This window comes from Janthinobacterium sp. LPB2021202312-11-4 (genome assembly GCF_037049705.1).
Classification (GTDB): domain Bacteria; phylum Pseudomonadota; class Gammaproteobacteria; order Pseudomonadales; family Pseudomonadaceae; genus Aquipseudomonas.
In genome coordinates, this window is the sequence record NZ_JBAGKV010000007.1 from 57,672 (window position 1) to 113,532 (window position 55,861).

General features: G+C 59.2%; 53 protein-coding genes and 4 tRNA genes (2 of these 57 only partly in view). 32 read left to right on the forward strand and 25 right to left on the reverse strand.

Annotated features, from left to right (window positions below; all coding sequences use genetic code 11):
* A protein-coding gene (locus V5E99_RS09790; RefSeq protein WP_499802282.1) for a DNA polymerase II crosses the window boundary here: on the forward strand, positions 1 to 2,025 show its 3' portion. The gene continues 336 nt to the left of window position 1, outside the view; 2,025 of the gene's 2,361 nt are visible here — the last part of the coding sequence; its start codon lies beyond the left edge, outside the window; it ends in the stop codon at positions 2,023 to 2,025.
* Here V5E99_RS09790 and V5E99_RS09795 read toward each other — a convergent pair.
* From V5E99_RS09795 to V5E99_RS09805, 3 genes are all read right to left on the reverse strand, one after another.
* Positions 1,990 to 2,460: a DUF1810 domain-containing protein gene (locus V5E99_RS09795; protein WP_499802283.1), complete on the reverse strand. Its 471-nt coding sequence runs from the start codon at positions 2,458 to 2,460 to the stop codon at positions 1,990 to 1,992. The genes V5E99_RS09790 and V5E99_RS09795 overlap by 36 nt on opposite strands.
* A gap of 28 nt (positions 2,461 to 2,488) precedes the next feature.
* On the reverse strand, positions 2,489 to 3,310 hold the full coding sequence (locus V5E99_RS09800) for an aldo/keto reductase (protein WP_499802284.1): 822 nt from the start codon (positions 3,308 to 3,310) through the stop codon (positions 2,489 to 2,491).
* A 186-nt stretch (positions 3,311 to 3,496) separates the two neighbouring features.
* Positions 3,497 to 4,645, reverse strand: coding sequence for an aldose epimerase family protein (locus V5E99_RS09805; protein WP_499802285.1), 1,149 nt, complete (start codon positions 4,643 to 4,645; stop codon positions 3,497 to 3,499).
* 238 nt (positions 4,646 to 4,883) lie between these two features.
* On the opposite strand from V5E99_RS09805, the gene V5E99_RS09810 reads away from it, so the two are divergent.
* The 4 genes from V5E99_RS09810 (at position 4,884) to V5E99_RS09825 (ending at position 9,708) form a co-directional block, all read left to right on the forward strand.
* On the forward strand, positions 4,884 to 5,621 hold the full coding sequence (locus V5E99_RS09810) for a hypothetical protein (RefSeq protein WP_499802286.1): 738 nt from the start codon (positions 4,884 to 4,886) through the stop codon (positions 5,619 to 5,621).
* Positions 5,622 to 5,848: 227 nt separating this feature from the next.
* The gene (locus V5E99_RS09815; protein WP_499802287.1) at positions 5,849 to 6,634 is read left to right on the forward strand and encodes a sulfite exporter TauE/SafE family protein; all 786 of its coding nucleotides are present in this window, start codon (positions 5,849 to 5,851) and stop codon (positions 6,632 to 6,634) included.
* Between the two features lie 249 nt (positions 6,635 to 6,883).
* Positions 6,884 to 7,483, forward strand: a complete 600-nt coding sequence (locus tag V5E99_RS09820) for a biliverdin-producing heme oxygenase (RefSeq protein WP_499802288.1) — start codon at positions 6,884 to 6,886, stop codon at positions 7,481 to 7,483.
* Complete coding sequence (locus V5E99_RS09825) at positions 7,480 to 9,708, forward strand: ATP-binding protein (protein WP_499802289.1); 2,229 nt, start codon at positions 7,480 to 7,482, stop codon at positions 9,706 to 9,708. Before V5E99_RS09820 ends, V5E99_RS09825 begins: the two co-directional genes overlap by 4 nt.
* Positions 9,709 to 9,736: 28 nt before the next feature.
* Here V5E99_RS09825 and V5E99_RS09830 read toward each other — a convergent pair whose 3' ends face one another.
* Entirely contained in the window at positions 9,737 to 10,204 is a 468-nt protein-coding gene (locus V5E99_RS09830) for a GNAT family N-acetyltransferase (RefSeq protein WP_499802290.1), read from the reverse strand.
* A 227-nt stretch (positions 10,205 to 10,431) separates the two neighbouring features.
* On the opposite strand from V5E99_RS09830, the gene V5E99_RS09835 reads away from it, so the two are divergent.
* A complete protein-coding gene (locus V5E99_RS09835; protein WP_499802291.1) occupies positions 10,432 to 10,995 on the forward strand; it encodes a DUF4174 domain-containing protein in 564 nt (187 codons plus the stop codon).
* Positions 10,996 to 11,122: 127 nt separating this feature from the next.
* Here the strand turns inward: V5E99_RS09835 and V5E99_RS09840 are convergent, their stop codons facing one another.
* Both V5E99_RS09840 and ampC read right to left on the reverse strand, forming a co-directional pair.
* Positions 11,123 to 11,917 (reverse strand): SDR family NAD(P)-dependent oxidoreductase, encoded by a 795-nt coding sequence (locus V5E99_RS09840; protein WP_499802292.1) that lies wholly within the window; start codon positions 11,915 to 11,917, stop codon positions 11,123 to 11,125.
* A 297-nt stretch (positions 11,918 to 12,214) separates the two neighbouring features.
* Positions 12,215 to 13,366 (reverse strand): class C beta-lactamase, encoded by a 1,152-nt coding sequence (gene ampC, locus V5E99_RS09845; protein ID WP_499802293.1) that lies wholly within the window; start codon positions 13,364 to 13,366, stop codon positions 12,215 to 12,217.
* Positions 13,367 to 13,533: 167 nt separating this feature from the next.
* On the opposite strand from ampC, the gene V5E99_RS09850 reads away from it, so the two are divergent.
* On the forward strand, positions 13,534 to 14,412 hold the full coding sequence (locus V5E99_RS09850) for a LysR family transcriptional regulator (protein ID WP_499802426.1): 879 nt from the start codon (positions 13,534 to 13,536) through the stop codon (positions 14,410 to 14,412).
* Between the two features lie 71 nt (positions 14,413 to 14,483).
* On the opposite strand, the gene trhP is transcribed toward V5E99_RS09850, so the two are convergent.
* On the reverse strand, positions 14,484 to 15,806 hold the full coding sequence (gene trhP / locus V5E99_RS09855) for a prephenate-dependent tRNA uridine(34) hydroxylase TrhP (protein WP_499802294.1): 1,323 nt from the start codon (positions 15,804 to 15,806) through the stop codon (positions 14,484 to 14,486).
* A 161-nt stretch (positions 15,807 to 15,967) separates the two neighbouring features.
* On the opposite strand from trhP, the gene V5E99_RS09860 reads away from it, so the two are divergent.
* Positions 15,968 to 17,029, forward strand: a complete 1,062-nt coding sequence (locus V5E99_RS09860; protein WP_499802295.1) for an AI-2E family transporter — start codon at positions 15,968 to 15,970, stop codon at positions 17,027 to 17,029.
* Here the strand turns inward: V5E99_RS09860 and V5E99_RS09865 are convergent.
* The 3 genes from V5E99_RS09865 to V5E99_RS09875 form a co-directional block, all read right to left on the reverse strand.
* Complete coding sequence (locus V5E99_RS09865) at positions 17,026 to 17,208, reverse strand: hypothetical protein (protein ID WP_123513747.1); 183 nt, start codon at positions 17,206 to 17,208, stop codon at positions 17,026 to 17,028. The genes V5E99_RS09860 and V5E99_RS09865 overlap by 4 nt on opposite strands.
* A 102-nt stretch (positions 17,209 to 17,310) precedes the next feature.
* On the reverse strand, positions 17,311 to 17,505 hold the full coding sequence (locus V5E99_RS09870) for a hypothetical protein (protein WP_123409983.1): 195 nt from the start codon (positions 17,503 to 17,505) through the stop codon (positions 17,311 to 17,313).
* Positions 17,506 to 17,741: 236 nt separating this feature from the next.
* Positions 17,742 to 18,104: a hypothetical protein gene (locus tag V5E99_RS09875; protein WP_499802296.1), complete on the reverse strand. Its 363-nt coding sequence runs from the start codon at positions 18,102 to 18,104 to the stop codon at positions 17,742 to 17,744.
* 247 nt (positions 18,105 to 18,351) lie between these two features.
* On the opposite strand from V5E99_RS09875, the gene V5E99_RS09880 reads away from it, so the two are divergent.
* A complete protein-coding gene (locus V5E99_RS09880) occupies positions 18,352 to 19,170 on the forward strand; it encodes a shikimate 5-dehydrogenase (protein WP_499802297.1) in 819 nt (272 codons plus the stop codon).
* A gap of 167 nt (positions 19,171 to 19,337) precedes the next feature.
* Positions 19,338 to 19,856 carry a cupin domain-containing protein gene (locus V5E99_RS09885; RefSeq protein WP_499802298.1) on the forward strand — a complete coding sequence of 173 codons (519 nt, stop codon included), beginning with the start codon at positions 19,338 to 19,340 and terminating at the stop codon, positions 19,854 to 19,856.
* 129 nt (positions 19,857 to 19,985) lie between these two features.
* On the opposite strand, the gene V5E99_RS09890 is transcribed toward V5E99_RS09885, so the two are convergent.
* On the reverse strand, positions 19,986 to 20,633 hold the full coding sequence (locus tag V5E99_RS09890) for a YceH family protein (protein ID WP_499802299.1): 648 nt from the start codon (positions 20,631 to 20,633) through the stop codon (positions 19,986 to 19,988).
* Positions 20,634 to 20,773: 140 nt separating this feature from the next.
* Between V5E99_RS09890 and V5E99_RS09895 the strand changes: the two genes are divergently transcribed.
* A complete protein-coding gene (locus tag V5E99_RS09895) occupies positions 20,774 to 21,283 on the forward strand; it encodes a DUF1993 domain-containing protein (protein ID WP_499802300.1) in 510 nt (169 codons plus the stop codon).
* A 145-nt stretch (positions 21,284 to 21,428) separates the two neighbouring features.
* On the opposite strand, the gene sstT is transcribed toward V5E99_RS09895, so the two are convergent.
* Positions 21,429 to 22,661 (reverse strand): serine/threonine transporter SstT, encoded by a 1,233-nt coding sequence (sstT, locus tag V5E99_RS09900; protein WP_499802301.1) that lies wholly within the window; start codon positions 22,659 to 22,661, stop codon positions 21,429 to 21,431.
* 331 nt (positions 22,662 to 22,992) lie between these two features.
* On the opposite strand from sstT, the gene V5E99_RS09905 reads away from it, so the two are divergent.
* On the forward strand, positions 22,993 to 24,153 hold the full coding sequence (locus V5E99_RS09905) for an MFS transporter (RefSeq protein ID WP_499802302.1): 1,161 nt from the start codon (positions 22,993 to 22,995) through the stop codon (positions 24,151 to 24,153).
* Here the strand turns inward: V5E99_RS09905 and nhaR are convergent.
* Positions 24,140 to 25,039 (reverse strand): transcriptional activator NhaR, encoded by a 900-nt coding sequence (gene nhaR, locus V5E99_RS09910; protein ID WP_499802303.1) that lies wholly within the window; start codon positions 25,037 to 25,039, stop codon positions 24,140 to 24,142. The genes V5E99_RS09905 and nhaR overlap by 14 nt on opposite strands.
* A 283-nt stretch (positions 25,040 to 25,322) precedes the next feature.
* Between nhaR and V5E99_RS09915 the strand changes: the two genes are divergently transcribed.
* Together V5E99_RS09915 and V5E99_RS09920 are read left to right on the forward strand one after the other, a co-directional pair.
* Positions 25,323 to 25,565 (forward strand): hypothetical protein, encoded by a 243-nt coding sequence (locus V5E99_RS09915; protein ID WP_499802304.1) that lies wholly within the window; start codon positions 25,323 to 25,325, stop codon positions 25,563 to 25,565.
* 28 nt (positions 25,566 to 25,593) lie between these two features.
* Positions 25,594 to 26,343, forward strand: coding sequence for a TerC family protein (locus tag V5E99_RS09920; RefSeq protein WP_499802305.1), 750 nt, complete (start codon positions 25,594 to 25,596; stop codon positions 26,341 to 26,343).
* Positions 26,344 to 26,421: 78 nt separating this feature from the next.
* Here the strand turns inward: V5E99_RS09920 and V5E99_RS09925 are convergent, their stop codons facing one another.
* On the reverse strand, positions 26,422 to 26,592 hold the full coding sequence (locus V5E99_RS09925; protein ID WP_499802306.1) for a hypothetical protein: 171 nt from the start codon (positions 26,590 to 26,592) through the stop codon (positions 26,422 to 26,424).
* A 167-nt stretch (positions 26,593 to 26,759) separates the two neighbouring features.
* Between V5E99_RS09925 and V5E99_RS09930 the strand changes: the two genes are divergently transcribed.
* The 3 genes from V5E99_RS09930 (at position 26,760) to V5E99_RS09940 (ending at position 28,021) form a co-directional block, all read left to right on the forward strand.
* Complete coding sequence (locus tag V5E99_RS09930) at positions 26,760 to 27,479, forward strand: cysteine peptidase family C39 domain-containing protein (protein ID WP_499802307.1); 720 nt, start codon at positions 26,760 to 26,762, stop codon at positions 27,477 to 27,479.
* Between the two features lie 102 nt (positions 27,480 to 27,581).
* A complete protein-coding gene (locus V5E99_RS09935) occupies positions 27,582 to 27,788 on the forward strand; it encodes a DUF6021 family protein (RefSeq protein WP_499802308.1) in 207 nt (68 codons plus the stop codon).
* 17 nt (positions 27,789 to 27,805) lie between these two features.
* Positions 27,806 to 28,021: a hypothetical protein gene (locus V5E99_RS09940; protein ID WP_499802309.1), complete on the forward strand. Its 216-nt coding sequence runs from the start codon at positions 27,806 to 27,808 to the stop codon at positions 28,019 to 28,021.
* Positions 28,022 to 28,080: 59 nt separating this feature from the next.
* Here the strand turns inward: V5E99_RS09940 and pbpG are convergent, their stop codons facing one another.
* The 3 genes from pbpG to folD all read right to left on the reverse strand — a co-directional run bounded on the left by pbpG (position 28,081) and on the right by folD (position 30,989).
* Positions 28,081 to 29,019: a D-alanyl-D-alanine endopeptidase gene (gene pbpG / locus V5E99_RS09945; RefSeq protein ID WP_499802310.1), complete on the reverse strand. Its 939-nt coding sequence runs from the start codon at positions 29,017 to 29,019 to the stop codon at positions 28,081 to 28,083.
* 175 nt (positions 29,020 to 29,194) lie between these two features.
* Positions 29,195 to 29,983: a methanethiol S-methyltransferase gene (gene mddA / locus V5E99_RS09950; protein WP_499802311.1), complete on the reverse strand. Its 789-nt coding sequence runs from the start codon at positions 29,981 to 29,983 to the stop codon at positions 29,195 to 29,197.
* 151 nt (positions 29,984 to 30,134) lie between these two features.
* The gene (gene folD / locus V5E99_RS09955; RefSeq protein ID WP_499802312.1) at positions 30,135 to 30,989 is read right to left on the reverse strand and encodes a bifunctional methylenetetrahydrofolate dehydrogenase/methenyltetrahydrofolate cyclohydrolase FolD; all 855 of its coding nucleotides are present in this window, start codon (positions 30,987 to 30,989) and stop codon (positions 30,135 to 30,137) included.
* Between the two features lie 274 nt (positions 30,990 to 31,263).
* Between folD and V5E99_RS09960 the strand changes: the two genes are divergently transcribed.
* The 11 genes from V5E99_RS09960 to V5E99_RS10010 all read left to right on the forward strand — a co-directional run bounded on the left by V5E99_RS09960 (position 31,264) and on the right by V5E99_RS10010 (position 41,798).
* A tRNA-Arg gene (locus V5E99_RS09960) sits at positions 31,264 to 31,340 on the forward strand.
* A gap of 32 nt (positions 31,341 to 31,372) precedes the next feature.
* A tRNA-His gene (locus tag V5E99_RS09965) sits at positions 31,373 to 31,448 on the forward strand.
* A gap of 57 nt (positions 31,449 to 31,505) precedes the next feature.
* A tRNA-Leu gene (locus V5E99_RS09970) sits at positions 31,506 to 31,590 on the forward strand.
* 78 nt (positions 31,591 to 31,668) lie between these two features.
* A tRNA-His gene (locus tag V5E99_RS09975) sits at positions 31,669 to 31,744 on the forward strand.
* A 403-nt stretch (positions 31,745 to 32,147) separates the two neighbouring features.
* Positions 32,148 to 33,458: a trigger factor gene (gene tig / locus V5E99_RS09980; protein WP_499802313.1), complete on the forward strand. Its 1,311-nt coding sequence runs from the start codon at positions 32,148 to 32,150 to the stop codon at positions 33,456 to 33,458.
* Between the two features lie 94 nt (positions 33,459 to 33,552).
* Positions 33,553 to 34,188 (forward strand): ATP-dependent Clp endopeptidase proteolytic subunit ClpP, encoded by a 636-nt coding sequence (gene clpP, locus V5E99_RS09985; protein WP_201197052.1) that lies wholly within the window; start codon positions 33,553 to 33,555, stop codon positions 34,186 to 34,188.
* 112 nt (positions 34,189 to 34,300) lie between these two features.
* Entirely contained in the window at positions 34,301 to 35,584 is a 1,284-nt protein-coding gene (gene clpX, locus V5E99_RS09990) for an ATP-dependent Clp protease ATP-binding subunit ClpX (protein ID WP_007946893.1), read from the forward strand.
* A 160-nt stretch (positions 35,585 to 35,744) separates the two neighbouring features.
* Positions 35,745 to 38,141 (forward strand): endopeptidase La, encoded by a 2,397-nt coding sequence (lon, locus tag V5E99_RS09995; protein WP_499802314.1) that lies wholly within the window; start codon positions 35,745 to 35,747, stop codon positions 38,139 to 38,141.
* A gap of 149 nt (positions 38,142 to 38,290) precedes the next feature.
* Positions 38,291 to 38,563: an HU family DNA-binding protein gene (locus tag V5E99_RS10000; RefSeq protein WP_002552737.1), complete on the forward strand. Its 273-nt coding sequence runs from the start codon at positions 38,291 to 38,293 to the stop codon at positions 38,561 to 38,563.
* A gap of 233 nt (positions 38,564 to 38,796) precedes the next feature.
* Entirely contained in the window at positions 38,797 to 40,668 is a 1,872-nt protein-coding gene (locus tag V5E99_RS10005; protein WP_499802315.1) for a SurA N-terminal domain-containing protein, read from the forward strand.
* Between the two features lie 287 nt (positions 40,669 to 40,955).
* Positions 40,956 to 41,798 (forward strand): DUF2242 domain-containing protein, encoded by an 843-nt coding sequence (locus tag V5E99_RS10010; RefSeq protein ID WP_499802316.1) that lies wholly within the window; start codon positions 40,956 to 40,958, stop codon positions 41,796 to 41,798.
* Between the two features lie 351 nt (positions 41,799 to 42,149).
* Here the strand turns inward: V5E99_RS10010 and V5E99_RS10015 are convergent, their stop codons facing one another.
* Together V5E99_RS10015 and V5E99_RS10020 are read right to left on the reverse strand one after the other, a co-directional pair.
* Positions 42,150 to 43,190 carry an AraC family transcriptional regulator gene (locus tag V5E99_RS10015; protein ID WP_499802317.1) on the reverse strand — a complete coding sequence of 347 codons (1,041 nt, stop codon included), beginning with the start codon at positions 43,188 to 43,190 and terminating at the stop codon, positions 42,150 to 42,152.
* Positions 43,191 to 43,193: 3 nt separating this feature from the next.
* Complete coding sequence (locus V5E99_RS10020; RefSeq protein ID WP_499802318.1) at positions 43,194 to 44,324, reverse strand: carbon-nitrogen hydrolase family protein; 1,131 nt, start codon at positions 44,322 to 44,324, stop codon at positions 43,194 to 43,196.
* 210 nt (positions 44,325 to 44,534) lie between these two features.
* On the opposite strand from V5E99_RS10020, the gene V5E99_RS10025 reads away from it, so the two are divergent.
* The gene (locus V5E99_RS10025) at positions 44,535 to 46,574 is read left to right on the forward strand and encodes an oxidoreductase (protein ID WP_499802319.1); all 2,040 of its coding nucleotides are present in this window, start codon (positions 44,535 to 44,537) and stop codon (positions 46,572 to 46,574) included.
* A 163-nt stretch (positions 46,575 to 46,737) separates the two neighbouring features.
* The gene (locus V5E99_RS10030) at positions 46,738 to 47,655 is read left to right on the forward strand and encodes a 1-aminocyclopropane-1-carboxylate deaminase/D-cysteine desulfhydrase (protein WP_499802320.1); all 918 of its coding nucleotides are present in this window, start codon (positions 46,738 to 46,740) and stop codon (positions 47,653 to 47,655) included.
* 59 nt (positions 47,656 to 47,714) lie between these two features.
* Here V5E99_RS10030 and V5E99_RS10035 read toward each other — a convergent pair whose 3' ends face one another.
* The 3 genes from V5E99_RS10035 to V5E99_RS10045 all read right to left on the reverse strand — a co-directional run bounded on the left by V5E99_RS10035 (position 47,715) and on the right by V5E99_RS10045 (position 50,589).
* Positions 47,715 to 48,275, reverse strand: coding sequence for a cytochrome b (locus tag V5E99_RS10035; protein ID WP_499802321.1), 561 nt, complete (start codon positions 48,273 to 48,275; stop codon positions 47,715 to 47,717).
* Positions 48,276 to 48,498: 223 nt separating this feature from the next.
* Complete coding sequence (gene phnX, locus V5E99_RS10040) at positions 48,499 to 49,326, reverse strand: phosphonoacetaldehyde hydrolase (RefSeq protein WP_499802322.1); 828 nt, start codon at positions 49,324 to 49,326, stop codon at positions 48,499 to 48,501.
* Between the two features lie 153 nt (positions 49,327 to 49,479).
* Positions 49,480 to 50,589, reverse strand: coding sequence for a 2-aminoethylphosphonate--pyruvate transaminase (locus V5E99_RS10045; protein WP_499802323.1), 1,110 nt, complete (start codon positions 50,587 to 50,589; stop codon positions 49,480 to 49,482).
* Positions 50,590 to 50,698: 109 nt separating this feature from the next.
* Between V5E99_RS10045 and V5E99_RS10050 the strand changes: the two genes are divergently transcribed.
* Positions 50,699 to 51,562, forward strand: a complete 864-nt coding sequence (locus tag V5E99_RS10050) for a LysR substrate-binding domain-containing protein (protein WP_499802324.1) — start codon at positions 50,699 to 50,701, stop codon at positions 51,560 to 51,562.
* 151 nt (positions 51,563 to 51,713) lie between these two features.
* On the opposite strand, the gene V5E99_RS10055 is transcribed toward V5E99_RS10050, so the two are convergent.
* Entirely contained in the window at positions 51,714 to 53,126 is a 1,413-nt protein-coding gene (locus V5E99_RS10055) for a type VI secretion system Vgr family protein (protein WP_499802325.1), read from the reverse strand.
* Positions 53,127 to 53,358: 232 nt separating this feature from the next.
* On the opposite strand from V5E99_RS10055, the gene V5E99_RS10060 reads away from it, so the two are divergent.
* Positions 53,359 to 54,066, forward strand: a complete 708-nt coding sequence (locus V5E99_RS10060; protein ID WP_046032546.1) for a YebC/PmpR family DNA-binding transcriptional regulator — start codon at positions 53,359 to 53,361, stop codon at positions 54,064 to 54,066.
* A gap of 114 nt (positions 54,067 to 54,180) precedes the next feature.
* Here the strand turns inward: V5E99_RS10060 and V5E99_RS10065 are convergent, their stop codons facing one another.
* Together V5E99_RS10065 and zapE are read right to left on the reverse strand one after the other, a co-directional pair.
* The gene (locus V5E99_RS10065; protein ID WP_499802326.1) at positions 54,181 to 55,506 is read right to left on the reverse strand and encodes a leucine-rich repeat-containing protein kinase family protein; all 1,326 of its coding nucleotides are present in this window, start codon (positions 55,504 to 55,506) and stop codon (positions 54,181 to 54,183) included.
* 187 nt (positions 55,507 to 55,693) lie between these two features.
* Positions 55,694 to 55,861, reverse strand: partial view of a cell division protein ZapE gene (gene zapE, locus V5E99_RS10070; RefSeq protein WP_499802327.1) — the 3' portion only. The gene runs 960 nt beyond the window's last position; the window shows 168 of its 1,128 coding nt (coding positions 961-1,128); its start codon lies off the right edge, out of view; it ends in the stop codon at positions 55,694 to 55,696.

The window sequence follows — 55,861 nt, forward strand, 5'->3', positions numbered from 1 at the left end:
GAGCGCTACATGATGGAGCGCTTCATCACCGCGCCCGTGCAGTTCGGCGGCACACCCGGGGCGGACGGTTTGCTGCTCGACGCGCAAATGAAACCGGCCCCCGGTTACCGGCCCAACCTGCGGCTGGTGTCCCTGGACATCGAAACCACCGCCCAGGGCGACCTCTATTCCATCGCCCTGGAAGGCTGCGGCGAGCGTCAGGTGTACATGCTCGGTCCGCCCAACGGTGACGCCAGCGCCGTGGATTTTCAGCTCGAGTACTGTGATTCCCGAACCCTGTTGCTGAAGAAACTCAACGAATGGTTCGCCGAGCACGACCCCGACGCGATCATCGGCTGGAACGTCGTGCAGTTCGACCTGCGGGTGCTCCACGAACATGCCCGGCGCCTGGCCGTGCCGCTGAAACTGGGGCGCGGTGGCGAAGAAATGCAGTGGCGCGAACACGGCAGCCGCAACCATTACTTCGCCTCGGCAGCCGGGCGTTTGATCATCGACGGCATCGAGTCCCTGCGTTCGGCGACCTGGAGTTTTCCCTCGTTCAGCCTGGAAAACGTCGCGCAAACCTTGCTCGGCGAAGGTAAGGCGATCAGCACGCCGTACCAGCGCATGGACGAAATCAACCGGATGTTCGCCGAGGACAAACCGGCCCTGGCCACCTACAACCTCAAGGACTGCGAACTGGTCACGCGGATTTTCGCCAAAACCGAATTGCTGACCTTCCTGCTGGAGCGGGCCAGCGTCACCGGTTTGCCGGCGGACCGCAGCGGCGGTTCGGTGGCCGCGTTCACCCATTTATATATGCCGCTGATGCACCGCCAGGGCTTCGTCGCACCCAACCTCGGCGGCAAGCCGCCCCAGGCCAGCCCCGGTGGCTTTGTGATGGATTCGCAACCGGGGCTCTATGAGTCGGTGCTGGTGCTCGACTACAAAAGCCTTTACCCGTCGATCATCCGCACCTTCCTGATCGACCCGGTGGGGCTGATCGAGGGCCTCAAGCACCCCGACGACAGCGAGTCGGTGCCAGGCTTTCGCGGTGCGCGGTTTTCCCGCACCCGACATTGCCTGCCAGCCATCGTTGCCCGTGTCGCCGAAGGCCGGGAAACCGCCAAGCGTGAACACAACGCGCCGCTGTCCCAGGCCCTGAAAATCATCATGAATGCCTTTTACGGCGTGCTTGGTTCCAGTGGTTGCCGGTTCTTCGATACACGGCTGGCCTCCTCCATCACGTTGCGCGGCCACGAGATCATGCTGCGCACCCGGCAGTTGATCGAAGCCCAGGGCCACGCGGTGATCTACGGCGACACCGACTCAACCTTCGTCTGGCTACGTCGTGCCCACGGTCAGGAAGAGGCGGCGCAGATCGGCCGAGCGCTGGTAGACCACGTCAATCAGTGGTGGCGCGAACATGTGAAGACGGAATATGACCTGGAAAGCGCCCTGGAATTGCAGTTTGAAACTCACTACAAACGCTTCCTGATGCCGACCATTCGCGGAGCTGAGGAGGGCAGCAAGAAGCGTTACGCCGGGCTGGTCACCCGCGCCGACGGCAGCGACGAAATGATCTACAAAGGCCTGGAAACCGTGCGCACCGACTGGTCGCTACTGGCTCGGCAATTCCAGCAGGAACTGTACTCGCGGATCTTCCATCGCCAGCCGTATCAGGACTATGTGCGTGATTACGTGCGTAAAACCCTGGCCGGGGAGTTCGACGAGCGGCTGGTCTACCGCAAGCGCCTGCGCCGCACCCTCGACGACTATGAGCGCAACGTGCCGCCCCATGTGCGTGCGGCACGGATGGCGGACGCCTACAACGATCAGCAGGGCCGCCCCCGGCAATACCAGAATGGCGGCTGGATCAGCTACGTGATCAGCGTCGCAGGCCCCGAGCCCCTGGAGATCCGCAGCGCGCCCATCGACTACGACCACTACGTCACCCGGCAATTGCAACCGGTGGCCGATGCGATTCTGCCGTTCGTCGATGACGACTTTTCAACCCTGATTGGTGGGCAGCTTGGCCTGTTTTAAGTCCAGTAGCGACAGTGTCCAGTCATCCTGTATACCGTGGAAGTAGTGATCCAGCGCCCGATGGAACAGGCTGCCGTTGGGGGCGACCTGGGCGAACAGGGTCATGGATGAGTGAAACTTGAGGTCATCGGGGTGGCCGAAAATTTCGGCTATCGAGCGCTTTTCCAGGTTCAGCACCAACTGAGTGCAGGTGCGCAAGCGTGAACCCAACAGCGGATGGCTCAGGTAGGCCGCCGCTTCTTCGGCGCAACTGATGGCGAAGTGACGGGACATTTCGCTGCCGCCGAGCCCGGCAATCTGCGGAAAGATGAACCACATCCAGTGCCGGCGTTTCTGCCCGGCGCGCAGCTCTTCCTGGACCCGTTCGAACACCGGGTCCTGCGCTTGCACAAAACGAGGCAGATTGAATGAGTCGAGCGGATCGGTGCTTCTCATTCCGAAGCCCTCTGCAGGTCGCGATGGCTCAGACCATGGCCAATCGCTGCTTACGTTGTGGCGCACGAAACGCGTGGTCCAGCGCCTCCAGATCCGCAGCTTCCAGCTTCAACTGCGCCGCTTGCGCATTGAGCGTCACGTGCTCGGGGCGGACCGCTTTGGGAATGGCGATGACACTGTCCTGACGCAGTATCCATGCCAGCGATACCTGGGCCGGCGTCACCCCATGACGGGCGGCGACCTGCTTGAGCGTCGAGTTGACCAGCATATGCCCACCCTGGCCGATCGGACAGTAGGCCATCACCGGCAGGTGTTGCTGTTGGCACCAGGGCAGCAAGTCGAATTCGATGCCGCGCGCTTCCAGGTTGTACAGCACCTGATTGGTGGCGCAGGCCGGCGAGCCCAGTTCCAGCAAATCGTCGACGTCGAAATTGGACACGCCCCAACGGCCAATCTTGCCGTCTTCGCGCAGGCGCTCGAAGGCTTCGACGGTTTCTTCCAAGGGATATTGGCCGCGCCAGTGCAGCAGGTACAAATCGATGTAGTCGGTGTTCAAGCGCCGCAGGCTGCGCTCGCAGGCCTGGGGGATGCCTTTGCGGCTGGCGTTGTGCGGGTAAACCTTGCTGACCAGGAAGACTTGATCGCGCAAGCCTTCGATGGCTTCACCGACCACCGTTTCGGCCCCACCCTCGGCATACATTTCGGCAGTGTCGATCAGCGTCATGCCGAGTTCGATGCCCTGGCGCAGGGCCGCGACTTCCATGTTGTGTGCCGAGCGATCTTCGCCCATGCGCCAGGTGCCCTGGCCGATGAGCGGTACCTGGACGCCGGCGAGTTCAAGGGTTCGCATGAAAAACCTCCTTTCTTAAACGCGATTGATACTCCAGTGGGCAGCAGAATAGCCTGTGGGTTCCTTGACCCGAAACCCGTAGGCGCAAAGCTTGCTCGCGAAGAGGCCATGTCATTCAACATCTATGTTGAATGTCAGACCGCTATCGCGAGCAAGCTTTGCGCCTACGGGAGGGTGTCGGTCGTGTTATTGGGCGGAAAACTTGAACACGGTGTGCTGGGTGTAGGCCTTGCCCGGGTCCAGGCGCGTGCTCGGGAAGTTCGGCTGGTTCGGTGAGTCCGGGTAGTGCTGGGTTTCCAGGGTAAACGCGCCCCAATGGGCGTAGACCTTGCCGGCCTTGCCCTTGACCGAACCATCCAGGAAGTTGCTGGTGTAGAACTGCACTCCCGGCTCGCTGGTGTAGAGCTGCAAGCGCCGGCCGGACTGCGGATCGCTGACGTCGGCGGCCAGTTTGCTCACGTCACCCTTGGCGTCCAGCGCCCAGTTGAAGTCGAAGCCGCCCTGTTTCGGCTCAGCGAATTTCAACTGGGGGTGATCAGCCTTGATGTGTTGACCGATGGCGGTCGGTTGCGTGAAGTCCATGGGTGTACCGGCCACGGGAGCCAGTTCGCCGGTGGGGATCAGCGTGGCGTTGATCGGTGTGTAATGGCTGGCATGCAGGGTTGCGAGTTGCTTCAACACATCGCCGTTGCCGGCGCCGGCGAGGTTGAAATAGCTGTGATTGGTCAGGTTCAGCACCGTGGGTTTGTCGGTGCTGGCCTTGTACTCGATGCGCAGCTCGTTGTGCTCGGTGAGGCTATACGTCACCTCGGTTTTCATATTTCCGGGGAAACCCATTTCGCCGTCCTTCGACAAATAGGTCAGGGTCACGCCTACCGAGTCCTTGGTTTTGCTCGGCTGCGCCTTCCACACATGCTTGTCGAAACCTTGAGTGCCGCCGTGCAGGGAGTTGGGGCCATCATTTTTTGGCACTTGATATTTTTTGCCGTCCAGTTCGAAGGCGCCGCCGGCCAGGCGATTACCGAAGCGGCCGATGGTCGCGCCGAAGTACGCAGTGCCGGCCTGATAGCCCTGGACATCACCGAAGCCGAGGACGATGTCTTCAGCCTGGCCGTTTTTGTCCGGCACTTTCAGCGATTGCAGGGTCGCGCCATAGGTAATGATCGTGGCTTGTAGGCCATGGCTGTTGCGCAGGATGTATTGCTCGACGGGCGTGCCGTCATTGGTTTTGCCGAAGGCTTTGTGTTCGCTGGACAGGCCGGCGGCGTGGGCGGGAAGGGTGGCGATCATCAGGGACAGTCCGAGGCCGGAGAGCAGGAAACGGGATTGAAGCATGGCTGATCTTCCTTTTATTGTTGTTTTGATTAGTAGTCATACTAAATTGCGATGCAGTGAAGATTTATAGTCTGTTATTCGTGTTATTCCAGAATAAAGTAATACTAAATTGAAAAAGCAAAAATGCCGGTGATCGGTCCGATGCCGGCAGCACCGCACTTTTGCCGATTAACCGGCTCTATCCATGGCCAGGTTGCGGCGACTCCCGCCGCACAGGAATGTGTCAGCCCCGGTACCCATGGTTCGAGTGTTACCCCACCGCAACACCCTCATTCGCTTGTTGGCGTGCCTGTCGCTGCTCCTCGCCAGTGGTTGCAGCCAGCAACAGGGCAGCGACATCGTCAGTCAGTTTCGTGAAGGCAAACCCCAGGAATTTCTCCAGACCAGCGTTGATCGCATGGCCACGCTGGCGATGCACGACAACCTCCAAAGCCTTTATTTGCTGATGAGCAAGCTGTACCTGCGCAATCCCCAGGAGTTGAAAAAATCCGGCTTCCTGGATGCCCGCAGCGCTGAAAAGCAAGTGCGCGAAGCCATCGAGATGCAACAACCGCTGCCGACCCTGGGCGGCAAGAAGGATTTGGCGGCGTTGAGTTATGCCATGAGCCCGGAGTTCCTTGGGGATCGGGTCGGCGCTTTCATCTATGCCATCGGCAGCATGCTGGTCACCGCCCACGGCAATCGGCTGGAGTTCTACATGACCGATGCGATCAACCCGGTCTTCGTCAGCAACGCCGCGCGCAACATCGAGAAAGCCACCTGGATTCTCAGCCAGCGGCAAAACAAGAACGGCGAGCCGTTGCTGTTCTCCAACGAAATTTCAGAAGAGGGCAGCAACCTGAGCTTCGCCGTGGAGTTCGGCAAGATCGTCGCGCGCCTGGACCTGTTGACCCAAATGCTCGACGAACGTTATCGGCGCATTGGCCTGAACTACGCCCAGAGTCTGCTGTTCCTGAATTTCCTGCCGGTGCAATAACACCGGCGATACATCCCCCCGTAGGAGCTGCCGAAGGCTGCGATCTCTTGATCTTGTTTTTTAAGATCAAGATCAAAAGATCGCAGCCTTCGGCAGCTCCTACAGAGGTTTCGCTGTTTCAGCAGACAATTACCGGTATAACGATAGACCGCATCGATATAAGTGGTTATAAGAAAAATCGCTATGCTGCGGGCCAGTTTTTTCATGCGTTTTCTGTGGACGTGTCAATGGATTTCGGTAATTTCGGGTTAGTCGTTGCAGGCTTGGTGGTGGGCTTTATCGTCGGCATGACGGGTGTGGGCGGCGGTTCGCTGATGACGCCGATCCTGCTGTGGTTTGGCGTCAACCCGGCCACGGCCGTGGGCACGGACTTGCTTTACGCAGCCATTACCAAATCCAGCGGCGTGTTGGTGCATCGCAAGAACCAGAACATCGATTGGGCGATTACCGGTTGGCTGACCCTCGGCAGTGTGCCGGCCGTGGCCATGACGCTGTGGTTCTTGAGCAGCCTGCACACCGCCCCCGAGGCCATGAACGCCATCATCAAACAAGCCTTGGGCTTCGTGCTGTTTGCCACGGCCCTGGCGATTTTCTTCAAGAAGCGTTTGCTCGATTTCGCCCACAAACGGGCCGGTGGCAACTACAACCCGAGCGGTACGCGCCTCAACGTGCTGACTGTCATCACCGGGCTGATTCTCGGCACCATGGTCGCCCTGACCTCCATCGGCGCCGGCGCCCTCGGCACCGTGGCGCTGTTTATCCTCTATCCGCTGCTGCCGACCCGCCGTCTCGTCGGCACGGAAATCGCTCACGCCGTGCCCCTGACCCTGGTGGCCGGCCTCGGTCACGCGAGCATGGGCAACATGGATTGGCATGTGCTGGGTTTCCTGCTGATCGGTTCGCTGCCGGGGATCTGGCTGGGCAGCCACCTGACCGGGCGCATCTCCGACGAACTGCTGCGCCCGTGCCTGGCGACGATGCTGGTGTTGATCGGCTACAAACTCGCGTTCTGATCCCAGGGACTGCCGTGCAGTCCAACTGGGGCAAGCCCCTTCGCGACACGTCGCAAACAGTGGTCATGTGCAAACAAACCCCTTCTTGCACCCCATAGGTGCTACGGTGCCGGGCCATCCTCTCATTCATCCGTGAATGACCTGTCGGCATACTCCATGATCGGCAAGGAAGAGGTGACCTGTGCACGCGTTAATCGATGAGGCTGAGTTTCAACTCCACACCACCGAGTCTTGCCTCGATACCTTTTCGTGACTGTCCCGCCGAAAAGTCTGCCGCTGATTCTCAGCGAGCTGCGCATCGCCACGACCCACCAGCACCAGGTGCTGGAAAAGCGCATCCCGTTTTTTACCGCTGACCAAGTGCTCTACACCCGGCTCATCGAAGCCTATTACGGTTTCTATCGGCCCCTGGAAAACCTGCTGTTCCAGATCGCGATGACGATTCCTGACCTGGACTGGCTGATCCGCAGCAAAACCCCTTCCCTGGAAGCCGACCTGTACGCGTTGGGCCTGGATGAGGGCGCAATTGCAGCGATTCCCCAGTGCCGATTTACCCTGCAGATTCGCTCTGTCGCCGATGTGCTGGGCGTGTTGTATGTCCTTGAGGGCGCGACTCTGGGCGGGCAATCCCTGCGCAACGGCTTGTACTCACGCCTGGGGATTGATGAACACAGCGGCGGGCGTTTTTTTGCGGTGTACGGCACGTCGACCATGTTGATGTGGCGCGGTTTTCTGGCGTGCCTGTATGAGGTGCGCGACCCGGTCGAACGGGCGCAGTCGGTGGTGGCGGCCGAGGCAACGTTCAAGGCTTTTGAGCACTGGCTTGAGCAGTGCGGGGTGTTGCAATGATTCGCCTCAATGCCGAGCAACTCGACGCCGCGCTGGCCCAGTGCGCCAGTGAGCCGATCCGGATTCCGGGGTCGATCCAGCCTCACGGCGTGCTGCTGACCTTGAATGCCCCCGAGTTGATCATCGGCCAGATCAGCAGCAACTGCGCGACGATGCTGGGTCATCCGGTCGAGGCACTGTTGCAGCAACCGTTGGCGGCACTGGCGGGCACCACAGTGGTCGAGCAAATCCGTCAGGCGCTGTTGTCGGCTGACCTGGAAGACGTCAATCCGCTGCTGCTGGACATCGGCGGCCAGCGTTTCAACGGGTCGCTCAGCCGTCATGACGCGCTGATTATTCTTGAACTGGAACCCTGGCGGGCGGCGGCCCAGGACAACACCCTTATTCTGCTGCGTGCTCTGCGCCGGATGCAGGCGGCCACCACGTTGCAGGACTTGTACACCGTCAGCGTCGAAGAAATTCGCCAACTGACCGGGTTCGACCGCGTGATGATTTACCGTTTCGAACCGGCCGGTCATGGTCAAGTCATCAGCGAAGCGCTGGGCGGCAATCTGCCCGGCTACCTCGGCCAGTGTTTCCCCGCCTCGGACATTCCGCCCCAGGCCCGGGAGTTGTATCGCCTGAACTGGATTCGGGTGATCCCCGACGCGCGTTATGTGCCGGTGCCCATCCTGCCGGTGCTGCGTCCCGATAACGGACAGTCGCTGGACCTCGGTTATTCAATGTTGCGCAGCGTTTCGCCGGTGCATTGCCAGTATCTGGACAATATGGGCGTGCGCGCCTCCATGAGTCTGTCGCTGCTGGAAAACACACAGCTCTGGGGTTTGATCACTTGTGCCGATCCTGAGCCGCTGTTGGTCAGCCACCCGGTGCGCACGATGTGCGCCGCTATCGCCCAGTTGCTCAGTGTGCAGATCACCGCGCTGCAAACCCGCGACCACCAGGCGGACCGCGAGCAAAAGTCCCTGCTGATCAACGAACTGACGGCGGCCATGCGCCTGTCGAAAAACGATGTGCTGGACGGTCTGGCCAATCACCCGCTGCAACTGCTGAGCCTGACCGGTGCCAGCGGCGTGGCGGTGTTGATCGAGGATCGCTTGCAGTTGATCGGCCAGTGGCCGACCGAGGAGCAAGTGCGGGCGTTGTACCTGTGGGTACGCGAGCAGTGCCTGGACAGCGGCGAATTGCTGGTGACCGACCACCTGCAAAGCCTGCACGGCGTCAGCGCCACTTACGGCGATGTCGCCAGTGGACTGCTGGCGTTCGTGCTGCCCAAACCTGTGGACAACGCCGTGATCTGGTTTGGCGAGCAACTGCGCTCCAGCATGAAGTGGAGCGGCAATCCGGACGAACATTTCAGTATCAAGGAGGGCGCCAGCCAACGGCTGCAACCGCGCAAATCCTTTGAGGTATGGGAGCAACAGGTGGACGGCAGGGCGCGGGTATGGAGCGCCGCCGATGCCTTTGCGGCGCTGCAACTGCGCCGCGCGGCCATCGAGGATGACCTGGCTCGCCAGGTGCGCCGCGAGCATGAAGCGGTGCGGGTGCGCGATGAGCTGGTGGCGGTGGTGTCCCATGACCTGCGCAACCCGATGACGATCATCATCATGCAATGCGGGATGATGCAGCGCCTGGTCTCTCGTGACGAAGGCAAAAACACCGGGCGCATGAGTGCCGCGCTGGGCACCATGGAAGAAGCCACCGCGCGGATGAACACGCTGATCGCCGATCTGCTCGACAAGTCGAAACTGGAGGCCGGGCATTACCCGCTCGACTGCAAACCGCTGGATGTGGTCGAGTTGCTCGAACAAGCCTGCGCGTTGCTGGTGACCCTGACGCAGCACAAAGGGATTGAGCTCAATTGCAGCAGCGCCGAAGGCCTGAGCATCGACGCCGACCCACAGCGACTGTTCCAGGTGTTGTCGAACCTGCTGGGCAACGCCATCAAATTTACCCCCGCCGGCGGGCGCATCGACCTCAGCGCCAGCCGTGTGGGCGCCAACGTACTGATCTCGGTGCGTGACAATGGTGGCGGCATTCACGCCGTGCACTTGCCGCATATCTTCGAACGCTATTGGTCGGTGCGCGAAGGCAACCCCAACGGCAGTGGCCTGGGTTTGTACATCTGTCGCAGCATCGTCCAGGCACACGGCGGTGAGCTATGGGCCGAAAGCGAGCCGGGGGTGGGTAGCGTGTTTACCTTTTCCATTCCGGCGGTGGCTTAGTGATCGCACAGTGAACATTCGGCATTGCTTAGCGAGTGAGCCTGCGCTTCATCACCGTCACCCGCCCGTTGTCGTCCACCTCTTCAACTTCTTCCCAGCCAAGCTTCGCGTACAGCGCTTGAGCATTGGGGGTGCACAAGTAGAGCTCCGGCACGCCGACCTGCGCGGCTTCCTCAACAATACGTGTCACCAGTTGCGAGGCGATGCCCCGGCCACGGTGTTCGGTCTTGACGTAGACCCCGGCCAGCCAAGGGCTCAGTTGCGGGCGTGAATCCAGATCGTGGGCCAGCAACAGTGCGCCTCCGAGCAACCGGGAGTTCTCGATGGCAACCACCACCGTGGGCACCGAACCTCTGCCACAACTGGCGCGCATGCGTTCGGTTTGGGCCTCCAGGGTATTGCCGGGCTTGTAGTGGCCCCACTCGTTGAAATTGAGTTCGGCGAGTTCCGCGATCAGGGCCGGGTGATCGCAGAGGTAATCGAGATGAATGGCCAATTGAAACTCCGTTTCCGGGGGCCCACGATTCGTTCGCGGGCAGTGAGTGCCACCATAAAACGGGGCTTTGGCGTAATCAAATAGCGCTCACAATCCTTCACCGTCTGTTGCGCAATGCCGGCCCTGACCTAAGCTTTGGGCTAAGCGAAACATATTCGTGGATCGTCACCCGGAACGATCGCCGCGATGCGCAATCATTAGAGCGTGGATATCAAAAGGAGATGCGCATGCTCATCAGGTCTTTGACCCTGACAACCCTCCTGGCACTTGCCAGTCCCTTGTTCGCCGCCGACAGCGACTCACCCCTGGCTGCGGATGTGGGCAGGGCCCGGCCGCTGATCGTGATTGCCCCCAGTACGGTCGACCCGGTCTGGGTCAGCCTGAAAAAGTCCCTGGAAGACCCCGCCAACAAGCAAGGCATCGCCCAGCGCAACATCAAGGTCTACAGCGTGTTGAACATGTTCGGCCAACTCGACGGCAAGGACCTCGGCCAGCAGGACACCATGGCCCTGATTCGCTCACTGAAACTCGGTGCCGGGGCATTGCCCAAGGTCATCCTGGTGGGCAAGGACGGCGAGATGAAGCTTGAGAGTTCGGGAGACGACTCCAAGTCGGTGGATTTGAAGAAGATCTTCGACACGATCGACGCGCTGCCGGCCACCGAGAAGGAAGTCGCGGCACCGACCCCGCCACCCGTGGCCGCAGAACCGGCCCCGACCAAAGGCGCAAAGGGCACCAAACCGGCTAAACCGGCCAAGCCTGCGAAACCGGCCGAGCAGCCGGATGACTGATTAACAACCTGTGGGCGTAATGGTGAGCCGATTTGGTTTGCTCGCGAAGGCGGGGGTGTCAGTCACATTGATGTCGGATGTGCCGACGCTTTCGCGAGCAAGCCCGCTCCCACAGGGGGGAATCAGGTCAGGCGATGGTGTCCACGACGCCGCCATCGACCCGCAGTGCCGCACCGGTCGTGGCCGATGCCTGGGGCGACACCACGTAGACCACCATATTCGCCACTTCCTCCATGCTCGCCGCGCGCTGGATGATCGAGCTCGGACGGTTGGCCATGACAAAGTCCGCCGCGACTTTCTCCATCGCTTCGCCGGACTTTTGCTGTTCATCCTTGAGCATGTCTTGCAACCCCTCAGACAGCGTAGGTCCCGGCAGAATCGCATTCACCGTCACCCCCGTGCCGGCCATGCGTTTGGCCAGGCCCCGAGAGATCGACAGGTTGGAGGTCTTGGTAAAACCGTAATGAATCATGTCCGCCGGAATATTCAGCGCTGACTCGGACGAAATGAATACCACGCGACCCCAGCCGTTTTTCGCCATGTCTTGCAGATACGCACGGGACAGGCGCACGCCGGACATCACGTTCACCTCAAAAAATCGCTCCCAGACATCATCGTCGGTTTCGAAGAAATCCTGCGGGCCGTAGATACCCACGTTATTGACCAGAATATCCACCCGAGGCAGGGCCGCGACCATCGCCTTGCAGCCCTCGGCGGTGCCGACATCGGCCGCGATCCCGCGCACGCTGGCGGAGGGCAGCAGGTGCTGGAGTTGAGTGACCGCCGCGTCTACGGCGTCCTGCTTGCGGCCGTTGATTACCACGTCTGCGCCGGACAGGGCCAGGCCTTTGGCGATGGCGAAACCGATGCCTTGGGTGGAACCGGTGACGAGGGCGATTTTGCGGGACAGGTCGATGTTCATGGGGGATCGCTCTTGAAGGGAGGTAAGAGGGATGACTGCGTGGCGCTTAGCCTAGTTCAAGCGATCGCCGATTTTTAGTTTGTGGCCAATTCTCGCCACAACATTCATCAAGGCAGGTGCTTGCCCGGCGATGGCCATCAGTGCGCCGGCCTGCCTGGAGCGGAAAAAGGGGCGGGTCAACGTACAACCCCTGTGGGAGCGGACTTGCTCGCGAAGACGGTGTGTCAGTTGTCATTTATGTTGCCTGGCACGCCGCTTTCGCGAGCAAACCCGCTCCCACAGGGTTTGCGCTTCGGACTACTTGGCCAGTGCGTTCAAGATTTGATGTGCGGCTTTGATCCGTTCCGCAATCGGGTAGTTTTTGTTGGCCAGGATCACGATGCCGATGTCTTTGGCCGGCACGAACGCGACGTAGGACCCGAAGCCGCCGGTTGAGCCGGTTTTGTTGATCAACACGCTGGCCGGCTCAGGCTGCGGCGGGTTCAGCCATTGGACTTTATGCGCTTGCATCGCCATTGGCGTCGAGTTGCCGGCCAATAATTTTTCCAGCGTTACAGGGTAGGCGTAGCGTTCCCAACCCAAGCCCTGGTTCATGTCGCCCACCGTGTAGTAGCCGGTGTGAGTGGTGGCGATGGCTTGCTGCAAGGTCTTGTCCAGTGACGCCGGTTTCAGGTTCGCCTGAACAAACCGAATCATGTCCGCCGCACTGGTTTTCACGCCGTAGGCTTGAGCGTCCAGCGCCCCCGGCCCGACGCGCACAGGCTTGTCTTCCTTGTCGTAACCCTGAGCGTACAGCCCCATTTGGTCCTGCGGCACGTTGAGGTAGGTGTGCTGCAACCCGAGTTTGGGCAGCAGGGTTTTTTCCATCACTTCGTCAAACGGCGCGCCCAGGCTTTGGGCGGCCAGGTAACCGAACAAGCCAATGCTGGGGTTCGAATATTGCCGATGGGTGCCAGCGGCATATACCGGTTTCCACTGTTGGAAGTAGGTGAGCATTTTATCGGCGTGATCTGACGCATCAGGGAACTGCAACGGCAGACCGCCCGCCGTGTAAGTACCCAGTTGCAACACGCTGACGTTATCGAACGCACTGCCATGCAACGCCGGCAAGACCCGGCTGGCCTTGTCGGTGAAGGACAATTTGCCCGTCGCGTGGGCGTAGGCGCCGAGGGTGGCGGTGAAGGTTTTGCTCACCGAGCCGATTTCGAACAGGGTGTTTTCCGTGACCGCTTGGGCGTTTTCTTTGTTGGCGATGCCGTAGTTAAAGTAATGCGGTTTACCGTTGACGGTCACCGCCACCGCCATGCCCGGAACGTTCTGGGCTTGCATCATCGGGCGGATGGCGGCGTCCACCACGCTTTTAATCTGCGGGTCCGTCTGACCCAGAGCCAGGCACGGGCCTGCGCCGAGAAGTGCCACGCAAGCCGCAAAAATAGACAGTCTGGTCATGTTGTTTCTATCCGTCATTGTTTCTGTTCCGTGCGAAAGGGTTCTGCCAAGCGGTAGACTGCCCGCCATCGGCCGGTGAATGGCGAGGCAAATTTAGGCAGTCTGCCGCTGATCGACAACCGATGATAATTCGCACGAGCCATTAGAAAAATTTGGGAGTGGCCATGATCCGGCCTCAATTACCGTTGAATGCACTGCGCGCATTCGAAGCCTCCGCCAGGCATTTGAGCTTCACGAGGGCGGCGGTGGAGCTGTGCGTCACCCAAGCGGCGGTGAGCCATCAAGTCAAAAGCCTTGAGGCTCAGCTTAACGTAACGCTGTTCAAACGCCTGCCACGTGGGCTGATGCTGACCAGCGAGGGCGAAACCCTGTTGCCGGTGCTGCGTGAATCCTTCGACCGGATCGCCGAAACCCTGGAGCGACTTGAGGGTGGTCATTACCGCGAAGTGCTGACGGTGGGCGCCGTCGGGACGTTTGCCGTGGGATGGTTGTTGCCGCGTCTGGCGGACTTTCAGGCGAAACATCCGTTCATAGATTTGCGCCTGTCGACCAACAACAATCGGGTGGATGTGGCCGCCGAAGGTCTGGATTACGCCATTCGCTTTGGCGCGGGGGCGTGGCACGGGATTGAAGCGCTGCGGCTGATCGAGGCGCCGCTGTCGGTGTTGTGCGTTCCCGAGATCGCCCGGCAACTCAATGAGCCAGCGGATCTATTGAAGCAAACCCTGTTGCGCTCTTATCGCACCGATGAATGGCCGGACTGGTTTCAGGCGTCAGGCCTTTCAACCCATGCCGCGCCGCCGCAAAGCATCGTCTTCGACTCGTCGCTGGCGATGATGGAAGCGGCGCTGCAAGGCGCGGGCGTGGCGTTGGCGCCGCCGCTGATGTTCGCCCGGCAACTGGCGGCGGGTGCCATTGAGCAACCGTTCGCGATTCACATCACCACCGGCAGTTATTGGCTGACCCGACTGCAATCACGTCCGCAAACGTCGGCGATGGCAGCGTTCAAACAATGGTTACTGCACGCCACCAATGATCAACCGTAGGAGCTACCGAAGGCTGCGATCTTTTTAAAAGCAAGATCAAAGGATCGCAGCCTTCGGCAGCTCCTACGGGGCTATGCGCGGATATCGCGCATCAACAACCCGAACCGCAAATCCACCGCATCCGGGATCGGCAGGTACACCGTGTGCCCGTCCCCAGGTGCGACTTCAATTGGCTGACCTTTGGCGTTCTGTAACTGGTGCAAGTCAAAGTGGAAGTTGCCCTTGGGTGTCATCAGTTCCATATGATCGCCCAGACTAAAGCGGTTCTTCACCTTCACTTCGGCCAGCCTGTCGCGCCGTTCGCCAGTCAACTCCCCGACAAACTGCTGACGCTCCGACACCGAACTGCCGTTCTGGTAGTTCTGATACTCATCATGCACATGTCGACGCAGGAAACCTTCGGTGTAACCGCGTTGGGCCAGGGATTCCAGATCGCTCATCAGGTTGCGGTCGAAGGCTCGACCGGCCACCGCATCGTCGATCGCCTGGCGATAAACCTGGGTGGTCCGGGCGCAATAGAAGTGCGATTTGGTCCGGCCTTCGATCTTTAGCGAGTGCACGCCCATTTGGGTCAGGCGTTCGACGTGTTGCACGGCGCGCAGGTCCTTGGCGTTCATGATGTAGGTGCCGTGTTCGTCCTCGAAGGCCGGCATCAACTCGTCCGGGCGATTGGCTTCCTGCAACAGGAACACCTGATCGGTCGGCGCGCCGATGCCTAAAGTCGGTTCCGGCTGGAATTGCTGAACAATTTCGCCGAGCTGATTTTCCGTGGCCTCCTGTGCCGAGTACTTCCAGCGGCAGGCGTTGGTGCAACTGCCCTGGTTGGCGTCGCGCTTGTTCATGTAGCCCGACAGCAGGCAGCGGCCGGAGTAGGCCATGCACAGCGCGCCGTGGACGAATACCTCCAGTTCCATGGCCGGCACTTGCTGGCGGATTTCGCCGATTTCTTCCAGGGACAGCTCCCGGGACAGGATGATCCGGCTCAAGCCCTGTAGCTGCCAGAACTCGACACTTGCCCAGTTCACCGTGTTGGCTTGCACCGACAGGTGAATCGGCATCTGCGGGAAGTGTCGGCGCACCAGCATGATCAGGCCCGGGTCGGACATGATCAGCGCGTCCGGCGCCATGGCGATCACCGGTTCGAGGTCTTTGAGGAAGGTTTTGAGCTTGGCGTTGTGCGGCGCAATGTTCACCACCACGTAGAAACGCTTGCCCTGGGCCTGGGCTTCCTGGATGCCGACGGCCAGGTTGGCGTGATCGAATTCGTTATTGCGCACCCGCAAGCTGTAGCGCGGCTGCCCCGCGTACACCGCATCGGCGCCGTAGGCGAAGGCATAACGCATGTTTTTCAGGGTGCCGGCGGGGGCGAGCAGCTCGGGTGTCGCAAGGGTCATGGCGGTATCGATCGCAAAAGCCGCCGAGGATAAAGGGCTTGCCCATGGGGTTTATTGATCTGGATCTATGCTTGATGAACAAACGGATGGCACTCGCGCGACCCGTGGCGGACTAAGCATCAGACGCGCGCCTGCGTCCCTTGCACTGACATGGATCGGACATGAAAGAAACGACGCTGCAAAACAGATCGCTGCTGGCCTTGCTGGTGGCGGTCACCCTGGCTTTTATCTGGATCTTGCTGCCGTTTTACGGTGCGGTGTTCTGGGCCGTTATCCTCGGCATCGTTTTCGCGCCGATGCAGCGGCGCCTGCAATTGAAGTTCGGCTGGCCGCGCAACCTGACGTCGCTGTGCACCTTGGGTGTGTGCCTGTTGATTGCGATTTTGCCGGTGATCATCCTCAGCATCTTGCTGGTTCAGGAAGGGGCATCGCTGTACAACCGCATCGAAAGCGGCGAACTGGACATCGCGGCGTATGTGTCGCAGTTCAAACACGGCTTGCCGCCGTACTTCCAGCATTTGCTCGATCGGTTCGGTGTCGGCGAGTTGAAGGGCTTGCAGGATAAAGTGGTCAAGGGTGCGATGCAGGGCAGTCAATTTGTGGCGGCGCAGGTGGTCACGTTTGGTCAGGGCACGTTTGAGTTCATCGTCAGTTTTTTCATCATGTTGTACCTGCTGTTTTTCTTTCTGCGTGATGGTGCCGAACTGGCGCGTAAAGTGCGCACCGCCGTGCCGTTGCAGGAACACCAGAAACGCCGTTTGCAGCTCAAGTTCAACCGCGTGGTGCGGGCCACCGTCAAAGGCAACCTGCTGGTAGCGATTACGCAGGGCGCGTTGGGTGGTTTGATTTTCTGGTTTCTGGATATCCCGAGCGCGTTGCTCTGGGCGGTGTTGATGGCGTTTCTGTCGCTGTTGCCAGCGGTGGGGGCGGGGATTGTCTGGGCGCCGGTGGCGGTGTACTTCTTGCTCAGCGGCGCGATCTGGCAGGGCGTGGTGCTGGGGTTGTTCGGGGTGTTTGTAATTGGCCTGGTGGACAACGTGCTGCGGCCGATCCTGGTGGGCAAAGACACCCGGATGCCCGATTACCTGATCCTGATCTCGACGTTGGGCGGCATGGCCGTTTTCGGTCTGAACGGGTTTGTGATCGGGCCGTTGATCGCCGCGCTGTTTATGTCGAGCTGGGCGATCTTTGTCGAAACCAAGCCACGGGTTCAGTTGCCTTAGGCGCTGAGCAATCCGGTGCCGATGCGTTGTGACAAGGCTTGGGCGGCGGGAAGCGAGGTGAGCGGACCGCTGATCGGTTCGCCGTCGCGCATCAGGTACCAACAGGCGAGCAATCCTAGCTCTCTGAGCGATGCGGGAACGGCGCTACCGATGACGGACATGATCTGAACCTGGGACATAAGTACCTCCAATCAATCTATGGGGGCTACCTTACGGACCATACGGTTCAACGGATAATCAACGTTCTCGATAGTCGACATTGACGCCACTGAGTGTGGCGTTCAATCCACGACCAGATCGAGCATATGAACCACTTCCTGCTCGTTGAGCAGGCCCTTGCGCACCAGGTTTTCCGCCAGCAGCGAGAGAAATTTGGCGCTGCGGTGGCCTTCCAGGTGCTTGAGTTCGGTCAGGGCGTTGTACACCTTGCTTGAGGTACACAAGCCGACATTGCGATGCGGGTTTTGCGTGGGCATGAGGTCGTCCTTGTTTTTATCAACCTGTTGTTTACGGACAGATCCAAGCTTGCGGACCTGACATGACATAAATATGACCGTTTCCCCCAAAGCGAGGGAAGGGCGGCCCAGTCAATCTTGCCAAATTTACCTGTCGGCACTGTCCCGACAGCGACCTTGGCGAGATTTATTCAGACCTCGCCCGACTGACGGGCATAAAAAAGGCCCCGCTGTTAAGGCGGGGCCTGATGAATCCGTTACCAGCGTGGGCCACCATAGTAACCATGGGGAGGGCCGTAGTAACCGCGTGGCGGACCGTAGTAAACCGGCGCCGGGCGGTAGTAGACCGGTTGTTGCACGTAAACCGGCGCGGGTTGGTAATAAACCGGTGGCGGCGGTTGTTGCACATAGACCGGCTGCTGCTGAACGTAAACCGGCGCGGGAGCGGCATAGACCGGGCGATTGCTCTCGATAATGGCCGAACCGACAATGGCGGAGCCGACGAGCGCGCCGAATATCGCGGGACCCTGCCAATAGTTACCACCACCATGCGCTTCTGCCTGCCCTGCGATAGCAAGTGCACCGATCAGCAAGGCAACTGTGGGGATTTTACGGATCATGATAATTCCTCGGTTCTTCGACCCGGCGCTTGAATCTGCAATAGACCCAAGGATTGTCGCGGGGATACTTCTAAGACAGCGCTTTTTCGAAAAACTGCACAGTCGTTAGGTAAATTTTGTGTAAGGTCTGTACCGGCTTCTTTACGAGTCCTGCAAAGCCGCGGCAGACAGGCCTCTATGATCGAACAGAACACGATGGTATGGCTAATCCCGTCTATCTGAAAGTGCAATTGGAAGGAGATGTTTCATGCAGATGAACCCCAACAAAGACACCCAGCTGTGCATGTCCCTGTCAGGACGCCCCGGGAACTTTGGCCTGCGATTTCACAATCATCTGTACGAACAGCTTGGGCTGAATTTTTACTATAAGGCGTTCAGCAGCCGGGACCTGACCGGTGCGGTCGGTGGCATTCGGGCGCTGGGCATTCGCGGCTGCGGCGTGTCGATGCCGTTCAAGGAAGCCTGCATTGCCCTGGTGGATGAGCTGGACGCGTCCGCCGCCGCCATTCAATCGATCAATACCATCGTCAATACCAACGGCCACCTCAAGGCCTACAACACCGATTACATTGCCATCGCCCAGTTGCTGGAAACCCATCAAGTGCCCAAGGATTCGACCTTTGCCCTGCGCGGTAGCGGCGGCATGGCCAAAGCCGTGGCCAGTGCCTTGCGCGACGGCGGGTACGAAAACGGCTTGATCGTGGCCCGCAACGAACGTGCCGGGCGAGCCCTGGCCGAGTCGTTGGGTTATGAGTGGCAGGTAGAACTGGGAGCTCGGCGCCCGCAGATGCTGATCAACGTCACGCCCATCGGCATGACCGGCGGGCCGGAAGCCGATCACCTGGCGTTTGACGCTGAAACCGTTGCCGCCGCCGAGACTGTCTTCGATGTGGTGGCGATCCCCTCGGAAACACCGTTGATCTTGCAGGGACGCGCTGAAGGTAAGCGCGTGATTACCGGGCTGGAAGTGATTGCGATCCAGGCGCTGGAGCAGTTCGTGCTTTACACCGGCGTGCGGCCGACGGATGAGCAGTTTCAGAACGCGGTGGCGTTTGCCCGTAGCTGATAACGGCTGAAGAGCAAAAGATCGCAGCCTTCGGCAGCTCCTACATGGACTGCATAACCCTGTAGGAGCTGCCGAAGGCTGCGATCTTTTCGCGTAGTGCCGGTTCTATACTGGCCACCGGCAAACGAAGATGTGCATCCCGCAACAACACCGTGATCGAGGTTCCCATGCATCCGCCCATTCTCAATCTGGATCAGGCCGAACTGTTGCCCTTGCCTGAGTCGGTGGCCGCGACTGGCGAAACCGCTGGCCGCTACCAGCAACGCATGGCCCGCATCGGCCAGCAGTTGGGGGCACAGAAGCTCGGTTATCGTTTGTATGCGCTGGAACCGGGGATGCGCGGCAGTCCGTTCCATAGTCATCGGGTCAATGAGGAAATGTTTTACGTGGTGGCCGGGGAAGGGGAGGTTCGCCTCGGCGCCGAGCGCTTCCCGATTCGCGCTGGCGACGTGATCGCCTGCCCGCCGGGAGGGCCTGAGGCGGCGCATCAGATCATCAACACCAGCCAGGCTGAACTGCGTTACCTGGCGGTCAGCACGCAGCAATCACCGGAAATTTGCGAATACCCGGACTCGGGGAAATACGCGGTGATGGATGATTTCAAAGTCGACGCCCAAGGCAACACCTCAGGATTTGTCGCGATCGCCCGGCCGGGTGATGGCGTGGATTACTGGGATGGCGAGTAATCCGAATCAGCACCAAACCCCTGTGGGAGCGGGCTTGCTCGCGAAAGCGGTGTGTCAGGCAACATGTGCATCGACTGACACGACGCCTTCGCGGGCAAGCCCGCTCCCACAGGGATTGATGTTGTCGGGTTATTCGAGGCGTGCCAAGCGTTCTTCCAGCGCCGCAATCCGCGCTTCGAGCTCTTCGATCCGCTCCACGGATACGCCGCTGCCAACGCCACGTTCTGCCGGATTCTGTCGGGCGGCGAGGATCGTTTCGATGTCCGCCGGGTCACCCAGTGCGTGCATGTAACGGTCTTCACGCTGACCTGCCTGACGCGGAATCAGCAGCGCCAAACCCCGGGCGATCAAACGCTCCAGCTGATGCACCACCTGCTCGGCATCTTCGAATTCATGCATGCGACCGCTGCGGGTCAGCAGTTCATTGACCGTTTGCGGACCGCGCAGAAACAACAACCCGGTCAAAATCACCTGGGCCGGCACCAGTTCCAGGGCCTTGTCGACCTTGTGCTCCCAGCGATCGGCCCGGCTGCCCATGACCAATTTGGCAAACCCGCGACCTTCCAGGGCACGCAGGCTCTGACCGACCTGGCCCTGGGTCAGGTTCATCACCGGTTCACGGCTGGTTTTCTGGTTGCAGGCAATCACCAGCGCATTGAGGGTCAGCGGGTAGGTTTCCGGGCTGGTGGCCTGTTTCTCGATCAACGAACCCAGGATGCGGATTTCCGAGCTGTTGAGGCGCGGCTCGTCGAAGGTGGTCTCTTGCTCAGTGGTCATCGCGCTTTTCCCTTTGCTGTCGAAGCGTGCAGTCGAAGCCGCCTAGCGTAATCCTTGCTGGATAAAAGACAAGCCGCAGGGCGCTCGGGCATGGCTATAATCGCCCCCATGTTTCAACCCCGCCACAACACGAGACTGCCATGACTATTTCCCTGTACGCCGCTTCCGTCCCGGTTTTCAAACAAATGCTCAATGCCCTGAGCGATGTCCTGAACAAGGCCGAAGCCCACGCCACCGCCAAGAACATCGACCCGAACGCTTTCCTGCAAGCCCGTCTGTACCCGGACATGTTCCCGCTGGTGCGTCAGGTGCAGATCGCCGTTGATTTCGCCAAAGGCGTTTCTTCGCGTCTGGCCGAGATCGAAGTGCCGAAGTACGACGACACCGAAACCACCTTCGCCGAGCTGCAAGCACTGATCGCCAAGGTTCTGGCGTTCATCGGCGAGATCAAGCCTGAGCAGATCGATGGCAAGGAAGGGATCGAGATCATCACCCGTCCAGGCACGCCGAAAGAGAAGCGCTTCACCGGCCAGGCTTACCTGCTGAGCTACGGCCTGCCGCAGTTCTTCTTCCACGTCACCACCACTTACGCATTGCTGCGTCACAACGGTGTGGAAGTGGGCAAGCGCGATTACATGGGCGCGTTCTAAACCGCCCGGATGTAAAAAGCCCGCCAAGGTTTATGCCTTGGCGGGCTTTTTTGTCGGTGAATCAAAAGATCGCAGCCTTCGGCAGCTCCTACATTGGATTGATGTACACCATGTAGGAGCTGCCGAAGGCTGCGATCTTTTGATCTTAAGCCAGACGCTGAGCTTTCTCGTCTTCACCGAGGCACGCTGCCGCCGTGAACAACACATCGGTGGACGAATTCAACGCCGTCTCCGCCGAATCCTGCAACACACCAATAATGAAGCCCACCGCGACCACCTGCATGGCGATTTCACTCGGAATGCCGAACAGGCTGCACGCCAGCGGAATCAGCAGCAACGACCCGCCCGCCACGCCCGAAGCGCCGCAGGCACAAATCGCCGCGACGACGCTGAGCAAAATCGCCGTGGGAATGTCCACGGCAATCCCCAGGGTATGCACGGCGGCCAGGGTCAACACGGTGATGGTGATCGCGGCGCCGGCCATGTTGATGGTCGCGCCGAGCGGGATCGATACCGAGTACGTGTCTTCATGCAGGCCCAGGCGCTTGCTCAATTCCAGATTGACCGGAATGTTCGCCGCCGAACTGCGGGTGAAAAACGCGGTAATGCCGCTTTCGCGCAGGCACATCAGCACCAGCGGATACGGATTGCGTCGCAGTTTCCAGAACACGATGACCGGGTTCATCACCAGCGCCACGAACAGCATGCAGCCCAGCAGCACCGCCAGCAGATGCGCATAACCGATCAAGGCCCCGAAGCCCGAGGTGGCCAGGGTCGACGCCACCAGTCCGAAAATCCCCAGCGGCGCGAAACGGATCACCAGGCGCACGATCAAAGTCACGCCGTTGGACAGATCACCGAGCACCTCGCGGGTCGTGTCGCCGGCATGGCGAATGGCGATGCCCATGCCGATCGCCCACGCCAGAATGCCGATGAAATTGGCGTTCATCAGTGCGCTGACCGGGTTATCGACCACGCTCAGCAACAGGCTTTGCAACACTTCACCGATGCCGCCCGGCGCGGTCACCGCGACGTCGTGCGTTGCCAATACCAGGTTCGACGGGAACAACGTGCTGGCCACCACCGCGACCACGGCGGCGGCAAACGTGCCCAGCAAATAAAGAAACAGAATCGGCCGAATGTGGGTTTCCTGACCGTGCTTGTGGTTGGCGATCGAAGCCATCACCAGCACAAACACCAGAATCGGCGCGACGGCTTTAAGCGCCGAGACAAAGATTTTGCCGATGAACGCCGTGGACTTCGCCACTTCAGGTGCGAATAACGCCAGGGCGATGCCAGCGATCAGGCCAATGACGATTTGCGTGACCAGGCTGGTGCGTTTCAAGCGGTGCAACAGGGACGGTGATGAAGCGCTCATAACGGTATCTCTGATTTTTTTGGGTACAGGGTTCCGAGTCACGCGGCAATAAGCAGGGCAGGCCACATGGGGGAACCAAAGGGTAGTGCGGCATCAATGCCAGAAAACTGGCCGATGAGCAGGGTGTATAAATCGCAGGTCGCGGACTTTATCACAGGGTCGTCCCGATCCTTCAGACCTGTGACGATCTGCCACCGGGTGTTCAACGCGATATGCAGGTTCGTGCAAGCCGCATCTGAAACACTCTGTTAAGATTCGCCATCCTCATTTTCAAATTCCGCCAGCGGGCCCTCGGGCTGTCGCTGTCGTCGTCGTTTTTCTGGAGTTGCGCATGCTTTTCCCCATTCTTCTGTTGTCGGCCGCCGGTTTCACGGTGCTGACCACGGAATTCATCATCGTCGGCCTGTTGCCGGCGATCGCCCGCGACCTGGACGTCACCATTCCCCAAGCGGGATTGCTGGTGACGTTGTTCGCGTTCACCGTGGCCGCATTCGGCCCGTTCCTGACCGCGTACTTCGCTCGATTTGAGCGTCGCAAACTGTTTATCTCGATTCTGATCATGTTCGGCGTGGCCAACACCATCGCCGCGTTTGCGCCGAACATCTGGGTGATGGCCTTCGCCCGGTTGATCCCTGCGTTGGGGTTACCGGTGTTCTGGGCTCTGGCCAGCGAGACGGCGGTGGACATCGTCGGGCCGGATCATGCGGGGCGGGCCATTTCCAAGATCGGCTTCGGGATTGTCTGCGCCATGGTGTTTGGTATTCCGGTCGGTACGCTGATTTCCGATGCATTCGGCTGGCGGAGCGCGTTCGGCATCCTGGCGGTGATCGCGTTGGCCAAGGCGTTGCTGCTGTATCTCTACTTGCCGGGCACCCTGCTGCATAAGAACCAGGTGAGCTTTCGTTCGCAGTTCAAGATCCTGCGCAACCCGTTGATGATCGGGCATGTGGTGCTGTCGATCCTGGTCTTTACCGGCATGTTCACCGCCTATACCTACCTGGCGGACATTCTTGAGCGCCTGGCCGGTTTCGACGGCGCGCTGGTGGGCTGGTGCCTGATGGGCTTCGGTGCGGTTGGGTTGATCGGCAACTGGTGGGGTGGCCGAGCGGTGGATCGTCATCCGCTGATTGCGTCGATGATGTTCTGCGCGTTTTTGATTGCCGGTCTGATTGCGCTGGTGCCGAACATTCAGTCACCGCTGGGTCTGGCGGCAGCGATGGGCATCTGGGGCGTCACCCAGGCCGCGCTGTTCCTGGTCAGCCATGTGCGCTTGATGAAGGCTGCGCCGCAAGCGCCGGCCTTCGCCGCGTCGCTGAACATCGCCGGGGCCAACCTCGGGATCGGCCTGGGCGCGATGGTTGGCGGTCGGGTGATCAACGCCGTTGGCCTGGGCGGCCTGGGTTTCGCGGCGGCGGCGTTTATCCTCGCGTCGATCCTGTTGGCCATGGCGCTGATGACCATGACGCCCCGTGAACCTCTCACAGTTCAGTAAATAGCTCGCGTCGGGCACCTTCGGTAATCGCAACGATGCCGGGGTGCTTGACCTTGCGTTCCACTGAAATGGCGTAGAACGACTCGGTGACCGCGTCGGTCTGGCCAATCACCTCCACGCCGTATTGGCGTTTCACCTCGTCGGCAATCACGCTCGGGCCGATAAAAATCCCGCTGCCGGATTGGCCGAAGGCCTGCATCAGTGCGCTGTCGTCGAATTCTCCGACGATGCGCGGCTGAATCTGTTGCTCGGCAAACCAGCGTTGCAAGCGACTGCGCACCACGGTTTCCGGCCCGGGAATCAGCAGCGGCGCGCCGTGCAGGTTGCGGGGGAAGTCCTGACCATGCAGCGCGGCCAGTTTCTGGGTCGCAAAGAAGCTGATCCCGCATTCACCGAGTTTCTGGCTATAGCCCTTGATGTCGAGGTTCGACGGCATCGGGCTGTCGGAGATCACCAGGTCCAGGCGCTGGATCGCCAGGTCGGCGAGCAACCGTTCCAGTTTGTCCTCACGGCAGGTGATGCGCAGCGGCTCGCTCAATTCCATGGTCGGCGCGATCAATCGATAGACGATGGATTTGGGCACCACGTCCGCCACGCCGACTCGAAACAGTATCTGTTGCTCATTGGGCTGGGCGCGAAGCATCAGCTCCAGTTCGCCGCCGAGTTGGAACATCTGCTCGGCGTAGGGCAGGGTCTGACGCCCGGCTTCGGTGAGTTCCAGATTGCGCCCGACCCGGCGAAACAATTCGATGCCGTAGGTTTGTTCGAGCAAGGAAATCTGCCCGCTGATGGTTTGCGGCGTCAGGTTCAGTTGCTCACAGGCGCGCACGATGCTGCCGGTTTTGGCCACGACCCAGAAGTAATGCAGCTGTCGATAATTCAGCAAATTGGTGAACCCCTGTTCAAATCACCCGTAGGAGCTGTCGAGTGCAACGAGGCTGCGATCTTTTGACGTAGTTTTTGAGGTTCAACATCAAAAGATCGCAGCCTCGTTGCACTCGACAGCTCCTACGGGGGTAACGTCATCGATGGCTTTTCGGCCTGGAATCGTTAAAACCGAAGTATAGCTGCTAAAAATACGAATTTTCCTGAAGTGTTTGCCTCCCTAGAATGCCTCGCTATCGACGGGGCGCTGTTTAGCGCCTGTCCGTGCTATCGAGGAAAGCTCCATGAAACTTACCGCTACCGCGCTGCTAATCACGTCTTTACTGGTACTGGCCGGTTGCGACCAGGCCGAAAAGAGTGCCCAGCAACTGATGGGCAAAGCCGCTGAAACCGCCAAACAGGCGATCGACGACACCCATAAAGCCGCCGAACAAGCGATCAGCGATGCCACCGGCGGGCTGATCAGCAAGAAAGAACCATCGGACAAAGACTCGGAAAAAACCGAATCGTCGTCCCAGGAAATCTAAACCGTCTTAAACGAGTCAGGACTGACCCATGGAATACCTTTTAGAACTTGCTGCAAGCCCCGCCGCCTGGGTTGCCCTGGCGACGCTGGTGGTGATGGAAATCGTGCTCGGCATCGATAACCTGATCTTTATCTCGATCCTGACCAACAAATTGCCGATGCAGCACCGGCAGAAAGCGCGTCGTATCGGTATCGGCATGGCGTTGATCCTGCGACTGGCGCTGTTGAGCACCATCGCGTTTATCGTCCAGTTGACCGAGCCTGTGATCGATATCCTTGGTCAGACGTTCTCCTGGAAGGACATCATCCTGATCGCCGGTGGCCTGTTCCTGTTGTGGAAGGCGACTACCGAGATCCATCACAGCATGGACCCGGCGCCGGAAGACCCGAAGTCGTCGACCTCGACTGTGACGCTGGGGTTTGCCGCCGCGATTGGTCAGATCCTGATGCTCGACATGGTGTTTTCCATCGACAGCATCATCACTGCTGTCGGCATGACCGAGCATTTGCCGATCATGATCATTGCGGTGGTGGTGTCGGTGCTGGTGATGTTGCTGGCCGCTGACCCGTTGGCCAAGTTCATCAACGACAACCCGACGGTGGTGATGCTGGCCTTGGGCTTCTTGATCATGATCGGCATGACGCTGATCGCCGAAGGCTTCGGCGCCCACGTACCGAAAGGCTACGTCTACGCGGCCATGGCGTTCTCGGCGACGATCGAGGGCTTGAACATGATGTCCCGGCGGGCCAAGCAGAAGCGACTGGCTGCTGAAGCTTAACCGGCGCTAAAACAAACGGCCGCCTGCGCTCGAAAGAGTCCAGGCGGCCGTTTTCGTTTGGCGGCGCAAAAGCCCCGGTCAATGGGCGGTGGCGGGGCGGTTCGTCGATTGATCGGTTTTCGCGACGGGGGCCGATTGCACCGAGTGGTGATGGTGCCGGCGGCTGATCCGCAGCACGCCCCACAACATGGCAGCGGCCACGGCAAGCCAGCCGAAAACCAGCATCACGATTGTCATTGTCAGGCTCATCGGTGCCTCCTCTTTGCCCTGCAGCGGGCACACACGCTATGCAAGTGACAGTCTAGTCGCTGGTGTGTTTCAGGCTATTGACCAAAGGTCGCCTGTCACCAACCGGTTCGCTCTATCGAATGCAAAGTACTGAGGGTTAAGGCTATACCGCCGCCGCGCGGCATCCTATGATCGACAGCCAAGCCGGGGGCACGATTGCCTGGCGTCTGAACAAGAGAGTGATGATGGTGCGGGTATTTTCTCGAATGCTGCTGGTAGTGGGGTGTGTGGCTGGCCTTGCGGGCTGCGCCGGTAGTGTGTCGCCGGAGGTCAAGCGTCTGCCGGAGCGTGTTGAGCTCAGCGGTACGTTTTATCGAGGCGACGCCAACCAAAGTGGGCCACAAGTGCTGGCCAGCATGCTGGCTCAGCAAGGTGTGATGATTACCCCTGGACTGCTCGAAAAACCCCTGCATTTGCCGGGCGCCGAGGCGCAGTTGCAGCAGAACATGCAGAACGTGGCTCGTGAGTACGGCATGGTGGTCTACCCGCTGGACGACAATCTGCCGGCGCTGTTGACTCAAGTCGCCGCCGGTTATCCGGTGATGGTGCGTTTCACTGAAGGTTCGGCCTTCTGGGCCGGGCCGCGGTACGCCATCCTTTCCGGGTACAACCGTCAGAAGCAGACGGTGCTGTTGCGTGCCGGGATGAACCGCCGGTTGCTGATGAGCTTCAGTTCCTTTGAGTCCTCCTTCAAGAATGCCGGTGGCTGGGCGGTGCTGATTCAGAAGCCGAACCAGATTCCCGCCAAGGTCGATGAGCAGCGCTGGCTGAAAGCCGCGAGCGATCTGGGGCAGGCTGGTCAGGAGCAGGCGGCAGCGCGGGCGGCCAAGGCATTGAAGGCTCAATAGCGCGAGTCACTCCGTTCGTCACCTTCAGGGCACCGTCGCGTGCCCTTGGCCTCTCAGGTATAAGGCCCGGATGTTCCCGGGCCAGACCCCAAGGAGGCGTCTATGGCACAGCCCACAAACTCAAGCGGCCCTCACTCATCTGAACATTCGTCCGGTCATGAACTGGATTTTGATCCCGATTCGCCGGACCTTGCCGATCCACAGGTTGATCCCGTCGGCCCCGCGAAGGCGCCCAGGGACATCAAACCTGGCGAGGATCAAAGTAAGCCAGCCAGGCCCTACGATCCGCTGGCCGATCTCAAACCCTGACGTGCAGTGAGGTGTTTATGTCTACCGATTCGAGTTTTGACGACAAAGGTCCGGACAGCGTCCCGACAACCCCCGAAGACGACATTGATCCGGTGATGGACCCCGACAGCCCGCTCAGGGACCCGTTGGCACGCCCGATGGTGGTGCCAACCGAACATCCCCAGGGCTGGAAAGACCCGAGTGCCGGGGATGGCATTCCTGATGACGACCAGATGCCGTTGCCCAACGATTAATCCCTCTGCGCAATGAAAAAGCCCCGAATAATCGGGGCTTTGTTTTGCCTGTCACTTGCCTATTTCGAGGCTTCAACCACGCCGGTCTGACGATGTTTGAGGTTTTTCGCGGCTTTGTACTGCAAAGCCACGGACGGCGCATCGTTGCTGCGGCCGGTTTCGACCCAGCTGCGAATCCGGGTGGCATCGGCAAAGTGCGTGTATTTGCCAAACGCATCGAGGATCACCAAGGCTACCGGGCGATTGCCCATGCTGGTCACCAGGACCAGGCAGTGACCAGCCTCGTTGGTGAAGCCGGTCTTGGTGATTTTGATGTCCCAGTTGGCTTTGTTCACCAGGTGATCGGTGTTGTGGAAACCCAAGGTGTAGTTGGGTTTACGGAACGCAACCGTGGTTTCCTTGGTGGTGGTCAACTCGGTCAGCAGCGGGTACTTGTGCGCAGCGACCAGCAATTTGCTCAGGTCGCGCGCCGTCGAGACGTTGCGCGGGGACAGGCCGGTGGGTTCGACGAAGTGGGTGTTGCTCATGCCCAAAGCCTTGGCCTTGGCGTTCATGGCCGCGATGAACGCGACGTAGCCGCCAGGGTAGTGATGGGCGAGGGTCGCGGCGGCGCGGTTTTCCGAGGACATCAGTGCGATCAGCAACATCTTCTTGCGCGGCAGCTCGCTATTGAGCTTGACCCGAGAGAACACGCCTTTCATTTCCGGCGTGTGGCTGATGTCGACGTTGATGTACTCCTCCATGTTTTGGTGGGCTTCAACTACTACCAGGCCAGTCATCAGTTTGCTCACGGAGGCGATCGGCACGACCACGTCCGGGTTACTCGAATAAATGACTTTGTTGGTCTGCAGATCCATCAGCAAAGCGCTGCCGGAAGCGATCTTCAATGTTGAGGCGTCACGGGGTGCCGCGGTGGTTTCCGCGGCGTGGGTCATTGGCGTGATAACAGTCCCTGTAAATGCAAAAAATAGACTCAGGATGGAAAGACGGATTTTCACGCGGGCGAACTCATAAGGGTGGATATGCCGTTTTGTAACGGGCTGTTTCTTAAAAACGACGCATTTTAGGAGTATGAGCCACGATAGCGCTAGGCGCCTGTTTGACGAGTGCTTTATATGAAGAAAATTTAATGTTTTTAGGCTTGGACCGTTAGTGTGCAGGCGCTTAATTGACTCACTTTTGTTCGTTGTGCTTCGGGATGGGTTTGCGTTTGGTCAGGGGTACAAGCATCGCGACGCTTTGTTGATAGCGTTGGTATCGTTCGCCAAACAGGTCGACCAGGTCTTTCTCTTCAAAATGGACCCCGATGAGGATGTAGATGGTACTGAGTAGAGCAAACAGAAGATGTCCGGCGGTCATGTCGGGTGTCGCCCAGAACACCATCAGAAACCCCAGGTACAAAGGATGGCGGACCAGCTTGTAGAGCAAAGGGGTTTTGAAGGTCGGGGTGTCGAGCCTGGCCGGGTACCACGCGTTGAGTGTCTGCTTGATACCGAGCAACTCGAAGTGACTGATCAGAAAAGTGGCGAGCACCGCCACGCCGCAGCCAAGCCAGAACAAGGCCATGAGCAATCCACGGCCCCCTGCGGACGTTACGCTCCAGACGGAGGTCGTGATGGGTTGCCACAGCCAGAAAAGCAACGCGAGCACCAGGCACGTTGACAGCACGTAGGTGGCGCGTTCGATGGGGGCGGGGATGCGCTGGGTCCACCAGCGTTTAAAGCGCTGTCGCGCCATGCCGCTGTGCTGCACGGCAAACAGTGTGATCAGCAAGGTGTCGATGATGACGGCCTGCGGCCAGTTGAGGTTGGGGCCGGCGTTGATGTCTTTGGGGACCCCGATGCCTGAGAGAAACCCGATCAGGTAAAGCGTGATGAGCAAAAAAAACAGATAGCAGCAGAGGCTGTAAAGAAGGCCGGCGAGTTTTCCTGCGGAGGAACTCAAGTGATGTATGGGGTTCATGGACGACTCCTGGCGAACGGGCCATTTGTATCCGGAGGGTGGTTGTTAAACAGCGGGTATTTTATTCCTAAAGTTTACGACTGGTTACCCAACACCAAAAACAAAAAAGCCCCGCCAAATAGCGGGGCTCTGGATACAGCAAGCCAGAAACTCAGCCGTGCAGGGTTTCCGCTGCGTACAGGGTGTTTTCCAGCAGGCAGGCTCGGGTCATCGGACCGACACCGCCCGGCACCGGGGTGATCCAGCCGGCGCGGGGCAGGGCGGTTTCGTAGATCACGTCACCGACCAGCTTGCCGTCTTCCTGGCGGTTGATGCCAACATCGATCACGATCGCGCCTTGCTTGATCCACTCGCCCTTGACCAGGCCCGGCTTACCGGCAGCGACCACCACCAGGTCAGCGCGGCCGACGTGGCCGGCCAGATCTTTGGTGAAACGGTGGGTGACGGTGACGGTGCAGCCAGCCAGCAGCAGTTCCATGGCCATCGGGCGACCGACAATGTTGGAGGCACCGACAATCACGGCGTCCATCCCGTAGAGATCAGCGCCGGTGCTTTCCAGCAGGGCCATGATGCCTTTAGGGGTGCACGGGCGCAGCAATGGGATGCGTTGGGCCAGGCGACCGACGTTATAGGGGTGGAAGCCGTCGACATCTTTATCCGGACGAATGCGCTCCAGCAATTTGGAGGCGTCCAGGTGGGCAGGTAAAGGAAGCTGCAGCAGAACGCCGTCGATTGCCGGGTCGTCGTTCAGGCGATCGATCAAGTCAGTCAGCGCTTCTTGAGTGGTTTCTGAAGGCAGGTCGTAGGCCTGGGACAGGAAGCCGACCTCTTCACAGTCTTTACGCTTGTGCGAGACATAAACCTGAGAGGCAGGATCGCTGCCGACCAGGATCACCGCGAGGCCGGGTGTGCGCAAGCCTTGCTGGCGACGCTCGGCAACTCGTTTGGCGATCTGCTGGCGCAGGCTGGCGGCGATCGATTTGCCGTCGATTAGTTGTGCAGTCATTGCGCGTGATTAACCATCGAGAGGGGAAAAAAAGAGAGCGCATTCTCGCATGCCAAGAGGTGAGGGCAAAGGCGCTTGGTCTGCAAATTCCTCTAAGCCCTTTAATTAAATGATTTTTTTTTAAAAAGGATTTGACGGCCTTTGGGGCGCTCTATACTATTCGTCGCACTTGTCGGGCACAGCCTAGCACTGGATGAGAAGGTCAAGCGGGATTACGGTTCTGCGAGGCTGGAAGCACTTAGTTTGTAGTCCTCCAAGAGTACAGATTAATAAGGCGCCCGTAGCTCAGCTGGATAGAGCATCCGCCTTCTAAGCGGATGGTCGCAGGTTCGAGTCCTGCCGGGTGCGCCATTAGGCAGCTTTGGCACAAGTAGCGCAATATGGTGGGCGTAGCTCAGTTGGTAGAGCACGGGATTGTGACTCCCGTTGTCGAGGGTTCGATCCCCTTCGTCCACCCCATATTTCAAAAGGCGCCAGATTAACAGTCTGGCGCCTTTGCTTTAACAGATTCAAAGCGCGGATGTGGTGGAATTGGTAGACACACTGGATTTAGGTTCCAGCGCCGCAAGGTGTAAGAGTTCGAGTCTCTTCATCCGCACCAAATAAAGCTTCACTCAGGTCTTTTGGTTTGAGCGGGGCAAAGCAAGGAAGTTGTTTGGCTTCTTTGTAAAGCAATATGGTGGGCGTAGCTCAGTTGGTAGAGCACGGGATTGTGACTCCCGTTGTCGAGGGTTCGATCCCCTTCGTCCACCCCATATTTCGAGAGGCGCCAGATTTAACAGTCTGGCGCCTTTTTTGTTTTAGTGGTTCGAGTATTTAGCGGCTGCAGGTTCTGGGTCGCAGGGGCGGGGTATTTCGTCGTATTTATGTTTCTCGATGATGCCGCGCCGCCCGCCGGCCTTGCTTGCGAGGTTGGCTGTCAGGGAGATGACTGGCCACTTCTTCTATATATAGAAGGGTTGGTGCAGAGCCCTGGTTTGACTGGCTGTATTTGCTAACAGGGCGAGGCACAACCGTTTGTCCCTCGCCTATAAATTGCCTGCTGCTTTTTTACCCGTTTTCAGTAGGGTGACTTCTTGAGTTTGACCCACTAGAATGCATGCCCTTGATTCTGGGGTCGGAAACGGCCGGCTAACGTCTGTGCAACGAGGAATATCCATGCAAGTTTCTGTTGAAAATACTTCTGCTCTTGAGCGCCGCATGAGCATCACCGTGCCGGCTGAGCGCATCGAGACTCAGGTCAACAAGCGTCTGCAGCAGACCGCGCAAAAGGCCAAGATTGCTGGCTTCCGTCCAGGCAAAGTGCCAATGAGTGAAATCAAGCGTCGTTTCGGCGCTGATGCACGTCAGGAAGCTGTTGGCGACGTGATTCAGTCCTCCTTCTACGAAGCTGTAGTTGAGCAGAAGCTGAACCCGGCTGGCGCTCCTTCGATCGAGCCTAAATCCATCGAAGCTGGCAAAGATCTGGAATACGTCGCGATCTTCGAAGTGTTCCCGGAGTTCACTGTAGCCGGTTTCGACGGTATCGCCGTTGAACGCCTGAGCGCTGACGTGGCTGATGCTGATCTGGACAAGATGCTGGACGTGCTGCGCAAGCAGAACACCCGTTTCGAAGTGGCTGATCGTGCTGCCCAGGCTGACGATCAACTGAACATCGATTTCGTTGGCAAGGTTGACGGCGAAGTGTTCGCTGGCGGCTCCGCCAAAGGCACTCAGTTGGTTATCGGTTCCGGCCGCATGATCCCTGGTTTCGAAGACGGTCTGGTTGGCGCTAAAGCCGGCGAAGAACGCGTTCTGAACCTGACTTTCCCTGAGGACTACCAGAACCTCGACCTGGCTGGCAAGACCGCCGAGTTCACTGTGACCGTGAACACTGTTTCCGAGCCGAAACTGCCAGAGCTGAACGAAGAGTTCTTCGCTCAATTCGGCATCAAGGAAACCGGTCTGGAAGGCTTCCGCACCGAAGTTCGCAAGAACATGGAGCGCGAGCTGCGTCAGGCGATCAAATCCAAGGTCAAGAATCAGGTAATGGACGGTCTGCTGGCCACCAACCCGATCGAAGTGCCTAAGGCTCTGCTGTCCAACGAAGTTGATCGTCTGCGCGTGCAGGCCGTTCAGCAGTTCGGCGGCAACATCAAGCCTGATCAACTGCCGGCCGAGCTGTTCGAAGAACAAGCCAAGCGCCGCGTTGTACTGGGTCTGATCGTGGCTGAAGTGGTCAAGCAATTCGACCTCAAGCCTGATGAAGCCCGCGTTCGCGAAATGATTCAGGAAATGGCTTCGGCCTACCAAGAGCCTGAGCAGGTCGTGTCCTGGTACTACAAGAACGACCAGCAACTGAACGAAGTCCGTTCGGTTGTGCTGGAAGAACAAGTTGTGGATACTGTTCTGCAGAAGGCTAACGTGACCGACAAATCGGTCTCTTACGAAGAAGCAGTCAAGCCGGTAGAAGCTCCACAAGCCGACTGATCGCTTTTTGCGGTAAGAAGTAATCACCATAAGCCAGCCTTCGTGCTGGCTTATGCGTATTCAAGACATAACTATTTGGGAGTGACTGCAGAGCATGTTCCGTAATTCGTATATTCAGCAGAACTCTGATATCCAGGCCGCAGGCGGCCTGGTCCCGATGGTTGTCGAGCAGTCCGCTCGTGGCGAGCGCGCCTACGACATCTATTCGCGCCTTCTCAAGGAGCGAGTGATCTTTCTGGTTGGCCCGGTAGAGGACTACATGGCCAACCTGATCTGTGCGCAACTGCTGTTCCTTGAAGCGGAAAACCCGGACAAGGACATCCATCTCTATATCAACTCCCCGGGCGGCTCGGTGACAGCGGGCATGTCGATCTACGACACCATGCAGTTCATCAAGCCTAACGTGTCGACTACCTGTATCGGTCAGGCGTGCAGCATGGGCGCGTTCCTGCTGACGGCCGGTGCTCCTGGCAAGCGTTTCTGCCTGCCAAACTCGCGTGTGATGATTCACCAGCCATTGGGTGGTTTCCAAGGCCAGGCATCGGATATCGAAATCCATGCCAAGGAAATCCTCTTCATTCGTGAGCGTCTCAACACGCTGATGGCCAAGCACAGCGGTCACACTCTTGAAGAAATCGAGCGCGACACCAACCGCGATAACTTCATGAGCGCAGAAGCCGCGCGTGACTACGGGTTGATCGATGAAGTGATCAGCCAGCGCCCCGCTTAAAATAAGCAGCTCAAAATAGGCTAGGTCGGCTGCTCCGATCACCAGCGGGCTTGAAAAAGCCCGCAATAGCCTTCATCTTGTGTTGCAAGCCTATCGGATTTGGATCGAACGAATGACTGACACCCGCAACGGCGAGGACAACGGCAAGCTGCTCTATTGCTCCTTCTGTGGCAAAAGCCAGCATGAAGTGCGCAAATTGATTGCCGGTCCCTCGGTGTTTATCTGCGACGAGTGCGTCGACCTGTGCAATGACATCATCCGCGAGGAGGTGCAGGAAGCCCAGGCCGAGAGCAGCGCGCATAAATTGCCATCGCCTAAAGAAATCAGCGGCATCCTTGATCAGTATGTGATTGGTCAAGAGCGTGCGAAAAAGGTTCTGGCCGTAGCGGTGTACAACCACTACAAACGCCTGAACCAGCGTGACAAAAAGAATGACGACGTCGAACTCGGCAAAAGCAACATTTTGCTGATCGGCCCGACAGGCTCGGGTAAAACCCTGCTTGCCGAAACACTGGCTCGTTTGCTGAACGTTCCGTTCACCATCGCCGACGCAACCACCCTCACCGAGGCCGGTTATGTAGGTGAAGATGTCGAGAACATCATTCAGAAGCTGCTGCAGAAGTGCGATTACGACGTGGAAAAAGCCCAGATGGGCATTGTCTACATCGATGAGATCGACAAGATCTCGCGCAAGTCTGACAACCCGTCGATCACCCGGGACGTTTCCGGTGAAGGCGTGCAGCAGGCACTGCTCAAGTTGATCGAAGGCACGGTCGCTTCCGTTCCGCCGCAAGGTGGTCGCAAGCACCCGCAGCAGGAATTCCTTCAGGTCGACACCCGTAACATCCTGTTCATCTGCGGTGGTGCTTTCTCCGGTCTGGAAAAGGTTATTCAGAACCGTTCCACCAAGGGTGGCATCGGTTTCAACGCGGAAGTACGTAGCAAGGAAGAAGGCAAGAAAGTCGGTGAGTCCCTGCGTGAAGTCGAGCCTGACGATCTGGTCAAGTTCGGTCTGATCCCGGAATTCGTCGGTCGTCTGCCGGTTCTTGCCACGTTGGACGAGCTGGATGAGGCTGCTCTGATGCAGATCCTCACCGAGCCGAAAAATGCTCTGACCAAGCAGTACGCCAAGCTGTTCGAGATGGAAGGCGTGGACCTGGAATTCCGGGCCGACGCATTGAAATCGGTCGCCAAACGTGCCCTGGAACGCAAGACCGGTGCCCGTGGATTGCGTTCGATTCTTGAAGGTGTATTGCTCGACACTATGTATGAAATCCCCTCGCAGTCCGAGGTGAGTAAAGTAGTGATCGATGAAAGCGTTATCGAAGGCAAGTCCAAGCCACTGTATATCTACGAAAACAGTGAGCCGGCTGCCAAGGCCGCGCCAGACGCTTAAGCGTCACGCTGCTGGAACAAAGAAGGGGCCTTCGGGCCCCTTTTCTTTTAAAGCGTTTTAACACCTTCTTTGCGCTTGTTTTTTTGAAAGCAGCCCCCATCTTGGTTTCAAGCTTACTTCCATCTGTTTACGGCCTTATGGCCGCCGTAGAGGCGAAATCATGAAGACAACCATCGAATTGCCTCTCCTGCCATTGCGTGATGTTGTGGTTTATCCGCACATGGTTATCCCGCTGTTCGTGGGGCGCGAGAAATCCATCGAAGCCCTTGAGGCAGCGATGACGGGCGACAAGCAGATCCTTCTGCTGGCTCAGAGAAACCCTGCTGACGACGATCCCGGTGAAGAAGCACTTTATCGCGTAGGTACCATCGCGACCGTTCTGCAGTTGCTGAAGCTGCCTGACGGCACTGTCAAGGTTCTGGTCGAAGGCGAGCAACGGGGCGCCGTGGAGCGCTTCAGCGAAGTGGACGGCCACTGCCGTGCCGAAGTCTCGCTGATCGACGAAGTCGACGCGCCTGAGCGCGAGTCGGAAGTGTTTGTGCGCAGCCTGCTGGCTCAATTCGAACAATATGTGCAGTTGGGCAAGAAAGTCCCGGCTGAAGTCCTGTCGTCGCTCAACAGCATCGACGAGCCAGGTCGCCTGGTCGACACCATGGCCGCCCACATGGCCCTGAAGATCGAGCAGAAGCAGGAAATTCTCGAAATCATCGATTTGTCGGCCCGGGTCGAGCACGTTCTGGCGTTGCTGGACGCCGAGATCGATCTGCTGCAAGTCGAGAAACGCATTCGCGGTCGTGTCAAAAAACAAATGGAGCGCAGTCAGCGCGAGTACTACCTGAATGAGCAGATGAAGGCCATTCAGAAAGAACTCGGCGACAGCGACGAAGGCCATAACGAAATCGAAGAGCTGAAAAAGCGCATCGATGCCGCTGGCCTGCCGAAAGATGCCTTGGCCAAGGCCCAGGGCGAGTTGAACAAGCTCAAGCAAATGTCGCCAATGTCGGCTGAAGCCACCGTGGTGCGTTCGTACATCGACTGGCTGGTTCAGGTGCCGTGGAAGGCTCAGAGCAAGGTGCGTCTGGACCTGGCTCGCGCTGAAGACATTCTCGACGCCGACCACTACGGTCTGGACGAAGTCAAAGAACGCATTCTCGAATACCTCGCCGTGCAAAAACGTGTGAAGAAGATTCGTGGTCCGGTGTTGTGCCTGGTCGGTCCTCCTGGGGTGGGTAAAACCTCCCTCGCGGAGTCGATTGCGCACGCCACCAACCGCAAATTCGTCCGCATGGCCCTCGGTGGCGTGCGTGATGAAGCGGAAATTCGTGGTCATCGCCGTACTTACATCGGTTCGATGCCAGGAAGATTGATTCAAAAGATGACAAAGGTTGGGGTTCGCAACCCGCTGTTCCTGCTCGATGAAATCGACAAGATGGGCAGCGATATGCGCGGTGACCCGGCGTCGGCGTTGCTGGAAGTGCTCGACCCTGAGCAGAACCACAACTTCAACGATCACTATCTGGAAGTCGACTACGACCTGTCCGATGTGATGTTCCTTTGCACCTCCAATTCCATGAACATTCCGCCGGCGCTGCTGGACCGGATGGAAGTGATCCGTCTGCCGGGCTACACCGAAGACGAGAAGATCAACATCGCCGTCAAATACCTCTCGCCGAAGCAGATTGCTGCCAACGGCTTGAAGAAAGGCGAGCTGGAATTCGATTCCGAAGCGATCCGCGACATCATCCGCTATTACACTCGCGAAGCCGGTGTACGGGGGCTGGAGCGCCAGATTGCCAAGGTGTGCCGCAAGACGGTCAAAGAGCACGCGCTGGAAAAACGCTTCTCGGTGAAGGTCACTGCCGAGATGCTCGAACACTTCCTGGGTGTGCGCAAATTCCGCTACGGCCTGGCTGAATCCCAGGATCAGATCGGTCAAGTGACCGGGCTGGCGTGGACGCAAGTGGGCGGCGAGTTGCTGACCATCGAAGCTGCGGTGGTTCCGGGTAAAGGTCAGTTGATCAAGACCGGCTCATTGGGTGATGTGATGGTCGAATCGATCACCGCAGCGCTGACCGTTGTTCGCAGTCGTGCCAAGAGCCTGGGGATTCCCCTGGACTTCCACGAGAAGCGCGACACGCACATCCACATGCCGGAAGGGGCAACGCCTAAAGACGGCCCTAGCGCGGGTGTAGGCATGTGCACGGCCCTGGTGTCGGCATTGACCGGGATTCCTGTACGTGCAGATGTCGCCATGACTGGCGAAATCACCTTGCGTGGCCAGGTGCTGGCGATCGGTGGTTTGAAAGAAAAACTGCTGGCCGCTCACCGAGGCGGGATCAAGACTGTGATCATTCCTGAAGAGAACGTACGCGATCTGAAGGAAATTCCTGACAATATCAAGCAAGATCTGCAGATTAAACCGGTTAAATGGATTGACGAGGTCCTGCAAATTGCGCTGCAATACGCGCCGGAGCCCTTGCCTGATGTGGCTCCGGAGATTGTCGCGAAGGATGAAAAACGCGAGTCCGATTCTAAGGAAAGAATTAGCACGCATTAAGTACGTATTTGCCTGGGGGGCTTCCTTGACAGCTTTTTAGAGCCCTTGTTATAAAGCGGCTCTTAAGTGTCTGTAGGCCATTCAGCACTCGTTTTTGCTTTCACCAAAAAACTTAGAATCATACTCAAATAGATATAAGGGGACTTAGAGTGAACAAGTCGGAACTGATTGATGCTATCGCTGCATCCGCTGATATCCCGAAAGCTGCTGCTGGCCGTGCGCTGGACGCTGTAATCGAATCCGTCACTGGCGCTCTGAAGGCTGGCGACTCCGTTGTTCTGGTTGGTTTCGGTACGTTCTCCGTAACCGATCGTCCTGCTCGCATCGGTCGTAACCCACAGACCGGTAAGACGCTGGAAATCGCAGCAGCCAAAAAACCAGGTTTCAAAGCCGGTAAAGCACTGAAAGAAGCTGTCAACTAAGTTCGATTCAGGTTTTTGCCTATCCGGGTCGGGGTCATGCCTGACCTGGCAGCGGAGCGGTAGTCCAGTCAGCAAGTTGCCGATCTGAGACACCGAGGCTCGCAAGTTCGAGTCATCGGTCCGCTCCGCCAGTTACGAGAAGGCGCATCCTCGGATGCGCCTTTCTTCTATCCGGATTCTACCCACGCTCCACGGTTGCCTAATTTTGAAGTTCAACCGTTTCTGGGGGACGCATGCTGCAGAATATCAGGGACAATTCACAAGGCTGGATTGCCAAGACCATTATCGGAGTCATCGTTGCACTGATGGCTTTGACCGGTTTCGACGCCATTTTCAAGGCCACGACGCACAGCAATGATGCGGCCAAGGTCAACGGCGAAGAAATCAGCCAGAACGAGCTGAGCCAAGCCGTCGATATGCAACGCCGTCAGCTGATGCAACAGCTGGGCAAGGATTTCGACGCGTCGTTGCTCGACGAAAAAATGCTGCGCGAATCGGCCCTCAAGGGTTTGATCGATCGCAAGCTGCTGCTGCAAGGCGCAGAAAAATCGAAATTCGCTTTCTCTGAAGCCGCTTTGGACCAGGTGATCCTGCAGACGCCTGAATTCCAGGCTGACGGCAAGTTCAGCCCTGAGCGTTTCGACCAGGTGATCCGTCAACTGGGCTACAGCCGTATGCAGTTCCGCCAGATGCTCGCTCAGGAAATGCTGATCGGTCAGTTGCGTGCGGGCCTGGCCGGCAGTGGTTTCGTTACCGATGCACAGGTGCTGTCCTTTGCCCGTCTGGAAAAACAGACCCGCGACTTCGCCACCCTGAACGTCAAGGTTGACCCGGCGGCCGTAAAGCTGACCGACGATGAGGTCAAGGCTTACTACGACGAACACGCAAAGGAATTCATGACGCCGGATCAGGTGGTCATCGATTACCTGGAATTGAAGAAGTCTTCCTTCTTTGATCAGGTCGCCGTCAAGGACGAAGACCTGCAAGCGGCCTATCAGAAAGAAACCGCCAACCTGGCCGAACAACGCCGGGCTGCGCACATTCTGATCGAAGTGAACGACAAAGTGACCGAGGCGCAAGCCAAGGCCAAGATCGAAGAAGTGCAGGCGCGTCTGGCCAAAGGCGAGAAGTTCGAGGCCCTGGCCAAGGAATTCTCCCAGGACCCGGGTTCAGCGAACAACGGCGGTGACCTCGGTTACGCCGGTCCTGGCGTCTATGATCCGGCGTTCGAAAAAGCCCTGTACTCGTTGGCCAAGGATCAAGTGTCCGAGCCTGTTCGTACCGACTTCGGCTTCCACCTGATCAAGCTGTTGGGCGTTGAAGCGCCGCAAGTTCCTACGTTTGCCAGCCTCAAGGACAAGCTGACCCGCGAGCTGAAAACCCAGCAAGTCGAGCAGCGTTTCGTCGAAGCGACCAAGCAACTGGAAGATTCGTCGTTCGAAGCGTCTGACCTGGCTCAGCCGGCGCAGGACTTGAAGTTGACTGTCCACACCTCCGCGCCGTTCGGCCGTGAAGGTGGCGAAGGTGTTGCGGCCAACCGTGCCGTGGTCACTGCAGCGTTCAGCCCTGAAGTGCTGGATGAGGGTGCCAACAGCACCGCCATCGAGCTCGATCCGGAAACCGTGATCGTGCTGCGTGCCAAAGAGCACTTGAAGCCTTCGCAGTTGCCGCTCGAAAGCGTGGCTGCCAACATCCGTACGCAATTGGCCAAGGAGCACGCCAGTGCTGCCGCCAAGACCAAGGCCGATGAGTTGATCGCCAGCCTGCGCGATGGCAAGACCCCGCTGGACAAGGCTATCGACGGCCAGAACTGGAAAGTCACCGCAGCAGCCACCCGTGCGCAGGAAGGGGTTGACCCAACCGTGCTGCAGGCGCTGTTCCGCATGCCTAAGCCAGCCGCCAAAGACAAGCCGACCTTCAGCAGCGTAACCCTGGCCGATGGTAGCCTGGTGATCGTGCGCCTCAATGGCGTGAACGAAGCGGCGGCGCCGACCGATGAAGAGAAGGCTCAATACCGTCGCTTCCTCGCTTCGCGCATTGGCCAGCAAGACTTTGCTGCCTACCGCAAGCAGTTGGAAGCCGAAGCAGACATCAAGCGTTACTGATGACTGACTGAGTTTTGCGCTCCACAAGAACCCTGGCCGTAAGGCCGGGGTTTTTTTGTGGGTCAAGGTCGCAGCTGTCGGCAGTGCCTACAGGCGCGTAGGTGCTGCCGAAGGCTGCGATCTTTTGATCTTTGCTCTATTCATCGGTAATCCGTCCTGCCCAGCGCGACTTTTCCTCCATATAACGGTCAACACACCTGTAACCGTTTTAAGACACTAATCGGTGCGCACCTAAGCATCGTTCTGTTGCACAATACGCCCCGGACCGTTTTCTCTCAGGATGTTCAATGTTTAGATCAATTCCCATGCGTGTTGCAGGATTGGCGCTGATGCTGGCCGTTGCTGCCGGTTGTTCGTCGAAGAAAGCCGCCATCTATGAGCATGAGAACTTCGACGATTCCGGGACCTTTTCTCGCAACTATCCGGTGACTGATACGCAGACCTGCGAAGCCGCTCGTCGCGCCTTGCTCAGCCAGGGTTACATCATCACCAGCAGCGATCCGAAACTGGTCAGCGGGCACAAGAGCTTCCAGCAGACCGGCGAGACCCACATGGAGATCAGCTTCAGTGTGGTCTGTGCCGATGACGGCTCCGAAGGCCATCACGCCACGATGTTCGCCAACGCCTTGCAGGATCGCTACGCGTTGAAGAAGACCAATAACTCCGCCAGCCTCGGCGTCGGCGTGTTGGGCTCGGTGTCGATGCCAATCGGTTCGTCTGACGATTCGATGGTCAAGGTGGCCAGCGAAACCGTGTCCTCGGCCAAATTCTACGAGCGTTTCTTTACCCTGGTGGAGTTGTTCCTGCCGCCGGAAGCGAAGAAAGCCGCGCACATTGTCGAGAAACCGAAAACCGACCTGGGCGTGCCTGAAGCCAAGGCTGCACCGGCAGCACTGGCGCCGACGCCAGCGCCGGCCCCCGTCGCAGAACCTGTAGCGGCCCCGGCCCCCGAACCGGCCCCTGCGGTCTCGGAGCCGGTCGCACCGCCACCAGAAGCGGCCCCGATCACCCCGGTTGAAACGTCTGAGCCGGCGGCTCCAAGCACCGAAACCATCACACCACCTGTGCATCCGGACAACATGCCGGCGCCAAGCGAGCCGATCCCTGCGATGCCGTCCTCCGGGCAGTAAGCGCCCCAGGCGCTACGGGAGCGTGCCGCCGGCACGTGTCCCGTAGTCGTCATCAAGATTGACCCACGTCAAACCAGGCCGTTGTCCTACGGGCTGAATCGAAAAAATCCTGTGATAAATTCCTGACCACCTGCTACGTTTTATTCAGTAGCGGCAGAGTGTCGTGTGAGCGTCATTTTTCTTTCACGCGGGCACTTTATGCTCAAGGCGCTGGTCATTTGATCAGGCCATTTTTAATGAGTAACAGGGGGAACATCACAATGGATGAATATCAAGAAGAGCTGCTCGAGTACCAGGCGTTTGAACTGGACCCGCTGGAACCGGCCGAAGACGCCACCGAGCTGTAAGGCGTTACGCGGATTGGCGATGGCTGCGGCGAAACTCGCCAGGTGTCTGGCCGTTCCAGCGTTTGAAGGCTCGTTGAAAGGCTTCGGCTGAGGCAAAGCCCAGCAGATAGGCGATTTCCCCGAACGCCAGTTCGGTATCGCGAATGTAAGTCATGGCCAGGTCGCGGCGAGTGTCGTTGAGAATTGCACGAAATTGCGTGCCTTCCTCGGCGAGTTTGCGACGCAAGGTCCAGGTTGGCAGCTTCAGGCGTGCCGCCACTTCTTCCAGGTCGGGTTCCCGACCGCCATTGAGCAACGGACCCAGCAACTGAGTGATGCGTTCGCGCAGGCTACGGGTGCGTGTCAGTTGTTCCAGTTCCCGTTCACACAGTTGCAGCAGGTGTCGCCAGGTGCTCGGGCAGTGTTGCGGGTTGCGCTGGGCGAGGCTGTCCAGGCTCAGGCGCAGTTGATTGTGTTCGGCGCCGAACTGGATCGGACAATCGCCCAAGACGTCGTAGGCCTCCCGATAATCCGGTGCCTCGAATTCGATTTCTATGCGTTCGGCCCGCAGTGGGGCAGGGCTCAGGCTGGACAACTGCTGCAACCAACCAGCGATGATCGAATCCACCACAAAGCGGTTGTAGGCGTTGTACGGGCTGATGGAGTAAAACCGCAGCCACGCGCCCCGGACGTCTTCGTGAAAACTCGACTGGCCGCGATAGTTGGAGCCGTACAAGGCTTCGAAGCGAATCAGGCAACGCGCCGCTTCCCGTACTGTCGGCGCCTGCGCGGCGGTGACCCCGGCAAGGCCGGCCTGGCTCAAGCGACTGAGTTGGCCCATGCGCAAGCCCAGCGCCGGGTCGGCGGTCAGTTGAATCGCGCCGTGGCCCAGGCGCATGTAGCGCGGGATCGACAGGCGGGCGCCGGCTTCACCCAGGCGAGCCGCGTCGAGGCCGTATTGGTCGAGCAACGGTTGAGGATCGGCGCCATGGCTGCGCACGGCGTCGGCCAGGCTATGAACAAAGCCCACCGACAAATCCCCAAGGCGCATCGGCAGCGGTTTCATGATTTACAACCAGAGGTTCAGCAAACGCGCGCCACGGTCACTGCCATCGGCGGAATGTTGGCCGTTGCTGCTGAGAAAGCTTTGGCCGGCGCTGCCCTTGTCCCAGAACTGTCCACGCAGGAACACGCTCACGCCGGCAATTGCCTGACTGCTGGGTGGCTGGGCAATCAGGGTCAAGCGGTGCCAGGCCTGGCCTTCGCTGAGCTCGCCGGGCTTGAGGCTGACCGAGCCTGGTGTGGACAGGCCTTTATAGCCGCGCCACGGTTTGTCCCAAGTACCGTGCCCGACGACGAACGCGGGGACTGCCACCAGTTGCGCACCCTGTTCATCGAGCTTGCGGTAGTTGTCCGGGTACCAACTGTCGCTGCCGATCAAGATGCCCAAACGCCCGGCCGGGGTGTCGATCACGTTGACCGTGTGGTCGGTATTGGCGGCCAGGATGTCCTGTTCGTCGAAGATCGGATGCATCTGCCGCTGCGGCTGGCCAATCGGCAAACCATCGCGACCAAACACCACGCTGCTGTTGAACAACGCGCCATGACCGATTTTCAGGGTTCCGTCACGCACGCTCGGCTCGGGCAGCACGATGGAACCGGCCACCAGCGTGACGTGGAATTCTTTTGCCAACCCGCCGAACAGTGCCTGGTAATCCTTGGCCATGCTCTTGGCTTTCATGCGCAGGTGGGCGTCATCCAGGCGACTGGCACCTTTGGCGCTAATCAGGGCACGGACAAACTGCAGGGGATTGCTCGCCGCCAGCCAGTTCATGGCTTCTTTAAGGGTGCTGGCCTGGTACAACTCGTCTTTCTCGCCGGCGACCATCAGCCAAGTGCCGACATGCTCCGGCAGCACGACGATGGTTTTTTCGTTCAGCAGGCCCTGGTCCTCTGCTTTTTGCAGGTAAGCCGCGAGTTTGCGGTGCAAGCGCTCGGGGCTTTGATAGTCGGTGGGGAACAGCTCGGGCTGGATACCCAGCAAGTTGCCGCGATCGGCCGGGGTGCCTTGATCGACCGCCAGATTGATCCGCAGGTCCGACAGGTAATGACCCACCGGACGGTCCGCGGCCCACATGGCGTAGGTCGTCAGGGCGGCGATCAACGCCATGGAAAAGGTCAGGTACAGAAGTTTGCGCATGGGAAAGCAGTCAACAGCCGTGTGCGGGATTCGCCGACTAGGGTAGGGCGCATGCCGGCGCTTGCCAAGGGGCGCTGCGCATTTGGATCAATAAGTTGTCAGTTTGGGTCATTGAGTGACAGCGGTGCGACTCTTAGTCTGTCGAACATGACTGACGGGGGCCGAAGAGTTCCTGCATTTTTTCCGTGATCGCTCGATGTGGAGTTACCGATGGCCGCTGCTCACTACCCGCACCTGTTGGCCCCGCTGGACCTGGGTTTTACCACGCTGCGCAACCGTACCCTGATGGGCTCGATGCACACCGGTCTGGAAGAAAAGCCCGGTGGTTTCGAGCGCATGGCGGCGTATTTTGCCGAACGTGCCCGGGGCGGCGTTGGCCTGATGGTCACCGGCGGCATTGGTCCGAACGATGAGGGCGGCGTGTATTCCGGCGCGGCCAAGTTGACCACCGAAGAAGAAGCGCTCAAGCACCAGATCGTTACCCGTGCCGTGCACGAGGCGGGCGGCAAGATTTGTATGCAGATCCTTCACGCCGGCCGTTATGCCTACAGCCCGAAACAGGTTGCGCCGAGTGCCATTCAGGCGCCGATCAACCCGTTCAAGCCTAAAGAGCTGGATGAAGAAGGCATCGAGAAACAAATCAGCGATTTCGTCACCTGCTCGGTTCTGGCGCAAACTGCCGAGTACGACGGCGTCGAAATCATGGGCTCGGAAGGTTATTTCATTAACCAGTTCCTCGCGGCCCACACCAACCACCGCACCGACCGTTGGGGCGGCAGCTACGAAAACCGTATGCGCCTGCCGGTGGAAATCGTCCGTCGTGTACGCGAAGCGGTCGGTCCGAATTTCATCATCATCTTCCGTTTGTCGATGCTCGATCTGGTGGAAGGTGGCAGCAGTTGGGAAGAAATCGTCACACTGGCCAAAGCCATCGAGCAGGCCGGCGCGACGATCATCAACACCGGCATCGGCTGGCACGAAGCGCGCATTCCAACCATCGCCACCAAAGTGCCGCGCGCCGCGTTCAGCAAAGTCACTGCGAAACTGCGTGGCTCGGTGAACATCCCGCTGATCACCACCAACCGCATCAACACCCCGGAAATTGCCGAGCAGATCCTCGCGGAAGGCGACGCAGACATGGTGTCGATGGCCCGGCCATTTCTCGCCGACGCCGATTTCGTCAACAAGGCTGCCGCTGGTCGTGCCGACGAAATCAACACCTGCATCGGTTGCAACCAGGCCTGCCTCGATCACACGTTCGGTGGCAAGTTGACCAGTTGCCTGGTGAACCCTCGGGCCTGCCATGAGACCGAACTCAATTACCTGCCGGTGCAGCAGATCAAGAAAATCGCCGTGGTCGGCGCGGGCCCGGCGGGCCTGTCTGCGGCCACCGTGGCCGCCGAGCGTGGTCATCAGGTGACTCTGTTTGATTCGGCCAGCGAAATCGGCGGCCAGTTCAACATCGCCAAGCGTGTGCCGGGCAAGGAAGAGTTCTTCGAAACCCTGCGCTACTTCAACCGCAAGTTGCAGACCACCCACGTCGAGGTGTGCCTGAACACCCGTGTGGACGTGGCGCAATTGGTGGCCGGCGGTTACGACGAGATTATTCTGGCCACCGGCATCGCGCCGCGTACCCCGGCGATTCCGGGTGTCGAGAATGCCAAGGTGCTGAGCTATCTGGATGTGATCCTCGAGCGCAAACCGGTGGGTAAACGTGTGGCGGTAATCGGCGCTGGCGGTATCGGTTTCGATGTCTCGGAGTTTCTGGTTCACGAAGGGGTGGCCACCAGCCTGGACCGCGAAGCGTTCTGGAAAGAGTGGGGCATCGACACGCATCTGGAAGCGCGCGGCGGTGTGGCCGGGATCAAGGCCCAGCCCCATGCCCCGGCCCGGGAGGTGTTCCTGCTGCAACGCAAGAAGTCCAAAGTCGGCGATGGCCTGGGCAAAACCACAGGCTGGATTCACCGTACCGGTTTGAAGAACAAGCAAGTGCAGATGCTCAACAGCGTCGAATACCTGAAGATCGACGACGAAGGCCTGCACATCCGCATCGGCGAAACCGGCGAGCCGCAAGTGCTGGCGGTGGACAACATCGTGATCTGCGCCGGGCAGGACCCGCTGCGTGAATTGCAGGATGGTCTGGTCGCGGCGGGGCAGAACGTGCATTTGATTGGTGGTGCGGACGTGGCGGCGGAATTGGATGCCAAGCGCGCGATCAATCAGGGTTCGCGGTTGGCGGCTGAGTTGTAATCGGCAGGTCAAGCGTGCCAATGGCTTTCGCGAGCAAGCTTTGCTCCTACAGGATTAAAGGTGTTCACCCGATGGTGTTTCAACCGCTGTAGGAGCAAGGCTTGCCCGCGATGGCGTCTTGACTGCTGCTAAGATGCCGGCTCTTTACCCAGAGCCGGCATCAATGATTTCCCCTCCCCGCGACTGGCTCCCCCAAGCTCCCCTCAACCTTCTTCACCTGGACTGGCTAACCGCCGCCGGGCTCGAAGTCGCGATCCTGCGTCTGGACCAGATCGACCCGCTGATCAGCGGTAACAAGTGGTTCAAGCTCATCGAACACCTCAACGCCGCAGACCGGGCCGGCGCCGACGGCATCATCAGCCTCGGTGGTGCGCATTCCAATCATTTGCACGCGTTGGCCGCTGCCGGCAAACGCTTCGGCTTCACAACCGTCGGCCTGTTGCGCGGTCATCCGCAAGACACCCCGACCGTGAAGGATTTGCAGGACTTCGGCATGCAATTGCACTGGTTGGGCTACGGTGGTTATCGGGCGCGGCATGAGCCGGGTTTCTGGCAACCCTGGCGCACGCAATACCCGACCTTGCAAGCGGTACCGGAAGGGGGCGGTGGATTGCGCGGCGCGTTGGGATGTAGGCGGCTCAGGGATCAGGTTCGCGAGCAATTGGGCGCGATGGGCTGGAGCGACTATGACGGCTGGTGGCTGGCCTGCGGAACCGGTACCACTCTGGCCGGCCTGGTGTTGGCCGAGGCGGGTGAGCATCCGGTTTATGGCGCTCTGGCGGTGCCCGACGATCATGGCGTGGCGCAGCAGGTTGAATCGATTGTGCGAGAAACGGGGTTGTCGGCCCCGACTTATGAGCTGTTCGACGCCAGTCGTGGCGGGTTTGCCAAGGTTGATCCGCTGTTGCTTGAGTTCATTCAGCAGACCGAACAATCCAGCGGCATTCCCCTTGAACCGTTGTACACCGGCAAAGCGCTGCTGGCCCTCAAGCAGCAGGTCGAAGCCGGAAGATTCCCCAGGGGCACGCGCCTGATTTTCATCCACACCGGCGGCTTACAAGGCCGACGCGGATTCACCTAATAACAGTGCCCCCCCGTAGGAGCAGGCTTCGCCAGCTCCTACGGGGCTGGCTAACGGGTTCAGGTATTGCGACTGACCCGCTTCGGCATCATCCGCAACAACGTGTTATCCCCCACCACATAGTGGTGATACAGCCCGGCCACCGCGTGCAGGCCGATCAGCCAGTAACCGATCGTGCCGCCCAGTTCATGCCAACCCTGGATTTGCCTGGCCAGTTGTTTGTTTTCAGCCACCAGCAATGGCAGATCGAAGCCGTAAAACATCACTTGATGTCCCTTGGCGCTGGTCACCAGCCAGCCGAGGATCGGCATGGCGATCATGAACAGGTACAACGCCCAGTGCATCAGCCTGGCCAGGGTGGTCTGCCAGTGCGGCGACGCCGGGAAAATTTGCGGTGCCGGGCCCAGGCTTCGGGCGAACAGCCGCAGCCAGACCAGCACAAACACCGTGAGGCCCAGCATGAAGTGCGATTCGGTGATCAGCGTGCGCCCACCACTGCCTTTGGGGAAAATCCCGCGAAATTCGATGCAAGCGTAAACCAGTATCAGCAAGACCAGCATCAGCCAGTGCAATGCAATCGACACCGTGCTGTAGCGTGAGTCGGAGTTCTTCCAGGGCATACGGGGCTCTCCACAGGTCAATGCTTAAAGTGCCGTTCTTGTGCGGCGCTGTGCTTTAACTGTAATCCTGTTTTGGCGGATTTGCCTGTGGCGATTTGTCCGTTCAATGCTCTGGTTCAGCTAATTGACAACAAATAAGCGTGCAGGAGCATGGCTTGTCCGCGATGGCGTCCTTGAGATCGTCATCGCGGGCAAGCCAGGCTCCTACAGGGTATTCAGTGGATCAGTGGGTTTGCGGCATCTCGCCATTGGCCAGGCGTTGGTTGATATCGGCAATCACCTGAGGCAAATCGGTGATGGTGTCGATCATGTAATGCGGCCGCGAGCCTTCGAACATGGCGTGGATACGCTTGCGCTCGCTCGCCAGTTCCTCACTGCCCAGTGCCTGATATTCCGCGTAGTCCAGGCCCAGCGCGTTACCGGAACAGATCAGCGCCACGGTCCACATGCCCGCGCGGCGACCTTCAAGAATGCCCGGCACGGTGTCGTCGATCTTCACGCAAGCGGCGACGTCATCGATGCCCAGGGCAATCACGTTGGCCAGGGCCTGAGCCGGCCATGGGCGGCCGTTCGGTACTTCGTCGGTGGCGACCACGTGGTCGGCGACGTAGCCATTGGTGGCGGCCAGTTCCACCACTTTATCCATGACCTGTTTCGGGTAGCCGGAGCAGGAGCCGATCTTGATCCCTTGCTGACGCAGGTGGGCGATGGTCTCCAGGGCACCGGGGATCAGCGCCGAATGCTCGGCGATTTTTTCGATTTGCAGCGGCATGAAGCGTTTGTAGATGGCGGTGACGTCATCGTCGGTCGGCGTGCGGCCGAACGCCTTGCGATAACGTTCAGCGACTTGCGGCTGATCGCACAGGGTGCGGATGTGGTCCCACTTGCCCATGCCCATCGGCCCCCGGGCTTCCTCGATGGACACCTGGACGTCGAATTCGGCGAAGGCTTCGACAAAAATCTGGGTTGGCGCGAAGGAGCCGAAATCGACCACGGTGCCGGCCCAGTCGAGGATCGCGGCTTGGAGTTTGGTGGGGTTTGTATAGTTCATGGTGATCAAATCCTGTGGCAACTGGCTAATGACGGGCTGCTTTGGGTGGGAGCGGGCTTGCTCGCGAAGGCGGTGTGGCAGTCGACATCCATGTTTAATGTCAGGTCGCTTTCGCGAGCAAGCCCGCTCCCACAAGGGGGGGTACGGTGTGGGTCAGATTTCGAGGACTTCCATTTCCCGCAGTACCTCGGCAATCGCCGTCACTGCCGCGTGCATTTCGGCTTGGTTCACATGGCCGATGCAACCGACGCGGAACGTCTCGACCCGGGTCAATTTGCCGGGGTAAAGGATGAAACCCCTGGCCTTGACCCGTTCGTAGAATTCCTTGAACTGGTAGCGCGGGTCTTTCGGTGCGTGGAAGGTGACGATGATCGGCGCCTGGATCGCGACGGGCAGGAAGCTGCGCAAACCGAGTCGGGCCATGCCCTCAAGCAGCACTTGGCAGTTGTTGGCGTAGCGCTGATGCCGGGCGGGCAAACCGCCTTCTTCGTTGTATTGCAGCAGGGCTTCGTGCAACGCCGCGACCACGTGGGTCGGCGGGGTGAAGCGCCATTGGCCGGTCTTGGCCATGTAGGTGTGCTGGTCGAACAAGTCCATCGCCAGTGAGTGCGAGTTGCCGGCGGCATTGGCCAGGGATTCTTTGCGAGCGAAGACGAAACCCATCCCCGGTACACCTTCCAGGCATTTGCCCGAAGCGGCGATCAGCGCGTCGAACGGCACCTGTTGTGCATCAATCGGCAGGGCACCAAAAGAACTCATCGCGTCGACGATCAGGCGTTTGCCGTGTTGCGCAATAACGCGGGCGATTTCCGGCAGCGGATTGAGGATGCCAGTGCTGGTTTCGCAGTGAATCAATGCGACGTGGCTGATGCTCGGGTCGGCCCGCAACAGGCGATCAACGTCTGCGGCGGTGGTCGGTTGATCTTCGGCGGTTTCGAAGGTGCTGAATGAGCGGCCGAGCACTTCGCAGATCTTCGCCAGGCGTTTGCCGTAGGCGCCATTGATCAGCACCAGGACTTTGCCATCACGCGGCACCAGGGTGCCGATGGCCGCTTCGACCGCAAAAGTACCGCTGCCTTGAAGCGGCACGCAATCGTGACTGTCGGCGCCGTTGATGATCGCCAACAGCTGCTCGCACAGGCTGGCGGTCATTTGGTTGAAGCGGTCATCCCATGAACCCCAGTCAACCATCATCGCCTGACGGGTGCGTGCCGAAGTGGTCAGTGGGCCGGGGGTGAGCAGGATGGGTTCGGCGGTACTCATTCTCGTGTCCTTGCAATCGATGGGATGACGCTACGGGGCTTAAATTGCAATTTGCAGTCACATCAATCAAATTGTTTGTTGTTATGCCAGTCATCAGTGAGAGTTATTCATGAACCTGTTCCAGCTCCGTGCGTTCGACGCGGTGGCCCGCGAGGGCAGCTTCACCCGGGCTGCCGCGCGATTGTTTATCAGCCAGCCGGCGGTCACCGGGCACATCAAGGCGCTGGAGGAGCACTACCAGATCACCTTGTTGCGACGCACCGCGCGACGGGTGGAGTTGACGGAGGAAGGCACCCAACTGGCGGCAATCACTCGGGCCATGTTTGGCCTCGCCGAAGAAGCGCAAGTGATGCTCGAAGCCAATCGGCAATTGCTCACCGGGCGCCTGGAAGTGGCGGCGGACGGGCCGCATAGGGTTATGCCGATGCTCGCCAGTCTGCGTGTGCGTTATCCGGGGATCACCGTGAACTTGCGCTTGGGCAACGCGCAGGAAACGTTGGCGGCGTTGTTGTCCGAGCACGCCGACGTGGCCGTGTTGACTGAGGTCGAGCCGCGCAAGGGCTTGCATTTGCAAGCGTTGAGCGAATCGCGGATCTGCGCGCTGGTGCCGGTCGGGCACCCTTGGGCACAGCGCGCCAAGGCCTTGCCGTTGAAGGAACTGGACCAGGTGATCATGGTGTTGCGCGAGCCGAGTTCGATTACCCGGCGCACGTTTGACGAAGCGTGCAGCCAGGCCAGGGTTAATCCACGGGTGTTGCTGGAGCTGGACAGCCGCGAGGCGGTGACTGAAGCGGTTGCTGCCGAACTGGGGATTGGCGTGGTGTCATCGGTGGAGGTCAGCCATGACCCACGGGTGGCCGCGGTGCCGATTTTGGGGGAGGGGTTGGTGAACCGGCACATGATCGGGTGCATGGAGCGTCGGCGGGATTTGCGCTTGATTCAGGCGTTTCTCGATTTGGCGCCCAAGGCATGAGCGAACGATAAATCTCGGCGCAGGAGCTGCCGCAGGCTGCAATCTTTTGACCTTGGCGCTTAAAAACAAAATCAAAAGATCGCAGCCTTCGGCAGCTCCTACAGGGAGCGGTCAAACATGATGCTCGCGCACCAGACCCGGTCAGCGGGCGTTATCCGGGAGTGTCCCGGCGATTGACCAGCCAATCGAAGAGCAGCCGGGTATCGCCGCGCGAGGGGGGCGTGTGGGTAGGGCGTGGGTTTTGCAGGTTTGAGCCGACGTGAAGGATCGGCCGATCCGGGTCGCTGTCGAGGAAACTGATGAACACGTCGCTGCCAGCGACTGGCAGCCCGCAAGGGTCGTCGCAGCTACCCATCGCCACCGGCAACCAGAGGCCAACCGGTTCCGGCGCAATCGCTTGGGGCCACAGGCTGACTTGAATCCGGCCCTGTTCATCGAGCATCGGCGGTTGACCGGGTTCACCGAGCACCCGGGCGGGCTGATAGCCGGGGATGTTCGGCCTGGGCTGTTTGAGCGCCGGCCGGAACACCGTTGACCAGGGAATGGCGGTGAACCGGTTGCAATAGCCGGGCCCCGCCGCGAATTCTTCCTGATTGAGAATCGACGGTTGCTGCCCGTGATGGCGGATTTCGGTGAGCAGCCATTGGTCATTGAAACTCGACACCGGGTGCTGTTCGACCTGCACGATGCGGCCGCTGAGCAAGCCGGGCTGATCGCTTTTGCCGTGGACTATCCGTTGCTGGCAACGCAGCCGTTCCAGCGTCCGGTGGCTGCGTTGATCGCGGTGCAATTGCCCGGTCGCCAGGCGTGTGGAGATCGGCCTGTTGCGGGCCAACGGATGATTGGCCGCTCCCAGGCTGGGCGGCGTTGTACCTCGGTCGCGGACCTCGGCCTGGGTGAGTATCAGTGGCGAGTCGTGACGCTGGAACAACTCGCGAATCGTGGCGACATCAGGCTCTTCAAAGGGATCGCCATGGAAGGGGGTCAACACCGGTACCTGGGGGAAACTCAAACTGTCATCCGCCAGCACCAGCACATGCCCGTCGTGATGGTGTTCAAAGTGATAGTGGATGCCTTCCGCTTCGCAGAGCCGATGCAGCAAGGCCAGGTCGCTTTCTTCGTATTGAATGCAAAAGGGTCGGATCGGGTAATGCCCGGTGCTCAGTTCAAAACGGTAGCTGTGCCTGGGCAGCGTATGTTCTTCCAGCAACTGGCGCAGGATGGCCGGCACGCTGAGGCGCTGGAATACCCGGCGCACGGGCTGTCGTTCAAGGTTTTGCAGGTGCGGCACGAGCACCAGTCGGTAGCCGATCCGATGCGGGCCGCGATGTTCGCGGCTGGCGCTGTGCAGAATGCCGTGGAATCCCTGGCCGTCCCCCAGGCTCAGGAACGCCGGTTGTTGCAGCAGTCGGTCGAGGTTCATCGCCGGGGCCAGGCCGATCACTTCGATGTCGAACCGATAGGGCTGGTTGAGGCCTTCATGGCCGCTGAACTGCAACACCTGCAAACTCAAATCATCCTCGACCAGGGTCAGAGTGAAGGGACTTTCCTTGTCGTTATGCATTGCGTGCGTTTCTGCCATGAAATTCGGGGCGCAGAGGGTACGAAACCGCAGCGCGGAATAGTCATCGCAAAGCGACTTTTCAGATTTGCCCTACAAGCGCTGTTGAAGAAGTCGACGGCATGCCGCTCAACAGGATGGAATTTTTGGTCGATTGCCGACTTTAGGCCGTATAAACTTGCCGCCATGCGTCGGCCAATAGATGTCTCGGCGCCACAGATCAAGAGAGTGAGTAATGGGCGCACAGTGGAAGGTTAAACACAAAGAAGCGGCATCCAACGCCAAGGGCAAGATCTTCGGCAAACTGGTGAAAGAAATCACCATTGCTGCGCGTAACGGTGCCGATACCGCCACCAACGCACACTTGCGCCTGGTGGTCGAGCAGGCCAAGAAAGCCTCGATGCCCAAGGAAACCCTGGATCGTGCGATCAAGAAAGGCGCGGGCCTGCTGGGCGAAACCGTGCAGTACCATCGCGTGACCTATGAAGGCTTCGCGCCGCATCAGGTGCCGCTGATCGTTGAATGCGTCACCGACAACATCAACCGTACCGTCGCTGAAATCCGCGTGGCATTCCGCAAGGGCCAATTGGGCGCTTCCGGTTCGGTGGCCTGGGACTTCAACCATGTCGGCATGATCGAGGCGTCCCCGGACAGCCCTGACGCCGACCCGGAAATGGCTGCCATCGAAGCTGGCGCCCAGGATTTCGAGCCGGGTGAAGAAGAGGGCACGACCCTGTTCCTGACCGAACCTGCCGACCTCGACGCCGTGCAGAAAGCTTTGCCTGAGCAAGGTTTCACCGTGTTGTCGGCAAAGTTGGGCTACCAGCCGAAAAACCCGGTCAGCGGTTTGAGCGACGAGCAAATGGCTGAAGTCGAAGCCTTCCTTGAAGGCCTCGATAACCATGACGACGTGCAGGACATGTTCGTCGGGTTGGCGGGTTAAGTTCTTTCAGCAGAATGTGGGTTGCGATAGAGATCAAAAGATCGCAGCCTTCGGCAGCGCCTACGGGGAAAAGTGAACACCTGTAGGCGCTGCCGAAGGCTGCGATCTTTTTCGTCAAGACGCCGCAACTATCTCCTGCAATACAGCGCCAATCTCTGAAAACCCCGGCCGCGCGAGCACATCTGCCTGACAGCAGCGCCGTTCCAGATCTTCCAGCGCCAGCCGATCGACATCGCTCAACCCCGCATCAATCCGCGCCAGCAACTCCCCCAGCAACACCCCGAACGCCCGCACTTCGATCCGTTGCAGCGCCCGGCTTTCAACGCTGTCCGTGGTCGCATGGAACGACGCGCCGCCGAAATCCCCCAGCAGGCAATCGCCGTGCTCGTTCCACAAAATATTGTGGGCGTAGAGATCGCCGTGGGTGATGCCTTGGTCATGCAGGTGTTCGGCCGCTGAGGCGACGCCACGGGCCATGTGCAATGCCACGTCGGCGCTGAACCGGGTGTCTTCGCTGTAAACGTCACGGCTGCACGACTCCAGGCTTGGCAACCCGGCCAGGTTGCGATAGCTCGGATCGATCAGTTGCATCACCAGCCCGGCCTGGGCTTGCGGATGCCCGACAATGCGCCCTTCGACGCGGATCAGGTTGGGGTGCAGTCCGGCAGTGATGCAGGCGTTCATTTCATGCAGCGGCGAGCCATCGCTGGTCATCTCGCCTTTGTAGAGCTTCACCGCGACCTCGGTGGCCGGTTTCTGTTCGCGTTCCCATGTGGCGCGATGAATCACGCCGGACGCGCCTTCACCGAGTTTTTGCTGCAGATGCAGCGTCGACCACGCAATGCTCGGCGTAGCCTCCAGGGCGGCGGCGTCGGCTTCGGTCTCCAGCGGGTTGCCGGCATAGGCCAGCCAGGTCAGGGCCGGCAGGGTCAGCAGCCACTCGGGCAGTTCGGTAAACCGGTTGGCCGAGATGCGCAGCAGTTCCAGCCGATGACACTGAACCAGGCTCTCGGGTAATTGCTGCAAGTGGTTGCCGGCGAGCATCAGTTTTTGCATGAGCGGGCGTTCGCCCAGCTCGGTCGGCAGTTCGCTGATGCAGTTGTCGGTCAGGATCAGCCAGCGCAATTGCGGCGGCAGGGCGGCGCCTGGCACATGCTCGATGCGATTGGCCCTGAAGCCGATCATGCTCAGCGCCGAACATTGGCCCAGGCACGCCGGCAGTTCGGTGAACAGGTTGTCGGAGCAGAACACGATCCGCAAACGGGTCAGGCGGTGCAGGTCGTCCGGCAGGCTGCTCAAGGCATTGCCGCTGAGGTTGAGCACCTCCAGCGAGTCCGCCAGGTCAAAAATTTCTCGGGGGAACTCTGTCAGGCCGCAGGACAGGTCCAGACGCGTGATACCTGCCAGCTCGCCGGCCCGCAGTTGTGCAAGGGTATTCATCAACGGATTCGCTTTGATCTGGTAGAAGGGCGCGGTGGCCTGGAAATGGGCTGCATGATAGCGGGAAGTTGTGGTGTCGGTCAGGGCCTCTTCGCGAGCAAGCCCGCTTCCCACCTTCAGTACGCGATCTCCTTTGGGAGCGGGCTTGCTCGCGAAGAGGCCTGAAGCTGCAACCCATGCCTGTCGGTCAAGCCGACGCTCGAACTTCCACCAACTGCCCCAACCGACTGCGAGTACGCGCCAGGTCAATGGCATCGCCCTCAAGGCTTTCACGCAAAGAGTGCTGCCCCAATAAAACAAGGTGTTTGTCCTGATCGTACAAAACGTCGATCAGGTTGATAAACCGCTGCTGCGC

Coding starts and splice junctions, on each gene's coding strand:
- V5E99_RS09795 (WP_499802283.1), bottom strand. CDS start 2,460: ATGAGAAGCACCGATCCGCTCGACTCATTCAATCTGCCTCGTTTTGTG.
- V5E99_RS09800 (WP_499802284.1), bottom strand. CDS start 3,310: ATGCGAACCCTTGAACTCGCCGGCGTCCAGGTACCGCTCATCGGCCAG.
- V5E99_RS09805 (WP_499802285.1), bottom strand. CDS start 4,645: ATGCTTCAATCCCGTTTCCTGCTCTCCGGCCTCGGACTGTCCCTGATG.
- V5E99_RS09810 (WP_499802286.1), top strand. CDS start 4,884: ATGGTTCGAGTGTTACCCCACCGCAACACCCTCATTCGCTTGTTGGCG.
- V5E99_RS09815 (WP_499802287.1), top strand. CDS start 5,849: ATGGATTTCGGTAATTTCGGGTTAGTCGTTGCAGGCTTGGTGGTGGGC.
- V5E99_RS09825 (WP_499802289.1), top strand. CDS start 7,480: ATGATTCGCCTCAATGCCGAGCAACTCGACGCCGCGCTGGCCCAGTGC.
- V5E99_RS09835 (WP_499802291.1), top strand. CDS start 10,432: ATGCTCATCAGGTCTTTGACCCTGACAACCCTCCTGGCACTTGCCAGT.
- V5E99_RS09840 (WP_499802292.1), bottom strand. CDS start 11,917: ATGAACATCGACCTGTCCCGCAAAATCGCCCTCGTCACCGGTTCCACC.
- ampC (WP_499802293.1), bottom strand. CDS start 13,366: ATGACCAGACTGTCTATTTTTGCGGCTTGCGTGGCACTTCTCGGCGCA.
- trhP (WP_499802294.1), bottom strand. CDS start 15,806: ATGACCCTTGCGACACCCGAGCTGCTCGCCCCCGCCGGCACCCTGAAA.
- V5E99_RS09860 (WP_499802295.1), top strand. CDS start 15,968: ATGAAAGAAACGACGCTGCAAAACAGATCGCTGCTGGCCTTGCTGGTG.
- V5E99_RS09865 (WP_123513747.1), bottom strand. CDS start 17,208: ATGTCCCAGGTTCAGATCATGTCCGTCATCGGTAGCGCCGTTCCCGCA.
- V5E99_RS09870 (WP_123409983.1), bottom strand. CDS start 17,505: ATGCCCACGCAAAACCCGCATCGCAATGTCGGCTTGTGTACCTCAAGC.
- V5E99_RS09875 (WP_499802296.1), bottom strand. CDS start 18,104: ATGATCCGTAAAATCCCCACAGTTGCCTTGCTGATCGGTGCACTTGCT.
- V5E99_RS09880 (WP_499802297.1), top strand. CDS start 18,352: ATGCAGATGAACCCCAACAAAGACACCCAGCTGTGCATGTCCCTGTCA.
- V5E99_RS09885 (WP_499802298.1), top strand. CDS start 19,338: ATGCATCCGCCCATTCTCAATCTGGATCAGGCCGAACTGTTGCCCTTG.
- V5E99_RS09890 (WP_499802299.1), bottom strand. CDS start 20,633: ATGACCACTGAGCAAGAGACCACCTTCGACGAGCCGCGCCTCAACAGC.
- V5E99_RS09895 (WP_499802300.1), top strand. CDS start 20,774: ATGACTATTTCCCTGTACGCCGCTTCCGTCCCGGTTTTCAAACAAATG.
- sstT (WP_499802301.1), bottom strand. CDS start 22,661: ATGAGCGCTTCATCACCGTCCCTGTTGCACCGCTTGAAACGCACCAGC.
- V5E99_RS09905 (WP_499802302.1), top strand. CDS start 22,993: ATGCTTTTCCCCATTCTTCTGTTGTCGGCCGCCGGTTTCACGGTGCTG.
- V5E99_RS09915 (WP_499802304.1), top strand. CDS start 25,323: ATGAAACTTACCGCTACCGCGCTGCTAATCACGTCTTTACTGGTACTG.
- V5E99_RS09920 (WP_499802305.1), top strand. CDS start 25,594: ATGGAATACCTTTTAGAACTTGCTGCAAGCCCCGCCGCCTGGGTTGCC.
- V5E99_RS09925 (WP_499802306.1), bottom strand. CDS start 26,592: ATGAGCCTGACAATGACAATCGTGATGCTGGTTTTCGGCTGGCTTGCC.
- V5E99_RS09930 (WP_499802307.1), top strand. CDS start 26,760: ATGATCGACAGCCAAGCCGGGGGCACGATTGCCTGGCGTCTGAACAAG.
- V5E99_RS09935 (WP_499802308.1), top strand. CDS start 27,582: ATGGCACAGCCCACAAACTCAAGCGGCCCTCACTCATCTGAACATTCG.
- V5E99_RS09940 (WP_499802309.1), top strand. CDS start 27,806: ATGTCTACCGATTCGAGTTTTGACGACAAAGGTCCGGACAGCGTCCCG.
- mddA (WP_499802311.1), bottom strand. CDS start 29,983: ATGAACCCCATACATCACTTGAGTTCCTCCGCAGGAAAACTCGCCGGC.
- folD (WP_499802312.1), bottom strand. CDS start 30,989: ATGACTGCACAACTAATCGACGGCAAATCGATCGCCGCCAGCCTGCGC.
- tig (WP_499802313.1), top strand. CDS start 32,148: ATGCAAGTTTCTGTTGAAAATACTTCTGCTCTTGAGCGCCGCATGAGC.
- clpP (WP_201197052.1), top strand. CDS start 33,553: ATGTTCCGTAATTCGTATATTCAGCAGAACTCTGATATCCAGGCCGCA.
- clpX (WP_007946893.1), top strand. CDS start 34,301: ATGACTGACACCCGCAACGGCGAGGACAACGGCAAGCTGCTCTATTGC.
- lon (WP_499802314.1), top strand. CDS start 35,745: ATGAAGACAACCATCGAATTGCCTCTCCTGCCATTGCGTGATGTTGTG.
- V5E99_RS10005 (WP_499802315.1), top strand. CDS start 38,797: ATGCTGCAGAATATCAGGGACAATTCACAAGGCTGGATTGCCAAGACC.
- V5E99_RS10010 (WP_499802316.1), top strand. CDS start 40,956: ATGTTTAGATCAATTCCCATGCGTGTTGCAGGATTGGCGCTGATGCTG.
- V5E99_RS10015 (WP_499802317.1), bottom strand. CDS start 43,190: ATGAAACCGCTGCCGATGCGCCTTGGGGATTTGTCGGTGGGCTTTGTT.
- V5E99_RS10020 (WP_499802318.1), bottom strand. CDS start 44,324: ATGCGCAAACTTCTGTACCTGACCTTTTCCATGGCGTTGATCGCCGCC.
- V5E99_RS10025 (WP_499802319.1), top strand. CDS start 44,535: ATGGCCGCTGCTCACTACCCGCACCTGTTGGCCCCGCTGGACCTGGGT.
- V5E99_RS10030 (WP_499802320.1), top strand. CDS start 46,738: ATGATTTCCCCTCCCCGCGACTGGCTCCCCCAAGCTCCCCTCAACCTT.
- V5E99_RS10035 (WP_499802321.1), bottom strand. CDS start 48,275: ATGCCCTGGAAGAACTCCGACTCACGCTACAGCACGGTGTCGATTGCA.
- phnX (WP_499802322.1), bottom strand. CDS start 49,326: ATGAACTATACAAACCCCACCAAACTCCAAGCCGCGATCCTCGACTGG.
- V5E99_RS10045 (WP_499802323.1), bottom strand. CDS start 50,589: ATGAGTACCGCCGAACCCATCCTGCTCACCCCCGGCCCACTGACCACT.
- V5E99_RS10050 (WP_499802324.1), top strand. CDS start 50,699: ATGAACCTGTTCCAGCTCCGTGCGTTCGACGCGGTGGCCCGCGAGGGC.
- V5E99_RS10055 (WP_499802325.1), bottom strand. CDS start 53,126: ATGCATAACGACAAGGAAAGTCCCTTCACTCTGACCCTGGTCGAGGAT.
- V5E99_RS10060 (WP_046032546.1), top strand. CDS start 53,359: ATGGGCGCACAGTGGAAGGTTAAACACAAAGAAGCGGCATCCAACGCC.
- V5E99_RS10065 (WP_499802326.1), bottom strand. CDS start 55,506: ATGAATACCCTTGCACAACTGCGGGCCGGCGAGCTGGCAGGTATCACG.